At 73.6% G+C, this 56,352-nt stretch carries 52 protein-coding genes (1 of these 52 only partly in view); 30 read left to right on the top strand and 22 right to left on the bottom strand.

The genetic code is table 11. From position 1 onward, the window contains the following. From AC27IY_RS09985 to AC27IY_RS09975, 3 genes are all read left to right on the top strand, one after another. Positions 1-1,175, top strand: the 3' portion of a protein-coding gene (locus AC27IY_RS09985; RefSeq protein WP_487177744.1) for a S8 family serine peptidase. Its footprint begins 2,167 nt before the window's first position; only the last 1,175 of its 3,342 coding nucleotides appear in the window; its start codon lies off the left edge, out of view; it ends in the stop codon at positions 1,173-1,175. 130 nt (positions 1,176-1,305) lie between these two features. Continuing rightward, complete coding sequence (locus AC27IY_RS09980) at positions 1,306-1,686, top strand: hypothetical protein (protein WP_423472915.1); 381 nt, start codon at positions 1,306-1,308, stop codon at positions 1,684-1,686. Positions 1,687-1,741: 55 nt separating this feature from the next. Beyond that, positions 1,742-2,743: a LacI family DNA-binding transcriptional regulator gene (locus AC27IY_RS09975; RefSeq protein ID WP_364458614.1), complete on the top strand. Its 1,002-nt coding sequence runs from the start codon at positions 1,742-1,744 to the stop codon at positions 2,741-2,743. Between the two features lie 76 nt (positions 2,744-2,819). Here AC27IY_RS09975 and AC27IY_RS09970 read toward each other — a convergent pair whose 3' ends face one another. From AC27IY_RS09970 to AC27IY_RS09960, 3 genes are read right to left on the bottom strand one after another with little or no spacing between them, the layout of a single operon-like run. Then, on the bottom strand, positions 2,820-3,542 hold the full coding sequence (locus AC27IY_RS09970) for a cupin domain-containing protein (RefSeq protein ID WP_423472913.1): 723 nt from the start codon (positions 3,540-3,542) through the stop codon (positions 2,820-2,822). After that, positions 3,539-4,447 carry a DUF6807 domain-containing protein gene (locus AC27IY_RS09965; protein WP_487177743.1) on the bottom strand — a complete coding sequence of 303 codons (909 nt, stop codon included), beginning with the start codon at positions 4,445-4,447 and terminating at the stop codon, positions 3,539-3,541. Before AC27IY_RS09965 ends, AC27IY_RS09970 begins: the two co-directional genes overlap by 4 nt. Beyond that, a complete protein-coding gene (locus AC27IY_RS09960) occupies positions 4,440-5,585 on the bottom strand; it encodes a Gfo/Idh/MocA family protein (RefSeq protein ID WP_487177742.1) in 1,146 nt (381 codons plus the stop codon). Before AC27IY_RS09960 ends, AC27IY_RS09965 begins: the two co-directional genes overlap by 8 nt. Before the next feature lie 136 nt (positions 5,586-5,721). Between AC27IY_RS09960 and AC27IY_RS09955 the strand changes: the two genes are divergently transcribed. The 3 genes from AC27IY_RS09955 to AC27IY_RS09945 are packed head-to-tail and all read left to right on the top strand — an operon-like array spanning position 5,722 to position 10,027. Further along, positions 5,722-6,342 carry a TetR/AcrR family transcriptional regulator gene (locus AC27IY_RS09955; protein WP_423472909.1) on the top strand — a complete coding sequence of 207 codons (621 nt, stop codon included), beginning with the start codon at positions 5,722-5,724 and terminating at the stop codon, positions 6,340-6,342. Further along, positions 6,342-8,075, top strand: coding sequence for an ABC transporter ATP-binding protein (locus AC27IY_RS09950; RefSeq protein WP_423444923.1), 1,734 nt, complete (start codon positions 6,342-6,344; stop codon positions 8,073-8,075). Before AC27IY_RS09955 ends, AC27IY_RS09950 begins: the two co-directional genes overlap by 1 nt. Then, entirely contained in the window at positions 8,072-10,027 is a 1,956-nt protein-coding gene (locus tag AC27IY_RS09945; RefSeq protein ID WP_423444921.1) for an ABC transporter ATP-binding protein, read from the top strand. The genes AC27IY_RS09950 and AC27IY_RS09945 overlap by 4 nt, the downstream gene beginning before the upstream one ends. Positions 10,028-10,059: 32 nt before the next feature. Here AC27IY_RS09945 and AC27IY_RS09940 read toward each other — a convergent pair whose 3' ends face one another. Further along, positions 10,060-11,061: a 3-oxoacyl-ACP synthase III family protein gene (locus tag AC27IY_RS09940; protein WP_344204313.1), complete on the bottom strand. Its 1,002-nt coding sequence runs from the start codon at positions 11,059-11,061 to the stop codon at positions 10,060-10,062. 199 nt (positions 11,062-11,260) lie between these two features. Here AC27IY_RS09940 and AC27IY_RS09935 point away from each other — a divergent pair, with 199 nt between their 5' ends. Both AC27IY_RS09935 and AC27IY_RS09930 read left to right on the top strand, forming a co-directional pair. After that, complete coding sequence (locus tag AC27IY_RS09935) at positions 11,261-11,512, top strand: acyl carrier protein (RefSeq protein WP_329581896.1); 252 nt, start codon at positions 11,261-11,263, stop codon at positions 11,510-11,512. Then, positions 11,509-12,852, top strand: a complete 1,344-nt coding sequence (locus AC27IY_RS09930; RefSeq protein WP_487177741.1) for a beta-ketoacyl-[acyl-carrier-protein] synthase family protein — start codon at positions 11,509-11,511, stop codon at positions 12,850-12,852. The genes AC27IY_RS09935 and AC27IY_RS09930 overlap by 4 nt, the downstream gene beginning before the upstream one ends. Before the next feature lie 246 nt (positions 12,853-13,098). Here the strand turns inward: AC27IY_RS09930 and AC27IY_RS09925 are convergent, their stop codons facing one another. Next, complete coding sequence (locus AC27IY_RS09925; protein ID WP_487177740.1) at positions 13,099-13,287, bottom strand: hypothetical protein; 189 nt, start codon at positions 13,285-13,287, stop codon at positions 13,099-13,101. Then, positions 13,253-13,948 (bottom strand): hypothetical protein, encoded by a 696-nt coding sequence (locus tag AC27IY_RS09920; protein WP_487177739.1) that lies wholly within the window; start codon positions 13,946-13,948, stop codon positions 13,253-13,255. The genes AC27IY_RS09925 and AC27IY_RS09920 overlap by 35 nt, the downstream gene beginning before the upstream one ends. 96 nt (positions 13,949-14,044) lie before the next feature. Between AC27IY_RS09920 and AC27IY_RS09915 the strand changes: the two genes are divergently transcribed. The 4 genes from AC27IY_RS09915 to AC27IY_RS09900 all read left to right on the top strand — a co-directional run bounded on the left by AC27IY_RS09915 (position 14,045) and on the right by AC27IY_RS09900 (position 18,452). Further along, complete coding sequence (locus AC27IY_RS09915) at positions 14,045-15,667, top strand: fatty acid CoA ligase family protein (RefSeq protein WP_487177738.1); 1,623 nt, start codon at positions 14,045-14,047, stop codon at positions 15,665-15,667. Next, positions 15,664-16,659, top strand: coding sequence for an NAD-dependent epimerase/dehydratase family protein (locus AC27IY_RS09910; RefSeq protein ID WP_423444912.1), 996 nt, complete (start codon positions 15,664-15,666; stop codon positions 16,657-16,659). Before AC27IY_RS09915 ends, AC27IY_RS09910 begins: the two co-directional genes overlap by 4 nt. A 2-nt stretch (positions 16,660-16,661) precedes the next feature. Continuing rightward, positions 16,662-17,573 carry an alpha/beta fold hydrolase gene (locus AC27IY_RS09905; protein WP_487177737.1) on the top strand — a complete coding sequence of 304 codons (912 nt, stop codon included), beginning with the start codon at positions 16,662-16,664 and terminating at the stop codon, positions 17,571-17,573. A gap of 72 nt (positions 17,574-17,645) precedes the next feature. After that, positions 17,646-18,452: a glycerophosphodiester phosphodiesterase gene (locus AC27IY_RS09900; protein ID WP_487177736.1), complete on the top strand. Its 807-nt coding sequence runs from the start codon at positions 17,646-17,648 to the stop codon at positions 18,450-18,452. A 3-nt stretch (positions 18,453-18,455) separates the two neighbouring features. Here AC27IY_RS09900 and AC27IY_RS09895 read toward each other — a convergent pair whose 3' ends face one another. The 3 genes from AC27IY_RS09895 to AC27IY_RS09885 form a co-directional block, all read right to left on the bottom strand. Further along, positions 18,456-18,839 carry a hypothetical protein gene (locus AC27IY_RS09895; protein WP_423444906.1) on the bottom strand — a complete coding sequence of 128 codons (384 nt, stop codon included), beginning with the start codon at positions 18,837-18,839 and terminating at the stop codon, positions 18,456-18,458. A gap of 92 nt (positions 18,840-18,931) precedes the next feature. Beyond that, positions 18,932-20,128 (bottom strand): CaiB/BaiF CoA transferase family protein, encoded by a 1,197-nt coding sequence (locus AC27IY_RS09890; RefSeq protein ID WP_487177735.1) that lies wholly within the window; start codon positions 20,126-20,128, stop codon positions 18,932-18,934. Then, positions 20,125-20,757: a GntR family transcriptional regulator gene (locus AC27IY_RS09885; protein ID WP_487177734.1), complete on the bottom strand. Its 633-nt coding sequence runs from the start codon at positions 20,755-20,757 to the stop codon at positions 20,125-20,127. The genes AC27IY_RS09890 and AC27IY_RS09885 overlap by 4 nt, the downstream gene beginning before the upstream one ends. A gap of 413 nt (positions 20,758-21,170) precedes the next feature. Between AC27IY_RS09885 and rraA the strand changes: the two genes are divergently transcribed. The 3 genes from rraA (at position 21,171) to ligA (ending at position 25,807) form a co-directional block, all read left to right on the top strand. Then, a complete protein-coding gene (rraA, locus tag AC27IY_RS09880; protein WP_487177733.1) occupies positions 21,171-21,641 on the top strand; it encodes a ribonuclease E activity regulator RraA in 471 nt (156 codons plus the stop codon). 1,515 nt (positions 21,642-23,156) lie between these two features. Next, on the top strand, positions 23,157-23,471 hold the full coding sequence (locus AC27IY_RS09875; protein WP_487177732.1) for a hypothetical protein: 315 nt from the start codon (positions 23,157-23,159) through the stop codon (positions 23,469-23,471). Positions 23,472-23,701: 230 nt separating this feature from the next. Further along, entirely contained in the window at positions 23,702-25,807 is a 2,106-nt protein-coding gene (gene ligA, locus AC27IY_RS09870) for an NAD-dependent DNA ligase LigA (protein ID WP_487177731.1), read from the top strand. Here ligA and AC27IY_RS09865 read toward each other — a convergent pair. The 7 genes from AC27IY_RS09865 to metX form a co-directional block, all read right to left on the bottom strand. Next, complete coding sequence (locus AC27IY_RS09865) at positions 25,746-26,318, bottom strand: enoyl-CoA hydratase-related protein (RefSeq protein WP_487177730.1); 573 nt, start codon at positions 26,316-26,318, stop codon at positions 25,746-25,748. The two genes, ligA and AC27IY_RS09865, sit on opposite strands and share 62 nt — an antisense overlap. A gap of 8 nt (positions 26,319-26,326) precedes the next feature. After that, positions 26,327-26,551 carry a hypothetical protein gene (locus AC27IY_RS09860; protein WP_487177729.1) on the bottom strand — a complete coding sequence of 75 codons (225 nt, stop codon included), beginning with the start codon at positions 26,549-26,551 and terminating at the stop codon, positions 26,327-26,329. Between the two features lie 32 nt (positions 26,552-26,583). Further along, complete coding sequence (locus tag AC27IY_RS09855) at positions 26,584-28,932, bottom strand: toll/interleukin-1 receptor domain-containing protein (protein WP_487177728.1); 2,349 nt, start codon at positions 28,930-28,932, stop codon at positions 26,584-26,586. Between the two features lie 172 nt (positions 28,933-29,104). Then, entirely contained in the window at positions 29,105-29,299 is a 195-nt protein-coding gene (locus AC27IY_RS09850; RefSeq protein WP_423444888.1) for a hypothetical protein, read from the bottom strand. Positions 29,300-29,420: 121 nt separating this feature from the next. Further along, positions 29,421-29,903 (bottom strand): CoA-binding protein, encoded by a 483-nt coding sequence (locus tag AC27IY_RS09845; RefSeq protein ID WP_329581780.1) that lies wholly within the window; start codon positions 29,901-29,903, stop codon positions 29,421-29,423. Beyond that, positions 29,900-31,249, bottom strand: a complete 1,350-nt coding sequence (locus tag AC27IY_RS09840; protein ID WP_423472880.1) for an O-acetylhomoserine aminocarboxypropyltransferase/cysteine synthase family protein — start codon at positions 31,247-31,249, stop codon at positions 29,900-29,902. Before AC27IY_RS09840 ends, AC27IY_RS09845 begins: the two co-directional genes overlap by 4 nt. A gap of 22 nt (positions 31,250-31,271) precedes the next feature. Beyond that, entirely contained in the window at positions 31,272-32,474 is a 1,203-nt protein-coding gene (gene metX, locus AC27IY_RS09835; RefSeq protein ID WP_487177727.1) for a homoserine O-acetyltransferase MetX, read from the bottom strand. A gap of 79 nt (positions 32,475-32,553) precedes the next feature. Between metX and AC27IY_RS09830 the strand changes: the two genes are divergently transcribed. Both AC27IY_RS09830 and AC27IY_RS09825 read left to right on the top strand, forming a co-directional pair. Next, positions 32,554-33,102: an OsmC family protein gene (locus tag AC27IY_RS09830; RefSeq protein WP_344204266.1), complete on the top strand. Its 549-nt coding sequence runs from the start codon at positions 32,554-32,556 to the stop codon at positions 33,100-33,102. A gap of 10 nt (positions 33,103-33,112) precedes the next feature. Next, entirely contained in the window at positions 33,113-34,345 is a 1,233-nt protein-coding gene (locus tag AC27IY_RS09825) for an NAD(P)-binding domain-containing protein (RefSeq protein ID WP_487177768.1), read from the top strand. On the opposite strand, the gene AC27IY_RS09820 is transcribed toward AC27IY_RS09825, so the two are convergent. From AC27IY_RS09820 to AC27IY_RS09800, 5 genes are read right to left on the bottom strand one after another with little or no spacing between them, the layout of a single operon-like run. Continuing rightward, on the bottom strand, positions 34,314-35,267 hold the full coding sequence (locus tag AC27IY_RS09820; protein WP_487177726.1) for a glycosyltransferase: 954 nt from the start codon (positions 35,265-35,267) through the stop codon (positions 34,314-34,316). The genes AC27IY_RS09825 and AC27IY_RS09820 overlap by 32 nt on opposite strands. Beyond that, positions 35,264-36,442 carry a hypothetical protein gene (locus AC27IY_RS09815; protein ID WP_487177725.1) on the bottom strand — a complete coding sequence of 393 codons (1,179 nt, stop codon included), beginning with the start codon at positions 36,440-36,442 and terminating at the stop codon, positions 35,264-35,266. The genes AC27IY_RS09820 and AC27IY_RS09815 overlap by 4 nt, the downstream gene beginning before the upstream one ends. Further along, entirely contained in the window at positions 36,439-37,185 is a 747-nt protein-coding gene (locus tag AC27IY_RS09810; protein ID WP_487177724.1) for a hypothetical protein, read from the bottom strand. The genes AC27IY_RS09815 and AC27IY_RS09810 overlap by 4 nt, the downstream gene beginning before the upstream one ends. Next, positions 37,182-38,219: a hypothetical protein gene (locus AC27IY_RS09805; protein ID WP_487177723.1), complete on the bottom strand. Its 1,038-nt coding sequence runs from the start codon at positions 38,217-38,219 to the stop codon at positions 37,182-37,184. The genes AC27IY_RS09810 and AC27IY_RS09805 overlap by 4 nt, the downstream gene beginning before the upstream one ends. Next, positions 38,204-39,241: a GNAT family N-acetyltransferase gene (locus AC27IY_RS09800; RefSeq protein ID WP_423472868.1), complete on the bottom strand. Its 1,038-nt coding sequence runs from the start codon at positions 39,239-39,241 to the stop codon at positions 38,204-38,206. Before AC27IY_RS09800 ends, AC27IY_RS09805 begins: the two co-directional genes overlap by 16 nt. A gap of 166 nt (positions 39,242-39,407) precedes the next feature. Between AC27IY_RS09800 and AC27IY_RS09795 the strand changes: the two genes are divergently transcribed. From AC27IY_RS09795 to AC27IY_RS09760, 8 genes are all read left to right on the top strand, one after another. Further along, positions 39,408-40,337, top strand: a complete 930-nt coding sequence (locus AC27IY_RS09795) for an NAD-dependent epimerase/dehydratase family protein (protein ID WP_364458526.1) — start codon at positions 39,408-39,410, stop codon at positions 40,335-40,337. Then, positions 40,334-41,464, top strand: coding sequence for an ATP-grasp domain-containing protein (locus AC27IY_RS09790; protein WP_487177722.1), 1,131 nt, complete (start codon positions 40,334-40,336; stop codon positions 41,462-41,464). Before AC27IY_RS09795 ends, AC27IY_RS09790 begins: the two co-directional genes overlap by 4 nt. Continuing rightward, complete coding sequence (locus AC27IY_RS09785; RefSeq protein ID WP_487177721.1) at positions 41,454-42,236, top strand: hypothetical protein; 783 nt, start codon at positions 41,454-41,456, stop codon at positions 42,234-42,236. Before AC27IY_RS09790 ends, AC27IY_RS09785 begins: the two co-directional genes overlap by 11 nt. Next, a complete protein-coding gene (locus AC27IY_RS09780; protein ID WP_423472860.1) occupies positions 42,233-42,892 on the top strand; it encodes a hypothetical protein in 660 nt (219 codons plus the stop codon). The genes AC27IY_RS09785 and AC27IY_RS09780 overlap by 4 nt, the downstream gene beginning before the upstream one ends. 17 nt (positions 42,893-42,909) lie before the next feature. Then, complete coding sequence (locus tag AC27IY_RS09775) at positions 42,910-43,440, top strand: MauE/DoxX family redox-associated membrane protein (protein WP_487177720.1); 531 nt, start codon at positions 42,910-42,912, stop codon at positions 43,438-43,440. A 143-nt stretch (positions 43,441-43,583) separates the two neighbouring features. After that, positions 43,584-44,765, top strand: coding sequence for a hypothetical protein (locus tag AC27IY_RS09770; RefSeq protein WP_423472856.1), 1,182 nt, complete (start codon positions 43,584-43,586; stop codon positions 44,763-44,765). Between the two features lie 640 nt (positions 44,766-45,405). Next, positions 45,406-45,855, top strand: a complete 450-nt coding sequence (locus AC27IY_RS09765) for an RICIN domain-containing protein (protein ID WP_487177719.1) — start codon at positions 45,406-45,408, stop codon at positions 45,853-45,855. A gap of 130 nt (positions 45,856-45,985) precedes the next feature. Beyond that, on the top strand, positions 45,986-46,489 hold the full coding sequence (locus AC27IY_RS09760; protein WP_487177718.1) for a DUF421 domain-containing protein: 504 nt from the start codon (positions 45,986-45,988) through the stop codon (positions 46,487-46,489). Here the strand turns inward: AC27IY_RS09760 and AC27IY_RS09755 are convergent. Next, positions 46,486-47,676: a cytochrome P450 gene (locus tag AC27IY_RS09755; RefSeq protein ID WP_487177717.1), complete on the bottom strand. Its 1,191-nt coding sequence runs from the start codon at positions 47,674-47,676 to the stop codon at positions 46,486-46,488. The genes AC27IY_RS09760 and AC27IY_RS09755 overlap by 4 nt on opposite strands. A 235-nt stretch (positions 47,677-47,911) precedes the next feature. On the opposite strand from AC27IY_RS09755, the gene AC27IY_RS09750 reads away from it, so the two are divergent. The 5 genes from AC27IY_RS09750 to AC27IY_RS09730 form a co-directional block, all read left to right on the top strand. Continuing rightward, a complete protein-coding gene (locus AC27IY_RS09750) occupies positions 47,912-49,417 on the top strand; it encodes an FAD-dependent monooxygenase (protein WP_487177716.1) in 1,506 nt (501 codons plus the stop codon). A 51-nt stretch (positions 49,418-49,468) separates the two neighbouring features. Then, the gene (locus AC27IY_RS09745; protein ID WP_423472843.1) at positions 49,469-50,320 is read left to right on the top strand and encodes a phytanoyl-CoA dioxygenase family protein; all 852 of its coding nucleotides are present in this window, start codon (positions 49,469-49,471) and stop codon (positions 50,318-50,320) included. Beyond that, positions 50,320-51,357, top strand: coding sequence for a ketoacyl-ACP synthase III family protein (locus AC27IY_RS09740; RefSeq protein WP_423472841.1), 1,038 nt, complete (start codon positions 50,320-50,322; stop codon positions 51,355-51,357). The genes AC27IY_RS09745 and AC27IY_RS09740 overlap by 1 nt, the downstream gene beginning before the upstream one ends. A gap of 42 nt (positions 51,358-51,399) precedes the next feature. Further along, positions 51,400-52,461 (top strand): ketoacyl-ACP synthase III family protein, encoded by a 1,062-nt coding sequence (locus tag AC27IY_RS09735; RefSeq protein WP_423472839.1) that lies wholly within the window; start codon positions 51,400-51,402, stop codon positions 52,459-52,461. After that, positions 52,458-56,352, top strand: a 3,895-nt coding sequence (locus tag AC27IY_RS09730) for a type I polyketide synthase (protein WP_487177715.1), incomplete at its 3' end; no start/stop codon positions are given. The genes AC27IY_RS09735 and AC27IY_RS09730, both read left to right, overlap by 4 nt.

Below are 56,352 nucleotides of genomic sequence, written 5' to 3'. Positions count from 1 at the left end.
GCACCGTCAAGAACGTCACGAACAAGACGCTCGCCTTCACCGCCACGGGCCGGACGGTGGGCGGCGCGGCTGTCGCCGTCGTGCCGCCGCTCGTCACCGTCGCGCCCGGCAAGAGCGCCAAGATCAACGTCGTGATCACCGCGCCCGACCTGCCCGACGGGCAGTACTTCGGGCAGGTGGACCTCAAGCAGGTCGGCGGCTCGCGCGCGCTGCACCTGCCGGTGGCGTTCTACCGCCAGGAGGGCATCGTCCCGGTCGAGCAGACCTGCGCGCCGGCGACCATCGCCAGGAACACCGGCGAGTCCACCTGCACCGTCACCGTCCAGAACAACAGCCTGGAGGCGGCCGAGGTCACCGCGCTGAGCACGCTCGACGCGCGGCTGCGGCTCAACAGCGTGACCGGGGCCACCAAGGTCGGCACCCAGATCGCCACCGCCAAGGCGACGCTGGCCGCCCGGCAGCCCGACCGGCCGGTGATCGCGCCGGGCACGGGCCCCGCCGGGTACATCCCGCTCGACATCTTCGGCGTCGCCCCGATCCCGATCGGTGACGAGCAGGCGGTGAACCTGAACGTGCCCGCGTTCGCGTTCGCCGGCCGGACCTACAACAGGATCGGCGTGGTCTCCAACGGCTACACCGTCGCGGGCGGCACGACCGGCTCGGACGACATCTCCTTCACGCCGCAGACGCTGCCCGACCCGGCGCGGCCGAACGGCGTCCTCGCCCCCTACTGGACCGACCTCGACGGCACCGGCGCGCCCGGCGTCTACGCCACCGTCCTCACGGACGGCGTCAACCGGTGGGTGGTCGTCGAGTGGCGGGTCAACCTGTACGGCACCGGCGACCTCAAGGTCTTCCAGCAGTGGATCGGCGTGAACGGCGCCGAGGACATCAGCTACGCCTACGACCCCGGCAACCTGCCCGGCGCGCCGCCCGCCGGCGCGGGGCTGACCGTGGGCGCCGAGAACGCCGACGGCACCGCCGGCAGCCAGATCTCCGGGCCGCCGACCGAGGACCTCGTCGTGACGAGCACGCCGGGCGCGCCCGGCGGGACGCTGACCTACTCGATGAAGATCAAGGGCGTCAGCGCGGGGGCCGGCAAGGTGACCACGGCCACCTCGACGCCGCAGGTCAAGGGCATCACCGTGGAGGTGGACACGATCAACGTCCAGTGACAGGACCGGGCCGCGGGCGTCGCCCCGCCCGCGGCCCGTTTCCGCGCGCATTCCGGCGAGGAGGTTGCGAGGCCTTCCCGCCTGTGTCTGAATGACGACGGAGAGCTTTTCCTGGCGTACGGGAGGAGCGATGGGGCGTGAGCCGCTGAGTCACGGCGAGCGGGCCAGGACGGCCGCCGCCGACGCCCGGCGGGCCGCGGAGGCCCGCGCGCTGATCCAGGACCGGCTGGTCCGCATCCGGGCGGGCGCGTACGAGCCGGGCGAGCAGCCGCTCCCGCTGCCCGGCCACGATCCCGGCGAGGCCGCCCGGCGCGTGTGGTCGGCGGCCCTGCGCAGGTCGGAGGCCATGCTGAAGCTCGCCGCCGCGCACGAGCGGTGCGCGCTCCTGCGGGAGCGGCTGGCCGGCTGCGCGGGCCTGGACGACGGGCCCGACCTCCGGCTCGCCCGGTGGCACCGCCACCTGGCGCGCCGCCTGCGCGTCCTCGCGGGGCGCGCTCGGCGGCCTACCTGAACACGCGGCGCTAGGCTGGGCGGGACGGAGCGCGAGGGCGCGGAAGGGGGGTCCCATGGGCCGGTCCGACACGCCGCGCGTGACGATCCACGAGGTGGCCCGGCGCGCCGGCGTCTCCCACCAGACCGTCTCCCGCTACTTCCGCCACAACGAAGGGCTGAAGCCGGAGACCCGCAGGAAGATCGACGAGGTCGTCCAGGAGCTCAACTACCGGCCCAACCTCGTCGCCCGGTCCATGCGCACCCGCCGCACCAACCGGCTGGCGATCACCCTGCCCGCCTCCGCCTACCTGTGGCCGGTGCGCCTGCTCGGCGCCGCCTCGGCCGCCGCGCACGCCGAGGGCTTCCAGCTGGAGGTGGTGAGCGTCGAGGGCGACGCCACGGCGAGGGCCGAGCGGGTGCTGGAGCTGGCGGCGTCGGGGCAGGTCGAGGGCATCCTGTCGCTGTCGCCGCTCGACCTCGACCCGGCGCGGGCCCCGGTCCCCGTGGTCGTCACCGGCGACTACGACGACAACCTGCGCGGCGTCAACGAGCTGGCCGACGCCTCCCCGGTCGCCGAGATCATCGACTACCTCGCCGGGCTCGGCCACCGGGTCTTCCTGCACATCGCGGGCTCGCAGAGCTTCGCCTCCGCCCGCAACCGCAAGCGCGTCTACGAGCAGACCATCGAGAGCCGGGGGCTGACCTCGTACGGCGTCGCCGCCGGCGACTGGAGCGCGCGGTCCGGCTACGACGCCGTCCAGGCCCTGCCCGACGACTGTGGCGTGACCGCGATCGTGGCCGCCAACGACCACGTCGCGATGGGGGCGGTGCGGGCCGCGCTCGCCCGCGGCTGGCGGGTCCCCGGAGACGTCAGCGTCTTCGGCTGGGACGACGAGGAGCTGGGCCGCTTCGCCACCCCGTCGCTCTCGACGGTGGCCGTGGACCGCGAGGTCCAGGGCCGCGAGGCGGTGGCCAGACTGGTCGCCGAAGTGCGCGGCGAGCCGGCCCCCGAGCCCGCCGCGCGCCCGCTCAACCAGGTCATCATCCGCGAGTCCGCGGGCCCGCCACCGCGCTAGACCCACCCGCGAAGGCCCGCCCGGGAAGAGTCTTTCCGCCTGGGGAGGTACCGTCCGGGGGAGGCCGCCCGGGAGGTCAGTCCGGGATAGGGGCCCATGTCTTGAGTCGGCCGCACATGCCGAAGGCGCGGGGGCCCGGGCGGGGGATGGTGCGGACCACGGTGGCCTGGCCGAGGTGGGCCGGGTCGCCGTCGGCGAGGGCCGCGAGCTGGGCGCGGGTGCGTTCGGTCTCGGCCGCGACGGTCTCGTTCCACAGCGCCGTCCACGTCTCCACCCGGGGCCGGACGAGGTCGGCGGCGAGCCGGTGCAGGTCCGCCAGCGCCGCGCCGCCCCGCCGCCCGACGTCGTCGACGAGCTGCCCGAAGCCGGCGATCGCGAGGTCACGCCGGGCGCGGGCGGCCGCGGCCAGCTCGGCCTCCGACCCTCCGGCGGGGAGCGTGGCGGCGGCCAGGTACGCCTCACGGTCGCGCAGCACCTCCGCGGGAAAGGTCAGGACGGCGTCCCCGGCCTCGGGCAGCCCCGCGTTCTGCATGACCACCACCAGCCGCAGCCCCTCCTCGTTGACCAGCCGGTGCACGGTGCCGGGGGAGAACCACAGCACCGAGCCCGGCTCCAGCCGGTCCTCGGCGAAGCCGGCGGCGCTCAGCGTGTGCACCGCGCCACGGCCCTCGGTCACGACGTACGCCTCGGTGGAGACGGTGTGCAGGTGCGGGGTGCCGCCGTGCCCGCCGTCCGGGCACGCCCAGTCGTAGACGCACAGGTCGCTGATCGCCGTGCCGCCGGGGAAGAGCGGAGTCACAGCGCGAACTCCTCGCCCAGCTCGTCCAGCTCGGCCCGCTCGCACACGTGGTCGACGAAGACGTGCCGGTGCGCGAGTTCGAGCGTGCCGCCGGGGGCCAGCGCGATCTCCTCGTCGAAGGAGGGGGAGGGGCTGATCACGGCGAACGGTTCCCGCCGCACGAACCACTTGATCGGCACGGCCGCGCTGGAGCGCCCGGCGAGGACGAGCACGGTGGCGCCGCCGTCGATCTCGTCGTGCTGCCCGGCCATGGCCAGCCAGTCGGCCTGCTCGCCCATCATCTCCGGGCCGCCGCGCCCGCCGGCCGCGAGGATCGTGCCGCCGGTGAAGGAGCGGGGGCCGCGCCAGCAGAAGCCCGCGTACCCGGCGAGGGGGCGGCCGTGCGTGGTGGGGCTGCCGAAGTCCAGGACGTCGCCGCGGACGTTGCGCAGCTCGGTGGCGAAGTCCAGCGCCCAGAGCCCGCGCCCGGGGTCCACCCCGTGGAAGGCCAGCCGCCGCCGCTCGGTGATCCAGTGCTCCCCGGCCGAGGTCACCCAGTGCAGGGTCTCCTCGACGGTGACCCGGTCGCCGTCGGCGGAGGCGGCGGTGAAGTCCACGTGGCGCATCTGCCCCAGGTTGTCCTCCATCTGGTAGTCGCGCTCCGCCGAGTACGTGGGCCCGCCCCAGAAGTTCTGCCCCGACAGGTGGGCCCAGGTCATCTGGAGACCCTTGTGCCACCGGTGGTCCCAGGGCCGGTAGGACGACAGGGGCGCGCCGCTCAGGCTGCGCAGGGGATGCAGGTAGGGCTTGGGCGCCTCGGCTTGGGGGGCGTCGGGCCGGTGGACGTAACGGGCGATCTCCACCTCGCCGGCGGTGACGGCGAGGGCCGTGCCCTCGTCGCGGACGCCCAGCTCGCGGTCAGTCACGGTCGCTGCTCTCCTCGTGCTCGTCACGGCGCAGGACGGCGGCGGCGCGGGCCGGGTCGCCGCCGTTGAGCGCGTGGTAGAAGGGGTTCGGCGGGCCGAGCTCGGCCCGGGTCACGGGACGGCCGGTGAAGGCCGACTGGTACATCCCGGTGATCAGCTCCATCACCCTGCGCCCGTCGGCCCCGGACGCGGGCGGGCGCTCGCCCGCGCGCATGGCGGCGAGCACCTCGGCGAGCTGCGCCCGGTGCGAGCTGGGCACGTCCTCCTCCGGCGGCCAGCCGGCGATCCTGTCCTGGTCGGTGACGTGCGGCGCGGGCGTCCAGCGCCAGTGGGAGTTGTCGTAGCCGTACAGGTGCTCGACCTCGACCGTGGCGTCGGTGAAGTCGAAGCGCAGGTAGCTCGTTTCACGCGGGGACAGGACGCTGTTGACGATGGAGCCGATCGCGCCGTTCGCGAAACGGACGATGGCGAACGAGACGTCCTCGGTCTCGGTGCGGCGGCCGAGCGTGGCCGCCACGGCGTGCACCTCGTCCCAGTCGCCGAGCAGGTCGAGCAGCAGGTCCATCTGGTGGATGCCGTGGCCCATGGTGGGGCCGCCACCCTCGGTCGCCCACTTCGCGCGCCAGGGCACCTCGAAGTAGTCGTGGCCGCGGTACCAGAGCGTGTTGCAGACGGCGACGTGCGGCCGGCCGAGCTCGCCCGTGGCGAGGTGCCGGCGCAGCCGACGCGCGGCGCTGCCGGAGCGGTGCTGGAAGACGTAGGCCGCGTACGGGCCGCCCTCCTTCTCGCAGGCGGCGATCTCGTCGTACTCGGCGAGCGACAGCGTGGGCGGCTTCTCGCACCACACCCACGCGCCCGCGCGCAGGCCGGCGATGACCGCCTCCCGGTGCGCGACCGGCGGGGTGGCGACGACGAGCAGGTCAGGGCTCTCGGCGGCCAGCATGGCGGCCAGGTCGGTGTAGCGGCCGGGGATGCCGTGGGCGTCCGCCAGCTCCCCGGCGCGGACGGGGTCGAGGTCGCAGACGGCGGTGACGCGGACGGCCTCGCCCGCGGCGGCCAGGGCGGGCAGGTGGACGCCGCTCGCGATGCCGCCGGCTCCGGCGACGGCGACCCGGATCGGGGTCGGCGGTAAAGGCACGGGCACTCCTCACACCAATTTAAAGTGATCGATCACTTTTCCGTGCCCAACGTATTTTCCGAGGCCGCGGCCTGTCAACGACTCATCCCGATAAATGAGTGGAACGAGTGAGTACTCGCTCATTACACTCCTACCCATGACGAAACGGCGAAGAGTGCCGGCCATGGCGCCGGAAGCCCGTCGTGCCGTGCTCATCGCCGCCACGGTTCCCCTGCTGCGCGCGCACGGCACCGCGCTCAGCACCCGGCAGATCGCCGAGGCCGCGGGCGTGGCCGAGGGGACGATCTTCGGTGTCTTCCCCGACAAGGCCTCGCTGCTGCGGGCGGCGCTGATGAGCGCGTTCGACCCCGAGCCCGCCGTGGAGGCGCTGAAGGCCATCGATCCGGCGCTCGACCTGCGCGAACGCCTGTGCAGGGCGGTCACGCTGCTGCGCGAGGGCATGAACGCCAACGCCCGGCTCATGGCCGCCCCGCGCGAGCTGATGACCGAGGACCCCGAGTTCCACAAGCGGATGTTCGACTCCCGCAACCGCATCGCGGACGGCCTCGCCGCCCTCATGGAGCCCGACCGCGACCGTCTGCGCCGCGCTCCCGAGGCCGCCGCGCACCTGCTGCTCATGCTGATCGCGGTGCGCGTGCACCACGGCCTCGCCATGGGCGACTTCGGTGACATGGACGACGAGGAAACCGTCTCCGTCCTGCTCGACGGGCTGCTCGTGCGGCCCTTACCCACCCCACCCACAGAAAGCGCCCCTTGATGCTGCTCCGCCTCCTGCGGGTCCAGCTCAGGCCGTACGGGAAAGAGATCACGCTCGTCGTCCTCTTCCAGTTCGTGCAGACGCTGGCCACGCTCTATCTCCCCACACTGAACGCCGACATCATCGACGACGGCGTCGTCAAGGGCGACACCGCCTACATCATGCGCGTCGGGCTGGTGATGCTCGGCGTGACGCTCGTGCAGGTCATCTGCTCGATCGTCGCCGTCTACTACGGCGCCCGCACCTCCATGGCCCTCGGCCGCGACATGCGGGCCGCGATCTTCCACCGGGTGCAGGCCTTCTCCGTCCAGGAGGTCAACAAGTTCGGGGCGCCGTCCCTGATCACCCGGACCACCAACGACGTGCAGCAGATCCAGCTGCTCGTCCTCATGACCTTCACCATGATGGTCGCGGCGCCGATCATGTGCGTCGGCGGCATCGTGCTGGCGCTCAACCAGGACGTCGCGCTGTCGTCGCTGCTGCTGGTCGCGCTGCCGCTGATGATCGTCATCGTGGCGCTGGTCGTCGCGCGCATGCGGCCGCTGTTCCGTACGATGCAGGAGCGCATCGACCGGATCAACCAGGTGCTGCGCGAGCAGATCACCGGCATCCGGGTCATCCGCGCGTTCGTGCGCGACACGCACGAGCACGAGCGCTTCGGCGTCGCCAACGACGAGCTGACGGATGTCTCGCTGCGCGTCGGCCGGCTGATGGCGCTGATGTTCCCCACCGTCATGCTGGTCGTCAACCTCTCCAGCGTCGCCGTCGTCTGGTTCGGCGGCCACCGCATCGCCGGCGGGGACATGGAGGTCGGCGCGCTCACCGCGGTGATCTCCTACCTCATGCAGATCCTCATGTCGGTCATGATGGCGATGTTCATGTTCATGATGATCCCGCGCGCCGAGGTGTGCGCCGAGCGCATCGAGGAGGTGCTGGGCACCGAGCCGACCGTGCGCCCGCCGGCCGAGCCCGTCACGCCGGAGCGCCGCATCGGCGAGCTGGAGCTGCGCTCGGTCGACTTCCGCTACCCCGGCGCCGAGGAGCCGGTGCTGTCCGGCGTGAGCTTCACGGCCCGGCCCGGCCGCACCACCGCGATCATCGGCAGCACCGGCAGCGGCAAGACCACCCTGCTCAACCTCATCCCGCGGCTGTTCGACGCGAGCGCCGGCGAGGTGCTGGTCGACGGCGTCAACGTACGCGAGCTCGACCCGGCCGCGCTCTCCCGCGCGGTCGGCCTGGTCCCGCAGACGCCCTACCTGTTCTCCGGCACCGTCGCCTCCAACCTGCGCTACGGCCGCCCCGACGCCACCGACGAGGAGCTGTGGCGCGCCCTGGAGATCGCCCAGGCCCGCGACTTCGTCGAGGCCATGCCCGGCGGCCTGGAGGAGCCCATCTCCCAGGGCGGCACCAACGTCTCCGGCGGCCAGCGCCAGCGCCTGGCCATCGCCAGGACCCTCGTGCACCAGCCCGAGATCTACCTGTTCGACGACTCCTTCTCCGCCCTCGACTACGCCACCGACGCCCGGCTGCGGGCCGCGCTCACCGAGGAGATCGCCGACGCCACGATCGTCATCGTCGCCCAGCGCGTCAGCACGATCCGCGACGCCGACCGCATCCTCGTGCTCGACGACGGCCGCCTGGTCGGCACCGGCACCCACGCCGAGCTGATGGACGACTGCCCGACGTACCGGGAGATCGTGCTGTCCCAGCTCACCGAACAGGAGGCAGCATGACCGCCGCGCAGGCGCCCGCGCGCCGTCCGCAACCCGCGTTCGGCCCCGGCCGCATGATGAGCGGGCCCGCCGAGAAGCCCTCCGACTTCCGCGGGACGCTCCGCAACCTGATGCTGCTGCTGCGCCCGGAACGCAGGCTGCTCGCCGTCGTCCTCGCCCTCGGCACCGCCAGCGTCGCGCTGACCGTGGCCGGGCCCAAGATCCTCGGCCGGGCCACCGACCTGATCTTCTCCGGCATCATCGGCGCCCAGCTCCCCGCCGGCGTCACCAAGGAGCAGGCCGTGGCCGGGCTGCGCGCCCGCGGCCAGGACACCTTCGCCGACATGGTCGCGGCCATGCACGTGGTGCCCGGCCAGGGCATCGACTTCGACGCGCTCGCGTACGTGCTGGCCTGGGCGCTCGCGGTCTACGTGCTGGCGGGGCTGCTCGGCGTCGCCCAGTTCCGGCTGACCACGACGGTCGTGCAGCGGGCCGCGTACCGGCTGCGCGAGCGGATCGAGACCAAGCTGTCCCGGCTGCCGCTCAGCTACTTCGACGGCCAGCCGCGCGGCGAGGTGCTGAGCCGCGCCACCAACGACACCGACAACATCGCCCAGTCGCTCCAGCAGACGATGAGCCAGCTCGTCTCGTCGGTGCTGACCGTGGTCGCGGTGCTCGCGATGATGTTCTGGATCTCGCCCGTGCTGGCGCTCATCGCGCTGGTCACGGTGCCGGTCACGGTCTACGTCACCGCGGCGATCGGCAAGCGCTCGCAGCCGCAGTTCGTCAAGCAGTGGGCCTCCACCGGCCAGCTCAACGGCCACATCGAGGAGATGTACGGCGGTCACACGCTGGTCAGCGTGTTCGGCCGGCAGCACGAGGCCGCCGAGACCTTCGACCGGCACAACGACGCCCTGTACGACTCCAGCTTCCGCGCCCAGTTCATCTCCGGCGTCATCCAGCCGGCGATGATGTTCATCGGCAACCTCAACTACCTGCTGGTCGCCGTGGTCGGCGGGCTCAAGGTGGCCTCGGGCTCGATCTCGCTGGGCGACGTGCAGGCGTTCATCCAGTACTCGCGCCAGTTCAGCCAGCCGCTCATGCAGGTGGCCGGCATGGCGGCCCTGGTGCAGTCGGGCGTCGCCTCGGCCGAGCGGGTCTTCGAGCTGCTGGAGGCCCCCGAGCAGTCGCCGGAGCCCGCCCAGCCGGCCCGCCCCGAGCAGGTCAGGGGCCGGGTGGCGTTCGAGGACGTGTCCTTCCGCTACGACCCCGAGCGGCCGCTGATCGAGAACCTGTCGCTCACCGTCGAGCCCGGCCAGACGGTCGCCATCGTGGGCCCCACGGGAGCGGGCAAGACCACGCTGGTCAACCTCATCATGCGCTTCTACGAGGTGACCGGCGGCCGCATCACGCTCGACGGCGTCGACATCGCCACGATGTCCCGCGAGGAGCTGCGCGGCAACATCGGCATGGTGCTCCAGGACACCTGGCTGTTCGGCGGCACGATCGCGGAGAACATCGGCTACGGCGGCGAGAAGGCCACCCGCGAGCGCATCGAGGCCGCCGCGCAGGCCGCGCACGTCGACCGCGTCGCGCACACCCTGCCCGACGGCTACGACACCGTGCTCGACGAGGAGGGCGGCACGGTCAGCGCGGGCGAGAAGCAGCTCATCACCATCGCCCGCGCGTTCCTGTCCGACCCGGCGATCCTCATCCTGGACGAGGCCACCAGCTCGGTCGACACCCGGACCGAGGTGCTCATCCAGCGGGCGATGAGCACCCTGCGCGAGGGCCGTACGAGCTTCGTCATCGCCCACCGGCTCTCCACGATCCGCGACGCCAGCCTCATCCTGGTCATGGAGAACGGGCGCATCGTCGAGCAGGGCACGCACGAGTCGCTGCTCGCGGCCGGCGGCGCCTACGCCCGGCTCTACTCCGCCCAGTTCGCCGCGGCCGTGGTGGAGATGGACTAGCGGCTCCGGCCGTCACCGGCGGGGCGGGCCGGTCACCAGCGCAGGAGCACGGTGCCCGCGCTCACCCCGCCGGCCAGGCCCACCAGGGCGACCAGGTCGCCGCGCCGTACGCGGCCGGCCCTGATCGCCTGGTGGAGCTGCACGGGAAGGCTGGAGGCCACCAGGTTGCCGTGCTCCTCGATCGTCACCTCGACCCGGCCCACCGGGATCCCGGCCAGCTCGCAGAAGGCGTGCAGGGACGGCAGCGACGCCTGGTGGACGCAGATGGCGGCCAGGTCGTCCCAGTCCAGGCCCCGGTCGGTCAGCGGGCGCCGCAGCACGTCCAGGTCGAGCTTGCACATGCCGATGGCGAGCTCCGGGAAGTCGACGGTGAAGACGCCGATCTCCAGCCCGCCCTCCGGCAGCGGCGTGACCGGGACCCGCGCCGAGCGCCAGGCCGGCGAGTACGCGCAGAACCGGTGCCCCAGCACGCCCGGCGTGGTCGCCGCCTGCAGCAGCAGCGCCGTGCCCGAGTCCGAGACGGTGTAGGAGGGGATCGCCGCGCTGAACTCGTCGTCCGGGCCGATCCGCCAGCGGATGGCCGAGCTGGCCCGCTCGCCGCAGGCGATGAGCACCGTGCGGTACCGGCCCGCCGTGATCAGCGTCTCGGCCAGCTCGATCGCGTTCAGCACGCTGTTGCAGGCGTTGCGCACGTCGAACACCGGGCAGTCCGCGCCCAGCTCGGCGGCCACGATGTGCGCGTTGGCGGGCTCGACGACGTCCGTGCTCACCCCGGCGAAGATGATCAGGTCGAGGGCCGGCGGCGTGTGGCCGGTCTCCTCCAGCAATTTACGGGCGGCCCGCGCGGCCAGGCCCGCGACCGTCTGGCCGGGCTCGGCCACATGCCGTCGCCGTACGCCCGTGGCGTGCTCGATCAGGCCGCGCGGCACGTGCGCCCCAGGATTGCGGGCGGCGAGCTCCTCCTCCAGCTCGGCACTGGTGAGCGTCCGCTCCGGCAGGTGAACGGCCACCCCGGCCACGTGGGCGTAGCGCATGCCCATTCCCCCCTTGTGTCCCCGTGGACGCCCACCCTAGGGAGCGCGCCGGAGGCCGCCGGGACCGCGCACCGCCGACCGGGCAGACTTGATCAATTCCTTAACGGCGGACCTCGCGTCACAAGTGATCATCTTTCCTGCCATCGGCCAGGCTAGGCGGCACGGCCATCACGCTGACCTGCGCGAAAGGGAGCCCGACGTGAGCGACGAAGAGATCCTGGCGGTGGTGCGCGAACGCTGCGCGCACATCCTGAAGGTCGATCCCATGAGGATCACCGAGGACGCCCTGCTGCGCGAGGACCTGGAGGCCGACAGCCTCGACCTGGCCGAGCTGCACGTCACGCTGGAGGACGAGTGGGGGCCGCTGCCGCGTGAGGCCTTCGCCGACGTACGGACCGTGGGCGACGTGCTGGCCCGCGCCCGCGAGCTGGCGCCGGAGCGTCTGGGATGAGCCCGGCGACCGGCGGCGGGACGGCGGCGAGGCCGCGCGCCCGGGTGGCCGTCACCGGGCTGGGCGTGCGCACCCCGGCCGGCGCGCACCCCAAGGAGCTGTGGGACGCGCTGCTCGCCGGCCGCTCCACCGCGCGCCGCATCACCTCCTTCGACACCGAAGGGCTCGGCGCCACGTTCGCCTGCGAGGTCACCGGCCTGGACGTCGAGGGCTACCTGACGCCCAAGCAGGCCTCCCGCCTGGACCGCGTGGCGCAGCTCGCGGTCTGCGCGGCCGGCGACGCGATGGACGACGCCGTGGACGACGCGGGACCGGTGCGCACGCCGCCCGAGCGCCAGGCCGTCGTCACCGGCAGCGGCTTCGGCGGCGCCCTGACCTACGAGGCCGGGCTGCTCTCCGGCCGCCACGCGGGCCGCGGCAACCCCGGCCCGCTGCACGTCCCGATGGTCATGCACAACGCGATGGCGGCCGCGATCAGCATCCGCCACCGGATCCTCGGCCCCAGCCTGTCCGTGGCCACCGCCTGCGCCTCCGGCGCCCACGCCATCGCCGAGGCCGCCCGGCTGGTCCGCGACGGCACCGCCGACCTGGTCATCGCCGGCGGCGCCGAGGCGTCCATCACGCCGTCCGTGCTGCTGGCCTTCGAACGCTGCCGCGCCCTGTCGCTGCGCAACGACGCGCCGGAACGGGCCAGCCGGCCCTTCGACCGGGACCGCGACGGGTTCGTGCTGGCGGAGGGGGCCGCGTTCGTCGTCCTGGAGAACCTGGAGCACGCCCTCGCCCGGGACGCCCACATCTACGGCGAGCTGTCGGGGCTCGGGTTCTCCTCCGACGCCCACCACATCACCGCGCCGCCCGAGCAGGGCGACGGGGCCGCCCGCTGCATGCGCGCCGCACTCGCCGACGCCGGGCTGACGCCCGGCGAGATCGCGCACGTCAACGCGCACGGCAGCAGCACCCCGCTCAACGACCTGGCCGAGGCGCGGGCGATCAACCAGGTGTTCGGGACGGTACGGGTGCCGGTGACCTCCACCAAAGGGGTGACCGGGCACGCGATCGGCGCCGCCGGGGCCATCGAGGCGGTGGCCGCCGTCCTCCGCGCTGAACGAGCGCGCCGTCCCGCCGACGGCCAACCTGAGCGTCCTCGACCCGCAGTGCGACCTCGACGTCGTCACCGAGACCCGGCCCATGCCGGCCGCGCCGGTCATGTCCAACTCCTTCGGCTTCGGCGGCCACAATGCCACCCTGATCTTCTCGCCCGTACCGTCCTGACCACATGCCGACAGACCCGGTCGGTCCAGCTCACCAAGTACGTGAGCCGGGACCGGCCGGGTCTGTGAGGCGGCGGGCTCCGGACCGGCGGGCGCCCGTCAGGTGACGGGGCCGGGTCCGGGCCGCCGAGGCCGGCGGGTGGCGGGCTGCTCAGCCGAGACCGCCCACCGACCGGCCGCGGGAGGCGCCGCCCGTGCGGAGCAGCAGCGTCGGGCTGCTGGGGCGGGCCGGATCAGGCCGGGACCCGTTGCGCGCCGGGCGCGGACATGTCGGCGCCGGGCACGGGATCGGCCTGGCCAACGCGGCTTCGGGCCTTACACGTCGGCGGGCTCGGGAGCGGCGGCCTCGTCGGCGGCGGGCTCCGGAGCGCCGGCCTCGTCAGCGGCGGGCTCAGGTGCGGCGGCCTCGTCCACGGCCGGCTCGGGTGCGCCGGCTTCGTCGGCGGCGGGCTCGGGCGCGGAGACCTCTTCAACGGCGGGCTTGGGCGCCGCAGCCGCGTCCACGGCGGCTTCGGTCGGCGGCGGGCTCGGGCGCGCCGGCCTCGTCGGCGGCCGGCTCGGGCGCGCCGGCCTCGTCAGCGGCCGGCTCCGGCGCGGCGGCCTCGTCGGCGGCGGGCTCAGGTGCGCCCGCCTCGTCGGCGGCGGGCTCAGGTGCGCCGGCTTCGTCGGCGGCGGGCTCGGGCGCGGAGACCTCTTCAACGGCGGGCTTGGGCGCCGCAGCCGCGTCCACGACGGCCTCGTCGGCGGCGGGCTCCGGCGCGGCGGCCTCGTCGGCGGCGGGCTCAGGTGCGCCCGCCTCGTCGGCGGCCGGCTCGGGAGCGGCGGCCTCGTCCACGGCCGGCTCCGGCGCGCCGGCTTCGTCGGCGGCCGGCTCGGGCGCCGCAGCCTCGTCCACGGCCGGCTCGGGCGCCGCAGCCTCGTCCACGGCCGGCTCGGGCGCGGCGGCCTCGTCGGCGGCGGGCTCGGGTGCGGCGGCCTGGTCGACGGCCGGCTCGGGCGCGGCGGCCGGCTCCGGCGCAGGCGCGGGCTCGGGCGCGGGTCCGGCCGCGATCGGAGCGGGCGCAGGTACGTCGGGAGCGGGAGCGGCGAAGGCCGGGTTCGACGCGGCGAGCGGCAGCACGGCTGTGGCCGTTCCGGCGGCGATGACGGCGATGAATCGGCGCATGTCTTGGACTCCTAGTCACGTTGAGTAACGTATTGCTACGAATAGTTACCGCACACGGATCGCCCAAAACACGACACACCGGGAGGGAGTGCTTTCATGGATGGTGCCCGGCTCTTCGCCGCCGAGGCTGAGCTGACCGGACGCTGGCCGCATGCCCGTCCCGAGGCCGTCGTCTGCCGCATCGACGGACGGCGCGGCCGAGGCCCCGAGACGCTCACGTACCGCGAGCTGGACGACCTGATCGGCCGCACCGCCCTGGCCCTGGAGCGCGCGGGCGTCGGCGCGGGGACGAAGACCGCCGTCATGGTGCCGCCGGGCCGGGAGCTGGTCGCGCTGATCCACGCCCTGCTCCGGCTGCGGGCCGTCCCCGTGCTCATCGACCCGGGCCTCGGGGCGCGCGCCATGAGGAGGTGCCTGGCCGAGGCCGCGCCGCAGGCGTTCATCGGCGTGCCCCTCGCCCACCTCGCCCGCGTGCTGCTGGGCTGGGCCCGCGGCAGCGTACGGACCACGATCACCGTGGGCCCGCGCACGCTGCGGCTGGCCCGCCCGTCGCCGCCCGGCTCCTGGCCCGCGCCGCGCGGGGAGGGCGACGGCCCGGCGTTCGTGGCCTTCACCTCCGGCTCCACCGGCGTGCCCAAGGGCGTGCCGCTCCGGCACCGGCACCTGGCCGGGCAGCTGGAGCTGCTGGCACGCCTGGGTGCGCTGCAGCCGGGCGGGACGGTCTGGTCCACGTTCCTGCCGTTCGCGATCGCCGCGCCCGTCATGGGCTGCGCCTCCGTCGTCCCCCGGCTGAACCTGCGCCGTCCCGCCCGCAGCGACCCCGCCGCGATGGCGGAGTCGATCCGCGCGCACCGCGTCACCGGCCTGTTCGCCGCGCCGGCGCTGCTGGACGGGCTGGCCCGCCACTGCCTGGAGCGCGGCCTCACGCTGGACGGCGTGCGGACCGTGCTCACCGCGGGCGCGCCGCTGCCGCACGCGGTCCTGCGCCGCGCCCTCCGGTGCCTGCCGGAGGGGGCCGAGCTGCTCTCCGTGTACGGCGCCACGGAATGCCTCCTGGTCAGCGCCGCGAACGCGGCCGAGCTCACCGCGACCGCCGGGGACACGGCGAAGGGCGCGGGCACGTTCCTGGGCGCGCCGCTGCCGGGCAACCGGGTCCGCGTCATCGCCGTCACGGACGAGCCCGTCCCGTACTGGTCGGACGACCTGCTGGTGCCGCCCGGCACCGTCGGGGAGATCACCGTGACCGGGCCGGCGGTGAGCGACCCCTACCTCGGCCGCCCGTACGACACCGCCCTCGCCCGCATCGACGACGGCGGCACGCCCGTGCACCGCATGGGCGACCTGGGGTGGATGGACGAGCGGGGCCGCCTCTGGTTCGCCGGCCGCAAGGGCGAGCGGGTCCGCACCGCCGCCGGCGACCTCTACACCGACCAGGTCGAGCCGATCGTCAACGACCTGCCCGGCGTGCGCCGCACCGCCCTCGTGGGCGTGGGGCCGGAGGGCCGCCGCCGCCCGGTGCTCTGCGTGGAGTGCGAGCCCGGCGTCTCCGGGAGCGAGCGCCGCGCGGTCCTCGCCCGGGTCCGCGAGCACGCCCCGCCCGCCGTCGCCGAGGTGCTGCCGCATCCGGGGTTCCCGATGGACGTCCGGCACGCCAGCAAGATCCGCCGCCCGCTGCTGGCCCGCTGGGCAGCCCGCGAGCTGGGGGAGGCCCGGCGATGAACGTGCTGGTGACCGGCGGCGGCGGCTTCCTCGGGCAGGCCGTGTGCCGGCTGCTCGCCGCGCGCGGCGACCGGGTGACCGCGTTCCAGCGCAGCCGGCGTCCTGAGCTGGACGCGTACGGCGTGCTCCAGCGCACCGGGGACGTTCGCGACCTCGACCGGGTGCGCGCCGTCGTGGCCGGGCACGACGCGGTGGTGCACTGCGCGGCGCTGGCCGGGCTGTGGGGCGCGCCCGGCGACTTCCGCACGATCAACGTGCACGGCACGGCCCACGTGGTCGACGCCTGCCTGAGCGCCGGGATCGCCCGCCTCGTGCACGTCTCCTCGCCGAGCGTCGTGCACGACGGCCGCGACCTGGAGGGCGTGGACGAGTCCGTCCCGTACGCCCGCCGCCACCTCGCCCCCTACCCGGCGACGAAGGCGGCGGCCGAGCGCATCGTGCTGGCCGCGAGCGGCGCGCGGCTGGCCACCGTGGCGCTGCGGCCGCACCTCATCTGGGGGCCCGGCGACCCGCACTTCCTGCCGCAGCTCACCGCGCGGGCCCGGCGCGGCCGGCTGCTGCTGCCGCGCGCCCCCGGCAAGCTGATCGACACCGTGTACGTCGACAACGCGGCCGAGGCGTGCCTGCTGGCCCTGGACGCGCTCGCCCCCGGCAGCCCGGTCGCCGGGCGCGCCTACTTCGTCGCCCAGGACGAGCCGGTCCCGATCGCGCAGTGGGTCAACGGCCTGCTGGCGGCGGCCGGGCTCGGCCCCGTACGGCCGCGGGTGCCCGCCCGGCTGGCGCGGCTGGCGGCCGGGGTGGTCGAGCACGGGTGCCGGCTCGCCGGGGCGAGCCCGCCGCTCACCCGGATGATCGCCGTGCAGGCGACCACGTCCCACTGGTTCGACCTGTCGGCGGCCCGCCGCGACCTCGGCTACGCGCCGCGCGTCACGACGGCGGAGGGCCTGTCCCGGCTCGCCGCCCACCTCGCGGCCGCCCCGGCGGGGAGCTGAGCGTGGACGCCTCCCGCCTGCCCGGCTACCCGTTCGCGTCCCGCTGGTTCGTACGGGACGGCCTGCGCCAGCACTACGTGGACGAGGGCGCGGGCGCGCCGGTGCTCATGCTGCACGGCAACCCGTCCTGGAGCTACCTGTGGCGGCGGCTGATCACGGCGCTGCGCGGCGAGCACCGCTGCCTCGCCCCCGACCACATCGGCATGGGCCTGTCGGACAAGCCGGGCGAGGACCGCTACGCACACACCCTGGCCTCCCGCGTGGCCGACCTGGACGCGCTGACCGCGCACCTCGTCGAGCACGAGGGCGTCCCGGACCGGGGCTGGACGCTGGTGATGCACGACTGGGGCGGCCCGATCGGCATGGCCTGGGCCGCCCGCCACCCCGGCCGGGTGGCCCGGCTCGTGGTGCTCAACACCGCCGCGTTCCCCAACCCGTACGGCGAGCGCGTACGGCCCGCCCTGCGGCTGCCGTTCTGGCTGCTGCGCGAGACCGCGACGGGCGAGCGCCTGTTCCTGCGCCATCACGCCTTCGCCCGGCTGGCCACGCTGCCGCCGTTCGGGCTGCGCCACCGCCTGCCGAGGGACGTGCGCGCCGCCTTCCTCGCCCCGGGCCGCGACCCGGGGCACCGGGTGGCGGTCCGCCGCTTCGTCACCGACATCCCGTTGAGCCCGGCCGACCGGGCCTGGCCGCTGCTGGTGCGGGCCGCGGAGGGCGTGCGCGCGTTCGCCGACCGGCCCGTGCTGATCGGCTGGGGGCTGCGCGACCCGGTCTTCGACCGCGCGATGCTGCGCGAGTGGCGCCGCCGCCTGCCGCACGCGACGGTGCGCGCCTACCCGGACGCCGGCCACTACGTGCTGGAGGACGCCCACGAACGGCTGGTGCCGGAGATCGCCGCCTTCCTGCGCCGCTGACCGCCCCTTGATCATGAACGCCGCCGCGCGTAGCCTTCCCCCGGATCACCTACAGGCGGGAGTCGCACCTCCATGAGAATGATGACCAGAGCGATGTCGCTGGCCACGGCGGTGGCCGTGACGCTCCCGGCCGCCGGGCTCCCCGCCCACGCCGGCACGAGCGCCACCCGCGCGGCGGTCGCCTGCCCCCAGGTCTTCGGCCACGGCGGCTACCCGACAGGCGCCAACCCCTGGGACCGGGACAAGATCCGCCAGCCCAACAACCCGCGGGGGCTCAACGACCAGAAGAGCTGGGGCGCCGACGGGGTCGAGGGCGACGTACAGCTCACCCGGCAGGGCACCAAGGCCGTCATGTGGCACAACACCTCCACCAACGGCCTGACCGGCACCAAGCAGAACATCACCGACCTCTGGTGGGCCGCCGGCACCGGCAACCTGCAGAGCCGCACCATCACGCGCGGCCCCTACACGGGGGAGCGGGTCTACACGCTGCGCGAATGGCTCGACCAGGTGCGCTCACGCGGCCTGGTCGCCCTCCTGGAGATCAAGCCCGAGACGAAGCCCATCCTGTCGAACGCCACGTACGCGGCGGCCGCCTGGAAGGAGATCTCCGACCCGATCAAGGAGCGGCAGGGCGCGCAGCGCATCCTGGTCTACTCGACCGACAGCTGGATCCAGGCCGAGCTGGCCAAGCGCCACCCCACGCTGCTCAAGGGCGGCGCGGCCCGCTGGACCGACAGCGTGGGCTGGGAGGAGCCGCCGCCGTCCTGGACCGGCAACACCGCCCGCTGGCAGAGCGTGCTCGACGCGGCCCCGGCCAGCGTGATGACCAACTACACCAAGGAGTACCGGGCCTGGCTCAAGGGCAAGTGCGCCTGACCCTCAGTCGATCCTGCGGCACACGGTCACCGGCAGGCGGGCGGACCACGTCCTGGTGACGGCGTCGTACGCCTCGGCGTAGCCGTTGCGGCCGCCGTTGCACGGGGAGGCGAGTGGCGTGTCCACGTAGACGGCCCCGCCCGGCGTCACCGGATGCGTACGGGCCACCGCCCACTTGCCGAAGGCCGGGACGCCGTTGCTGTGCTTGACGCTCACGTACACCCGGCCGCCGACGGTGAAATCGCCGCCGGCCACCTTGAGATGACCGGCGAAGGTGTAGGTGAACAGGAAGGGCCGCCCGCCGGCGGCGTGCGCGGGGGCCGCGAGGGTCGTGGCGAGCACGGCGGCGGCGGTGACGCCGAGCAGGGCGCGGAGGTGACGGTTCATCGGCTCTCCCGGGTGGCGGTCCGTGCGGTACGTCCACCATTGAGCGCCGGGGCGCTTGCGGCCCGCCTGCGGACCGCTGGACGCCTGGATCGCTAGATGATCCCGCCGGCCGAGAGCCGGTCCGTCTCCTCCTGGGTGAGGCCGAGCAGGCCGTGGTAGATCTCGTGGTTGTGCCGGCCCAGCTCCGGCCCGGTGGAGCGGACCGCGCCGGGCGTGTCCGACAGCTTCGGCGCGACGTTCTGCATGGCCAGCTCCCCGAAGTCGGGGTGCGCGACGCGGACGATGGCCTCGCGGGCGGCGAAGTGCGGATCGGCGAACATGTCGGCCGCGCGGTAGATCCGCCCGGCCGGCACCCCTCCCGCGTGCAGCAGGCCGAGCAGGTCCTGGGCGGGCAGCGTCGCCGACCAGGCCGCGATGAGGCCGTCCAGCTCGGCCATGTTCGCGCCGCGGGCGGCATGGGTGGCGTAGCGCTCGTCCTCCGCCAGTTCAGGGCGGCCCATCACGGCGGCCAGGCGGGTGAACACGCTGTCCTGGTTGGCCGCGATGAGGACGCTGTCGCCGTCGGCGGTCGGGTAGACGTTGCTCGGCGCGACGTTCGGCAGCACGGCGCCGGTGCGCTCCCGCTGGTAGCCGGCCTGCTGCCACTCCGGCAGCAGCGACTCCATCACGGCCAGCACCGACTCGTAGATCGCCGAGTCGACGACCTGGCCGCGGCCGCTGCGCTCGCGCTCGTGCAGCGCGACGAGGGTGCCGAGGCAGGCGTACGTGGCGGCCAGCGAGTCGCCCAGCGAGACGCCGGCCCGCGACGGGGGCAGCGACGGGTCGCCGGTGACGTACCGGATGCCGCCCATGGCCTCGCCGATCGAGCCGTAGCCGGCGCGGGGGGCGTACGGGCCGGTCTGGCCGTAGCCGGTCACGCGCGTGATGACGAGCCGGGGGTTGAGCTCGTGCAGCCGCTCCGGGCCGAGACCCCAGCGCTCCAGCGTGCCGGGGCGGAAGTTCTCCAGCAGCACGTCGGACTTCGCGACCAGGCGGCGGACGAGCTCCTGGCCCTCGGGGGTGCGCAGGTCGCAGGTCACCGACTTCTTGTTGCGGGCCACGACCGGCCACCACAGCGACTTGCCGTGCGGTTTCTCCCTGCCCCACTGGCGCATGGGGTCGCCCGTGCGCGGGTCCTCGACCTTGATCACCTCGGCGCCGAAGTCGCCGAGCAACTGGCCGCAGAACGGGCCGGCGATCAGTTGCCCGAGTTCCACGACCCGGACGTCGCCGAGCGGGAGTCCTCTCATGGCTCGCTCTCCTGGTGCCGGGGACCCAGCAACGACGCGCGGGCCGAGAACAGGTGGGCCCTCATGACCGCCTCCGCCCAGTCGGGGTCGCCGGCGCGGACGGCCGCGGCGATCTCCAGGTGGTGGCCGGCGCTGCGGTCCATGGCCTCCTTGTCGAAGGAGCCGTAGGTGCGCAGCAGCACGGGGGAGTGGACGAGCATGCTGATCTGCTGGGCCAGCAGCGCGCTGCCGCCGAGCCGGACCAGGCCCTGGTGGAAGTCGGCGTTGAGCCGGCAGCCGGCGTCGAGGTCGTCCCGGCCGGCGTGCTCGCGCAGCTCCACGGCGACGGCGTGCAGCCGGTCGGCGTCCTCCGGGGCGGCGGCGAGCGCCGCCTGGCGGGCGGCCAGCCCCTCGATCCTGGCCCGCAGCTCGAAGATCGACTCCAGGTCGTCGCGGGGGTACTCGACCACCCTGGCGCCCTTGTTCGCGATGAGCTCGACCAGCCCTTCCGCGGCCAGCCGGCGCAACGCCTCGCGCACGGGGGTGCGGCTGACGCCGAGGACCTCGGCCGGCTCGACCTCGGCGAGCCGGTCTCCTGGGGCGTACTGGCCGCCCAGGATGAGGCTTCTGAGGTCGTCCACGGCCGACATATATACAACTCCTTGATCGGCTGGCGGCCTTCTTGGCTCAAGGGTGGTTCATGCGCAAGCTGTTGCATACATCATGTCGCCTGCGGTCGCCGGTGTGGGCTCGCCACATCAAACGGACATATGCATATAAGGCGGGCGACGTGGGTATATGGCCATTGGGATCGAGTGCCCACAGAACGCCTCGGCTGTCATGGCGGCCGAGGCGTTCGCCGTGTGTGGCGACCGGCCGGGCGTGGCGACTGACCGAAAAAACCTGTACAAACCGGACATTGAGCCGATAATCTGGCGTCGCTCCAGCGGGGATGCCTGGAGCGCCAACGTCCGACGCCCCCGGCCGCCGACCTCGCCGCCGGGGGCGTTCGCGTGCCGGCCCGCCCCACCTCGTAGAGTCGTGCCGACGGAAGGGCGCGATCATGACCATCTCCACCGCCGACCTGTACGACGAGCGCGGCGACCAACTCGACTCCTGCCACCTGCAACTGCGCCAGTACGGCGGCCGCCGCGCCTTCTCCGGTCGGATCGCGACCGTCCGCTGCCACGAGGACAACGCCCTGCTCAAGTCGGTGCTGTCCGAGCCCGGCGAGGGGCGCGTGCTGGTCGTGGACGGCGGCGGCTCCCTGCGCGCCGCGCTCATGGGCGACGTCATCGCGGGCATCGCGGTGGCGAGCGGCTGGGCCGGCGTGGTGATCAACGGCGTGGTCCGCGACGTCGCCGCCCTCAGCGACCTGGACCTCGGCGTCAAGGCGCTCGGCTCGAACCCCCGCAAGAGCGCCAAGACGGGCGCCGGCGAGCGGGACGTCCCGGTCACCTTCGGCGACGCGGTCTTCCATCCGGGGGCCGAGCTCTTCTCCGACGAGGACGGCATCCTCGTCACCCGCCCCTGACACCGGCGCCCTGACCAGGGCCTCGGTCTGCTCGCCCGCGACCTGGGCTGTGACACGCTGCCGGTCACCGAGGCCGACGGGGGGCGGGTGCTGCGCCTGGGTCACCGGCTCCCGCATGGTCGGCGGCGCCTGTCCTCATGAACATCGCCCAGGAGGACGCCAAGCTGCCATCCTGGACGTGGTCGACCTGGACTCCGAGGAGGCCGGGACTCGTCCCGCGGCCGTGGTGGAGCGGGGTGGCGCGTAGGTGTGACGCCTCCGCGACGCCGGCTCGGCGTCACCCTGCACGGCGTCACCCTGCACGGCGTCTACGGGCAGTCCCGGCAGCCCGCCGTGGGACGCCTGCTCAAAGGCTGCTCGACGGCGACCGGCCTGCTGATCAACAACGAGACGGCCGCGGCGACCCTGCCTTCCGCCACCTATGAGCGGGGCAACGGGTGTCCGGGTCGGCCGCTACTCCGCCGACTTCGCCGCGACCCTCTCCCTGTCGTATTCGTTCATCGAGAGCGCGCCCGACCGCCTCGGCTCCATGGCGGTGCGGGAACCTCGTGCGCGTGCGTGCAGTCACCGTCGGCCGGCGCTTCATCTCGCCCGAAGTGGTCTCCAGAGGCAGCACCGCGCTCCCGCGCTCCCCCTGAAGCCCCCTAGAGAACCCCTGGCCGCCGCAGCGCCTTGATGTTAGCGCTAACGCTTCGCCGAAGGGGAGTGGCGCATCCAAGTGCTCCCATCAGCCCTGTCGTCCTCTTGGTGGCCCCAGCCGTCGCCGCGACTGTCAGGCCACCCCGGCCGGGCTACGACGTCATCCGCCGGGCCAAGGGGTTGCCGCACTTCGCAGGCGGCGCCAACTACGTCCGAGCTGGACTACAACCAGCTCACCTGACGCTACTCAGCGGCATCGGAGAGCTCGTCGCAGGAGGCCAGGTACGGTCACGCAACCGCAACCGGGGCAGGCCGCCTGCTCTACCGCCGCCTTCAGGTCGTAAAGCTCGGCGGCCTCCCGGCCCGCCGTCGCGGGCCCCGACCCCTTTACCGGCTTCTCCTTCTGTCGCGATGCATCGCGCGGAGGACTTCGGCATCCCTCGACGAACGCCGCCCGTCGTTGGCCTGCTCTTTTGTCCCGGTCATGCCGGTTCTTACGGACCTCACCGTACTCCTACGGCGCTCAAAATAAGGGCAGCCCAGCCTTTGCCGCCACGGGATCAAGCGGGCCGGGGCGTCGCCCTAGCGTGGAGTCGAGTTCGGGCCGAGACCCGGTGTCTAGTCAGGACCCGGAATGGCCCTCCGTCCCAAGCACCAGCGGAAGGCGAACTGACATGACCAGCGTCAAGAACCTCCTCGCGGCCGCAGCGATGACGGCCTCGGCCCTTGTCGTCCCGGTGGCGGCTTCGGCCCCGGCCGCCGCCGCTGAGCCCACCGCTCAGAGCGCGACGACGACGGAAAGCCTCACCACCCAGCGTCCCTGCAGGTTCCACCGGAACCCGGCCCGCTGCCGCGCCATCCGTGGAGGTGGCGGAGGTGGCGGCGGCGGTGGCGGTGGCGGCGGTGGAGGTGGCGGCGGTGGCGGCGGCGCCAACGTCGACATCAACAACCAGAACGTCAACCGCGCCGGCGGCGGCGGAGGCGGCGGCGGCGGTGGCGGAGGTGGCGGCGGTGGCGGCGGTGGCGGTGGCGGCGGCGGAGGTGGCGGCGGCGGTGGCGGCTGATCCCCGATCAGCACCGACCGACCGACCGACCAAGCCAAGCCAAGCCGACCGACCGACGACGAAGCCAACCGACCAAGCCAACCCGACCGACTCAATCGAGCCGATCAACCACCAGCCGATCGGCTGACCGACCAAGCCGACCAACCGAACTGATCACCTGAGCCGAGTCCGGCCACGCCGCGGCCGTCTCGCTCACCACATCTGATCACCGCCACAGAGAACGAGAGGGTCGCACCGTCCGCCGATGCGACCCTCTCCTCATGCCCTCCACGCCCTTCAGGCCATCGCGAACGCGGCCCGGTCCACACGCGCGTCGGCGGGCCGGAAGTTGTCGGTGGCGATCGCCATGATGGGGCCATGACCGAGACGCCCCCCTTCACCGTGCCCGCCGACGCCACGGCATACGCCGAGGCCGTGCAGCTCGCCGTCGACTCCGCCGCCGCCTACTACGCCGACGGCACCTCGACGCTCGACGACGACGCCTACGACCGGCTGGTCCGCGGCATCGCCGTCTACGAGGAGGAGCACCCGGGCGAGGTGCTGCCCGCCTCGCCGACCGGCAAGGTGGCGGGCGGGGCCGTCGTGGGCGACGTGCCGCACACGGTGCCCATGCTGAGCCTGGACAACGTGTTCGGCCCCGAGCAGCTCGCCGACTGGGCGGCCTCGCTGGAGCGGCGGCTCGGCCGTCCGGTGGCGGCGTGGAGCGTGGAGCCCAAGCTCGACGGCCTCGCGATCTCGGCCCGCTACCGGCGCGGCCGGCTGGCGCAGCTCGTCACGCGCGGCGACGGGGTCGCGGGAGAGGACGTCTCGCACGCCATCGGCACCATCGTCGGCCTGCCCGACCGGCTGGCCGAGCCGGTCACGGTGGAGCTGCGCGGCGAGGTCATGATGACCACCAGCCAGTTCGAGGAGGCGTGCGCCAAGCGGCGGGCGCACGACGGCACCACGTTCGCCAACCCGCGCAGCGCTGCGGCGGGCACGCTGCGGGCGCAGGACCGCCCCTACGTGTGCGAGCTGACCTTCTTCGGCTACGGCGCGCTGCCGCGGCCCGACGACGACTCCGAGCAGGCCACGCGGCTGCGCGAGCTGCCGCACAGCCAGGTCATGGAGTGGGTGGCCGCGCAGGGGGTGCAGACCACGGCGGCCACGCCGGTCGCGGGCATCGTCGCCGGCACGCTGGAGCGCGTCCAGGAGCGGGTGGGCGAGATCGCGGCGGTCCGGGCCGAGCTGCCGTTCGGCATCGACGGCATCGTGATCAAGTGCGATCTGGCCGCCGACCAGGCGCAGGCCGGGTTCAGCTCGCGCGCGCCGCGCTGGGCGATCGCCTACAAACTGCCCGCCACAGAGAAGATCACCAAGCTGCTGGCCGTGGAGTGGAACACCGGCCGCACCGGCGTCATCGCCCCGCGCGCCGTGCTGGAGCCGGTCGAGCTCGACGGCAGCCTCGTCACGTACGCGACCCTGCACAACCCCGCCGACATCGCCCGCCGTGGCCTCATGATCGGCGACAGCGTCACCGTCTACAAGGCGGGCGACGTCATCCCGCGGGTCGAGGCGCCCGTCGTGCACCTGCGCACCGGCGACGAGCGGCCCATCGACATCCCCCAGGTCTGCCCGTCGTGCGGCGACGCGATCGACGCCTCCCAGGAGCGGTGGCGGTGCGTGCGCGGGCGCGGATGCCGCGCGATCGCCTCCATCGTCTACGCCGCCGGCCGCGACCAGCTCGACATCGAGGGCCTGGCGGAAAACCGGATCAGGCAGATGCTCGACGCCGGTCTCATCGCCGACTTCGCCGACCTGTTCTTCCTGACCCGCGAGCAGCTGCTCGGCCTCGAACGCATGGGCGCCACCAGCACCGACAACCTCCTGGCCGCCCTCGACCGGGCCAAGGGCCGGCCGCTCAGCCGGGTGTTCTGCGCGCTGGGCGTACGCGGCACGGGCCGATCCATGAGCCGCCGCATCGCCCGCCACTTCGCCACCATGGACGCGATCCGCGCCGCCGACCCTGACGCGATCCAGCAGGTGGACGGCATCGGCCCGGAGAAGGCGCCGGTGGTGGTGGACGAGCTGACCGAGCTCGCCCCGCTCATCGACAAGCTCGTACGCGCGGGCGTCAACATGACCGAGCCCGGCGCCACCCCGCCCGCCGCGGAAGCGACGCCGGACCAGCAGGCAGCGGATTCAGTGATGACGACGACACTGCCGCTGGCCTCGATGTCGGTGGTGGTCACCGGCACGATGACCGGGCCGCTCGCGGCGCTGTCACGCAACGAGGTCAACGAGCTCATCGAGCGAGCCGGCGGCAAGGCCTCCTCCAGCGTGTCCGCCCGGACGTCTTTGCTGGTGGCGGGGGAGAAGGCAGGCTCCAAACACACCAAGGCCCAGCAACTCGGCGTGCCGATCACGACGCCGGAGGAGTTCGCCACCCTCGTCGCCCCCCTGCTCCAGCAACCGTCCGCCTGACCACCCGGACCAGGACCTCGTGGATGCGTGGCTGGGTTGCCGAGTACGCCTGCGCCCAGGCTTCGAACTCGAGCGTGGCGTCGAAGCCCTCGGCCGCCGCGATCCGCACCGCGCTTCTGATGTGCCGTACCAGCCGGGGGTCCAGCTCCGCGCACGCACGCCCCAAGGCTGTGGCGGCGGCCACCGGATCGTCCTCGACCGACAGAGCCAGGCCCGCCTCCACCGCCTCCGCGCCCGTGAGCGTGCCCCCGTCCAGGAGCAGCTTCAACGCGCGCTGCGAGCAGAGGGCCTGCACCAGGAACCAGGCGCAGCCGCCGCCGGGATGCAGACCGAGCTGGGAGAACGTCGCGCCGAACCGAGCTCCCGCACCGGCGATGCGCAGATCACAGGCCATCGCGAGGTTCAGCCCGGCGCCGATCGCGGGTCCGTTCACGGCGGCGATGGTGGGAATGGACAGGGAGCGGAGGATCAGGAAGCTCTCGTACACCTTCTGCAGGTCACCGGTGGCCACCGGCAACATCACCACCGAGGCGCGTCAGCGACGGCCGGGCCCGCCCTGGCGCGGGAGCGGGCCGCCTCAGGTCGTCGCGACGGGACTGTCCTGGCCGCCGCCTCCTCCGCCGGCGCCACCCCCGCCTCGATCACGCACTCCGCCGGCACGACCCGGTTCACCAGACCCATCCGCCGGGCGGTCCAGGCGTCGACGTTCCTGCCGAGAAGCACCGGCTCGGCTAAGTGTGACATTGCCACGTGTTTCCGCTGTTCGATGAAAATCGTCATCCGCTCACACCGGCCAGCTCGCCGAACTCCTTCGCGTAGTCCTGGATGCGTCCCTGCACCTGCCGCAGCTCGACGCGGCAGGCTGCGTTGCCCGGCCAGGCCGGCTCGGGCATGTCCGGATGCGCCTGCTCGAACTCGCGCAGCCGCGGGTGCCACTTCGACAGGAAGGGCCGCAGCTCCTGGTTGAGCATGGTGATCGCCAGTTGCTCGACCGTCCGGTCACCAGCGGGCACCGACGGCCTGCCCGCCTTCAGGGTGTCGCGGACGGTGGCGAACAGGCCATAGAGCGACGAGAGCGCCTCGCGGGTCAGGCCCTCGTCGTCGTTCAACGGCTGGGTGGACACGCGAGTGGTGATCTCCACGAACAGCTTCCATGCGACGTCACGGCTCTCGTCATCGACCACGAATGTCAGCTTGACCTCGGCCGGCGGGGATGATCGGTTGCGGATCCGGGCCACCACGACGCACGCCATCCCGGCCACCGCCCCGGCGGCGACGGAGAGTCCACGTCCTCCGATGCGGGTCAGCTCGAAGATCACCAGTCCGGCGACCAGTCCGGCGACGGCCGCCGCGGCCATGTGGACGACGCGTCCGCGCGGCAATGGAGTCCGGGCTGAGATGTAGTCGGCGACGGTGACGAGGAGCAGCGCGGCGCGGGTGCGTGGGTCGTCGTCGCCGTGGCGTTCACGCAGCCGCGCCGTCAGGGGCGACGACCGTTCGTCGAGCGCGGCCAGCCTGGACAGCAGGGTCTCGGCGACGTCGGCGGGCAGGTCCTCCAGGGTGACCAGGTGACGTGCGTGCGCCACGACCTCAGGCCCCGGCTCCGGTGCGGTGAGGTGTTCGGCGACGGCCCGGGCCGCCGCGGGCAGGCAGCCGCGCCGGGCCGGCTCCGGCACGGCGCGGAGCACCCTCGGGTGCACGGACACGCAGTCGCCCGCCGCCGCGAGGAGGCACCGGCGGGTCAGTGACTCCAGGGCGGGCAGCAGCCGCTCCTGCGTCTCCTGCCTGCTCCAGCCGTGCAGCAGTGCCGCCGCGCGGCTCAGCAGGGCTCGCGGGAGCGGGGCCGGCGTGAGGAACGACGCCAGGCCGAGCACCGTCCACGCCGGGATGTCCAGCTCGCGCAGGATGTCCGCCAGCACGCTGTCCGCCGTGCCCGCGACCTGGTGGCGGTACTCGGTGAGCGAGATCATGCCGCGGCCCGTCCGCAGTTCCGCGCCCGCCATGCGGAGGTCGTGCGGATGTCCGCTCAGGTCGCGGACGAGCGCGGCGGCCTCGGCCTCCTCCCCGGGCCCGTACGCGTCCCTGAGCAGGGCGAGCCCTTCGGCCTCCGTCAGGCCGCCCAGTCGTACGGGGCCGCCGAGGTCGGTGAAGCGGTCCTCCTGGCAGGTCAGGATCGTGCGTACGTACCGGGAGGGGATCAGCAGCTTCCGGACGGTCTCGTCGGAGATCCCGGCGGGAAGCTGGTCGACGATCCACAGCGCCGGCTCCGCCCGCCCCCTGAAATGGGCGGCGACATGCGGGAGGAGGCGGTCGTCGGGCACGCCGGCGAGCGGGATCCCGGTGGCGACGGCCATGTCGCGCACCAGGCGGCGGTAGTCGAGCAGCAGGTCGGGGCCCGTCTTCCCGGGGTCGAGGGTGAAGCAGTGCACCCCGCCGGGGAAGGCGGCGGCGAACTCCTGGGCGTACTGGGCCGCCAGCGTGGTCTTGCCGCTCCCCGGCAGCCCGGAGACCACCGCCACGCCCATCCGAGGCCCCGGCGCGACGAGCGCGGACGTGCCCGCCTGCAGGGCCGAGTGCAGGCGCCACAGCTCGGCGTACCGGTGGACGGCCTCGCGGTCGGGCAGCGGCTCGCCCGGCCACCAATGGGGCGGCTCGGCACTCGCCGCCGCGCCGAGCGGTCCGGACAGCGCCGCCACCCGCTCGGCCACCTCCTCGGCGAAGCGCCGGCGTTCGGGCTCGGAGGCGGGCGGCCGCCGGTACTTCAGGTCGCGTAACTCGACGGGCTCGATGTGGTCCGAGCCGTCCTCGGGGTTGACCACGAGGACGCGCCCCCGCACCGTACGGCTCCGCTGCGCCAGCAGGAACGCGAACGTCAGCTCGAGCTGGCAGGCCGGTCGCGTCGGATAGGCCCGCGAGTAGTAGGCGAGCAGGACGGCCGACCTCAGCACGCCCTCGGTGATCTTCCTGGTGATGCTCTCGTGATGGCCGATCGACCGTTCGTCGCGGAAGACGCGCAGGGGCCGGCCGCGCACCTTCGCCCCGCGCAGCGCGTCCTCCAGGGCGCGCGCCTCCTCCCGGTCGTCGCCGGCGTAACTGAGGAAGACGTCGTACTCGTCCGGCCCCATGACGGTCCCCTCGCAAGACTGGTGGACGCCCCGATACGGTGTTCGACTGCTCAGGTAGAGGATTATCCACTTTCGGCGGATGGCTGCCATTCAGGAGGAGAAAAGCCCCCCAAGGGAGGAGGATCTTCCGTCCGGTGAACGAAGGGTGCTCCTGCCTCTTGGGAGGCTGCTTTCAGTTCCCGCCGGCGACCGTCCTGAGGGCGATCAGGAGGATGAACAGCGGGATGGTCATACTCGTCCCGAGAACGGCGAGTATGAGGCACAAGCGGACGGTCCGGGCTTTGCTTTCCAGGGCGTCCCGGACCGTCCGTCCGCATTCGGACGCCACGCTCGGCGCGTCATCCTCTTCCTTGTCGTCATTTGTCATGACGAGACAGTCCCGTATGGCCGCCCCGACGTGCAACAACGCGAAAATTATTCAAGCGTGATAATCATCCGCCCGGACTGATAATCGTGATCCGCGGGGATGTGATTCTTGAACATCGCGGCTATTGGAGCCCCGAGCGGACCGAGGTGATGCGGCGGGTGTTGAAGCCGAGCCAGTGCATCCGCCCCACATACCGCGCGTGCTCCACCTTCAGGCAGCGGTCCATGATCACGGTCACGCCGCCGTCCTCGGCGATCCGCGCGCCCTCCTCGTTGATCACGCCGAACTGGCACCAGAGGGCGGCGGCCCGGATCGACACGGTCTCCCGCGCGAGGTCCGGCAGCGCGTCGGGGGCGCGGAAGACGTTCACCAGGTCGACCGGCACCGGCACGTCGAGCAGGCTGGGGTAGCTGGGCTCGCCGAGGATCTCCTTCTCGCGCGGGTTGACCGGGATCACCCGGTAGCCGTGCCGCTTGAGGTAGTAGCCGACGAAATGGCTGGCCCGCAGCTCGTTGCCGGACAGGCCGACGATCGCGATCGTCCTGGTCGAGTGGAGCACCCGCTGGATCGTCAGCGGGTCCTGGTAGCGTCCGAGCTCGGTCATGCCGTCCCCGCCTTCTTCCCGATCGCCGCGCCGACGCGGGCGAAGCCCTGTTCCAGGTCCCAGATGAGGTCCGCGACCGACTCGGTGCCGACCGACAGCCGCACCGTGCCGGGCCCGACGCCGGCCGCCCGCAGCTCGTCGTCGCCGAGCTGGCGGTGCGTCGTGCTGGCCGGGTGGATGACCAGGCTCTTGGCGTCGCCGACGTTCGCCAGGTGCGACCAGAGCGTCAGGCCGCCGATGAGGCCCTGCCCGCCGGCCCGGCCGCCCGCGCAGTCGAAGGAGAACACCGCGCCGGCGCCGCGCGGCAGGTATTTCTCCACCAGGGGCGCGTACTTCGCGCCCGGCAGGCCGGGATAGGTCACGTTGGAGGCCAGCTCGTGCCCGTCGAGGAAGGCCGCGACCGCCCGCGCGTTCTCGACGTGCCGGTCCATCCGCAGCGACAGCGTCTCCAGACCCTGGAGGAGCAGGAAGGCGTTGAACGGCGACAGCGCCGCGCCGAGGTCGCGCAGGGTCTCGGCGCGCAGCTTCATCAGGTAGCCGTACTCGCCGAACGTCTCGTGGAAGCGCAGCCCGTGGTAGGCCGGCGACGGGTCGGCGACCACCGGGAAGCGCCCGTTGGACCAGTCGAACGTGCCCGCCTCCACGACCACCCCGCCGATGCTGGTGCCGTGGCCGCCGATGAACTTGGTCGCCGAGTGGACCACGATGTCGGCGCCCCACTCGATCGGCCGGCACAGGTAGGGGGTCGCGAACGTGTTGTCCACGACGAGCGGCAGCCCGTGCTCGTGCGCGATGGCCGCCACGGTCTCGATGTCGAGCACGTTGCCGGCGGGGTTGCCGATCGTCTCGGCGAAGAACGCCTTGGTGGTGGGCCGCACCGCCTGCCGCCAGGCGTCCGGGTCGTCCGGGTCCACCCACGTCAGCTCCACGCCCATCTTGCGCAGCAGGTGCTTGAGCTGGTTGACGGTCCCGCCGTAGAGGGCCGAGGACGACACGACGTGGTCGCCGGGCTGGAGCAGGGTGAAGAGCGCGGCGGCCTGCGCGGCGATGCCGCTGGCGAAGGCCACCGCGCCGCTGCCGCCCTCCAGGTTGGCCACCCGCTCCTCGAACACGGCGACGGTCGGGTTCATGATCCGTGAGTACGTGTTCCCGTACTCCTGGAGGTTGAAGTACGCCGCCGCGGACTCGGGGTCCTCGAAGACGTAGCTGGTGGTCTGGAAGATCGGCACCGCCCGCGCGCCCGTGTTGGGGTCGGGCCGCTGCCCGGCGTGCAGTTGCCGGGTCTCGAAGCCGAACTCGCGGGCCTGTTCGGCCCGGGGGAGGTCGCGGGGGGACTGGTCGGTCACGAGAAGAACCTCTTCCTCGCTGTCATCCGGCTCCGCCGAGGAACCGGCGGATGATGGGAGTCTGCCGCGCCTCTTCGAGCAGGAAGCAGTCGTGCCCGTACGGGGCGTCGATCAGCTCGTACGACACCGGCTTGCCGGCGGCCCGCAGCGCCCGCTCGATCTCCTCCGAGGCCGACGGCGGGTAGAGCCAGTCGGAGCTGAAGGCGATGAGCAGCGTCCGCGCCTCGACGCCGGCCAGCGCCCGCGCGAGCGAGCCGCCGCCGTGCCGCCTGGCGAGGTCGAAGTACGTCAGGGCGCGCGAGAGATAGAGGTAGGTGTTGGCGTCGAAGCGCTTGACGAAGGCGTCGGCCTGGTGGCGCAGATAGCTCTCCACCTCGAACTCCGGCTCGGTGATGGTGTAGCGCAGGTCGTCGGCGTGCTGGAGCCGCCGGCCGAACTTCTCGCTGAGCGCGGGCCCGGACAGGTAGGTGATGTGGCCGACCATGCGCCCGACGCCCATGCCGGCGTCGGGGGCGCGGCCGGTGCCGTAGTAGCGGCCGCCCTGCCAGGCCGGGTCGCGCAGGATCGACTCGCGGGCGATCGCGTTCCAGGCCACGCCCTGCGGGTGGAGGGCGTGCGTGCTGGCGATGGCGACGACGGCGTCCACCTGGCCGGGGTAGCGCACCGCCCATTCGAGCGCCTGCATCCCGCCGAGCGAGCCGCCGGCGACCGCGGCGAGCCGTTCGACGCCGAGGGCGTCGAGGAAGGCGCGCTGGGTCCGGACCATGTCCGCGACCGTGATGACCGGGAAGTCCGGCCCGTACGGCCGGCCCGTCGCCGGGTCCACCGAGGACGGCCCGGTCGTGCCGCGGCAGCCGCCGAGCAGGTTCGTGGAGACGACGAAGAACCGGTCGGTGTCGAACGCCTTGCCGGGGCCGATCATGCCGTCCCACCAGCCGAGCGCCCTGCCGCCCGCGCCGTCGCGCTCCTCGGCGCCGAACCCGTCGCGGGTGCCCGCCTCGACCGGCGCCGTGGACACGCCCGCCGCGTGGGCGTCGCCGCTGAGGGCGTGGCAGACCAGGATGACGTTGTCGCGCCGGGGCGACAGGGTGCCGTAGGTCTCGTACGCCACCCGGACCGGATGCAGGTCGCGGCCACAGTCGAGCCGCACGGGCCGGGGCAGGTCGAGGTAGCGGGTCTCGACAGCGCCCACGGAGCCGGCGAGGGTCCTGGCTGGCTGCGACATGGGCTTATGGTAGCCGCCACGCCCGGTGTATGGTCAAATACCTACCGGAATAGCGGGTAGTGAGCGAAGGGCGGAAGGTATGACCACGGTCTCCAACGGCGTGAACGTCCAGGCGCTGCTGGACGCGCGCGAGGCGCTGAAGGACGCGCCCGACGCCGCGCGGTTCGTCTGGCGGGCCTCCAGCACCTGGCGGAACGGCGTGCACAGCACGACGACGGTCAAGGAGTTCTTCGGGCTCGGGGAGGAGCGCTCCCACCGCAGCGAGGCGGTGTTCGACGCCGACCACCCCGAGGTCTTCGCGGCCGAGGACAACGGCATCACGCCGATCGAGTACCTGCTCGTCGGCCTGGCGAGCTGCCTGACGGCCGGCGTCGCCTCCGTCGCCCAGAACCGCGGCATCCAGCTCCGCTCCGTCGAGGCGCGGCTCGAAGGCACCCACGACATCCGCGGCATCCTGGGCGCCGACAGCGACGTACGCAACGGCTTCGACGACATCAAGGTGACGTTCGAGATCGACGCGGACGCCTCGCGGCAGGACATCGAGGCCCTGGTGGCCCAGTCCCAGAAGCGCTCGGCGGTGTTCGACGCCCTGACGAACCCGACGAACGTCACCGTCGAAGTCGCCTGAGGGCCGAGCCATCACCGAGCGGGTCACGACGGTCGTCATCGGGGCGGGGCACGCGGGCCTCGCCGCCGGCCACTTCCTCACCGCGCGCTCGATCGACCACGTCGTGATCGAGCGCGGCGAGGTGGCCAACTCCTGGCACCGCGAACGATGGGACTCCTTCCGGCTGCTCACCCCCAACTGGCAGAGCCGCCTGCCGGGCCTCGCCTACGAAGGCCCGGACCCCGACGGCTACATGACCACGAAGGAGGTGACGCAGCTCATCGAGCGCTTCGCCGCGCTCTCCGGCTCGCCCGTACGGACCGGCACGGCCGTCACGTCCGTCCGGCGCGACGGCGACGGCTACCTGGTGACCACCGGCCACGGCGAGATCGCCTGCCGGACGGTGGTCGTCGCGACCGGGGCGTGCAACCTGCCGGCGGTGCCGGCCTTCAGCGAGGCGGTGCCGCCGTCGGTGCGGCAGCTGACGCCGTTCGACTACCGCGAGCCCGGCCGGCTCCCCGAGGGCGGCGTGCTCGTCGTCGGGGCGTCGGCCACCGGCGTGCAACTGGCCGCCGAGCTGCGCGCCTCGGGCCGGCCGGTGACGCTGTCGGTGGGGGAGCACGTCCGCATGCCGCGCACCTACCGGGGGCGCGACGTGCTCTGGTGGATGGACGCCTCCGGCGTGTGGGACCAGCGCCACGACGAGATCGAGGACCTGGAACGCGCCAGGCGGCTGCCCTCGCCCCAGCTCGTGGGCACGCCCGAACGAACGACGCTCGACCTCAACGCGCTCACCGCGATGGGCGTCGAGCTCGTGGGCCGCTGGGCGGGCGTGCGGGACGGCCGGGCGCTGTTCTCCGGCGGGCTGCGCAACGTGTTCTCGCTGGCCGACCTCAAGATGGAGCGGCTGCTGGACACGTTCGACACGTGGGCCCGCGAGCACGGCAGGGACGGCGAGGTCGGCCCGCCCGAGCGGTTCGCGCCGACCCGGGTGCCCGAGTCGGCGCGCTGGCAGCTCGACCTGGGCAGCGGGGAGATTCGCACGATCGTGTGGGCCACCGGCTTCCGGCCCGACTACCGCTGGCTCGACGTGCCGGTGCTCGACGCGAAGGGCCGGCTGCGCCACGACGGCGGCGTGGCCGACAGCCCCGGCCTGTACGCGCTGGGCCTGCCCCTGCTGCGGCGGCGCAGGTCCACGTTCATCCACGGCATCGAGGACGACGCCCGCGAGGTCATCGCCCACCTGGCGCGGCACTTGGCGTGAGCGGCGGCGGCGGGGTGGGGGCGCCCTGGAAGAGGGTGTCCTCGGGCCGCAGCGGCACGTTCGCCTCGCGGACGTAGTACGCGGGCCGGGGCGGCGCGAGGCGGTGGACGTAGCGGCCGACCACCGCCACGGCGGCCAGCGTCACCGCCGGCACCAGCAGGTGCGCGCCCGGCAGCCCCAGCGCCGCGGCGACCAGGCCCAGCGCCGCCAGCAGGTAGACGACGTTCAACGGCCGCCAGGAGAACCCGAAGAACAGCTCGAAGGAGTGCCCCGCCAGCCGGGCCAGCCGCAGCTTGGACCGGCCGGCGTCGCGTTCGCGATGGCTGACCTCGACCAGGGTGTGCCGCGCCCCCACCAGCGGCACCGCGGCCATGAACCACGGCAGCCGCAGGTCCATGATCGTGCGGGCGACGGGCGTGCGGACGAGCCGGAAGGTGGACGCCCCTCTGGGCATCTCGATGCGGAACACCGCCCGCGCCGCCCAGTGCATCCCGGCCGAGCCGAGCCTGCGCACGAGCGGGTCGCGCCGCCGCACCCGGCGGCCGAAGACGACGTCGTAGTGGCCGCCGGCGGCGCCGTCGAGCAGCCGCCAGATCTGCGACGGCGGGACCTGAAGGTCGGCGTCGCACTGGACGGTCCAGGGCTGCCCGGCGTGCCGGAACCCGGCCGCCATGACGGCCTCGATGCCGAAATTTCGGGTGAAGGACAGAAAACGCACCCGCGGGTCGGTCTCGGCGAGCGCCCGGATGCGGGCGAGGGAGTCGTCGGTGCTGCCGTCGTCCACGAAGAGGATCTCCAGGTCCTCGACGGCGGCCAGCTCCGCCGTCAGCTCCCGGTAGGCCACCTCGACCTGCGCGCCCTCGTTGAAGCAGGGGACGAGCACGGTCAGTCCGGTCGGTGCGCCAGTCGGTGCGCCCGTCATCGCGCCCTCCACAAAGCCAGGCCGAGGACGAGCGGGTTCGCCCCCAGCGCGTACACGGCCCCGGCCGCCCCGGCCAGGGAGATCGCCACCACGCCCAGCCCGGCGACGGCGGCCAGGGCGACGACGACCGCCCTGGCGTTGGCCCGCAGGTTCGTGTGCTCGACCACGAACGTGGCGCCGCTCGCCAGCGCCTGCATGGGCAGCAGGGTGAGGGCGAGCACGGCGAGCGCGACCGGCCCGTCCACCCCCCACACGGCCAGCACGACCCCGGCGGTCAGCAGCCACAGGGCCGCGCCCAGCGCGGCGAGCCCGGCCATGCGCCGGGCGAGCACCCGCGCCCCGGCCACGCCGCCGCCCGCCACGCGCAGCGAGAGCTGCGGCTGGTAGATGCGCTGCACGGTGTAGAGGATCGACAGCGCGAACCCCCAGCCGAGCGTCACCAGGTAGAGGTCGCCGCTGTGGGCCGCGTACGGGCTCAGCGCCAGCTCCACGAACAGCGCGCCGATCATCGCGTTGTTCATGACGTCGGCCGCGCCCATCAGCAGCACGGTCCCGGCCAGCACGCGGCGCGCCCCCGGCCGGGGCCGCCGCACGCGCGGCAGCCCCGGCAGCAGCGCGACGTTGAGCGCGGTGACCAGCGCCAGCAGCCCGGTCAGGTAGCCGGCGGGCCCGATCCCCGCCAGGAACGCCAGCGCCGCCATCGTGCCCATCCCGACGCCCAGCACGGCGAAGTGCACGGTGTCGCGGGTGTAGTGGCCGAGCGCGCGGTGCAGGGCCACGCCCAGCATGCCGCAGCCCAGCCCCACGTAGTAGGCGACGCCCAGCAGGTAGAGCGTGACCCGCGCGTCCGGGGCGAGCGCCAGCGCGGTCACGGCCGCGAGCGCGGGCGGCAGCGGCACGTAGGCGACCAGCGCGCGGAGCATCCCGGTGAGGTCGTCGCGGGTGCGGTGGGCCCGCGGGATGAGCTTCAGCGCCGCCTTCTCGCCGCCGGACTGCACGACCATGCACAGCCAGCCGACCGCGCCCATCACCGCCGCGTAGGCGTTGAAGTCGGGGCGGCTCCAGGCCAGGGCGAGCAGGGCCGCCGAGCCGTACAGCATGAGACGGAAGACGGCCCGGCCGGCCAGCAGCGTCGTCAGCCGGGACAGGCCGACGCGGTGGGAGACGGCGGTCATCCGGCGTCCAGGTCGGCGATCACGCGCTCGCGCAGCGGGTACGAGCCGTCCCGCAGGTGGGCCCGCAGGGCGTCCTCGACCGCCTCGGCGCCGAAGCGGTCCAGCACGCCGGTCGGCGAGGGCCCTCTCTCCACCTGGAACAGCGCGGCGAAGAACGTCCGCAGCGGGCCGGACTCGAAGCGCTCGGGCAGGGGGAGCAGCTTCCGCACCGCCGCCGGGTCCGGCGCGGCGACCGGCGGCGCGGCCACCCACGTGGCCTCGCGGCCCGGCCCGGCGAACCAGGCCCGTACGTGCCCCAGCCGCTCGGCCGCCCACGGGTCGTCCGGCGCGAGCCGCGCCCGGGCCAGCCGCAGGTCGTAGCAGGTGGCGTGCAGGGCCGCGCACACCTGGGCGAACGCGACGGGCTTGGCGGGCAGGTCGCCGGCCGGGACCTCGCTGACCTCCGCCAGCAGCCCGGCGGCGCTCTCGTCGGTCCTGGCCCGCTCCACCAGCGCGTCGAACTCCCGGTACCAGCGGGTCATCGCGGCCCGGTCGGGCATGGAGTCGTCGTCGTTGTCGCGGATCCAGCGGATCATCCGGGCCGGCAGGTACGGCTCCAGCGGATCCCCGGCCACTGACCGGGGCACGACCGGCGCCGCCCTGAACACGGCCCCGCAGGAGCGGCACGACCGGCGCCGCCCGCGCAGCCGTACGGGATGCGGGTCCCCGCACTGCACGCAGCGCACCGCGACGGCCCCCTTCACAGCGGCACCGCCAGGGCGGAGGAGGGCCGCAGCTCGGCGCCCAGGTCGCGCTTGACCTCGGCCTGGCCCTTGCCGAGCACCAGCCCGCGCCGGCCCGACCGGATGGCCCATTCGATCATGCGGACGTACCCGTCGAAGTAGAGGTGCTTGCGGCCGCCCTCCTCGGGAGGGACGGCACCCCAGCTCAGGCAGACGGGCCAGTCGGGATGGTCGAGGATGAGCGACAGGCCGAGCAGCCGCCGGCCGTCCCGGTAGGTGAGCGCGACGCTCTCGCCGCTGCCGATCAGCGTCTCCAGGTAGGGGAGGGGGAGCGGCGGGGCGGGCGAGAGCCTGCTGCGGTGCTTGAGGTCGTTCTCGGCGCGCAGGCGGGCGGCCTCGTCCGCGCCGACCAGGTCGCGGGCCGGGCCGACGCGCACCGACAGCTCGGCGGCGAACGTCTTCGCGCGCCTGCGCAGGGAGTCGCGGCGGCGCGGGTCGAGCACGGCGTACCAGTCGTCCAGGCGCGGCCAGGGCAGGGCCAGCCTGGCGAGGGGCGCGGTGGGGATGCGCAGCCGGAGCGGGCCGGGCAGCAGGGCGTCCTCGCCCTCCGACACCTCGCGCCAGACGGTGCTCCGCCAGCCGGGGCCGAGCGCGCGGCGCACCGCGCGGAGGTAGGCGGTCAGGAGCTCGGGGTCGTGCTCGTCCCGCCACCACCAGCCCTTCTGGGAGCGGTTGCCGGGCGCGTGCACGTCCACGATGCCCGCGGGGGAGCGGCGGGGGCCGGCGTACCGGCCCGCGACGGAGCGCCGGGGGTCGGCGTACCGGCCGCGCCGCAGCCTCGGGGCGCGCAGCGAGGCCGCCACCGCGCCCGCCGCCCGCCCGTCGCGCCGCAGCACGGCCAGCACGACGGGGGCCTGGGCGGCCCAGGCGTAGGCGCGCAGCAGGTCCCAGCGCCAGGTCACCCGCTGCCCGGCGGCCCGGCGTAACTCCTCCCAGTCGCCGGGCTCCGGGTCGTGCCGGGGGTCCAGCAGCTCCACCTTCATCCGAGCGCCCACCGGGGCACCGCCACGAGTCTCATGGGGAGGTATTCGAACCCCAGGGAGCGTTTCTCGTCAACGAAGCCGCGTCCGGCGTACAGGCTCTCGGCCTTACCCGCCACCGCGTGCGCCACGATCCGGGTGTAGCTGTAGAAGAAGAGGTCCTTGCGCCCGCCTTCGGCGGGGGTCAGCGCCGCGAACGGCCCGTACATCGGGGTGACCGGGTGGTCGTAGACGACGGCGAGGCCGATCAGCCGGTCGCCGTCGTGGTAGGAGACGGTCCAGACGTCGTCGCGGGGGATCAGCTCGGCGAAGTAGGCGGCGGGCAGCGACAGGCGGCGGTCGAACGCGGCGGCCGGCCGGGCGAGGAGCCGCCCGGCGAGGGCGGCCGGGCCCCTGGCGGGGGCGGGGCGCGAGGTGATCCTGACGGCCTGGCGCTCGTGGAGGTCGGCGAGCTCGGCGGGGTCGAGGTCGGTGCGCCCGGCGCCGGTCACGACGCGCAGCGTGCCGTCCTGCTCGATGCGCCGGGCCTGGCGGCGCAGCGAGGCGCGGCGGCTGCCGCTCAGCGTGCCGAGCCAGCCGTCGGCGGACGTCCAGCGCAGGGGTAACAGGGTCGTGCCGGGGGAGGGGCGGACGACCGCGCCGCGCCTGGCCACTAGCGGCAGGGCGGGCTCGGTGACCATGCGGTAGACGACTCCGGCCAGCCACGGGCCGAACTCCTCGCGGGCGGCCCGTTCGAAGCCCCTGATGACCGCGCGGCCCTCGGGGCCGTCCGGCAGGACCCAGGTGGGGCCGTTGGAGTGGGCGGGCAGGCGTACGTCGAGCAGGAACGGCCCCCGGCCCGACCGGAGCGCGCCGACGGCGCCGACCACCCGTTCACCGTCGCGGGCCACGCACAGCAGCGGCCGGGCCCAGGAGCCGTCGAAGGAGGCGCGGATCACGTCGTACGACCAGATCGCCGTGAGTTCCCTGGCGCGGCGGAAGTCCTCCCAGCCGGCGGGTTCGGGGTCGCGGCCGGGCTGGAAGAAGTCGAACCTCACCGGTACGTCCTTGACTGACACGTAATACAACGAATCTGCAACAGAGTCATTTGAGATAAACGATCGCAGTATATGTCTGATTTGATCAGCGCCGCGTCCACGATCGGGCGCTTCGCATCATCCGCCCGCGCACCACCGCAGCGCACGGCACTGACCAGGGGAAAGCATGAAAGTAGGCGTCACCGGGGGCAACGGCTTCATCGGACAGTACGTATGCGAGGAGTTAGCCGCCCGCGGCCACACTCCCATCGTCTTCGACCATCGCCAGCGCGGCACGGGCACGTACGAATTCATGCTCGGCGACATCAGGGACGCCACGGCCATGGTCGAGCTGGCCGCCCACGCCGACGCGATCATCCACCTGGCGGCCGTGCTCGGGACCCAGGAGACGATCGACAACCCGCGCCCCGCCGCCGAGACCAACCTCGTCGGCGGCCTCAACTTCCTCGAAGCCGTCGCCCAGTACGACCTGCCCGGCGTCTACATCTGCGTCGGCAACCACTGGATGGACAACAGCTACTCCATCTCGAAGACCGCCGTCGAGCGCTTCGTGCGCATGTTCAACGCACACCGGGGCACCCGCGTCAACCAGGTCAGGGTCGTCAACGCCTACGGGCCGCGGCAGATGGCCGCGCCGCCGTTCGCGCCCGGCAAGGTCCGCAAGATCACCCCCGCCGTCGTCTGCCGCGCGCTGTCCGGCATGCCGGTCGAGCTCTACGGGGGCGGCGCCCAGATCTCCGACATGGTCTGGGTCGGCGACGTCGCGCGGGGCCTCGTCTCGGCGCTGGAGACCGCGGCCGAGCAGGGCCCGCTCAAGCACGTCGTCGAGGTCGGCCCCGCCGAGTCCACCAGCATCCGCGCCGTCGCCGAGATGATCATCGACATGTGCGTGGACCGCGGCTACGACCGCGTCCCGATCGTCGACCTGCCCATGCGGCCCGGCGAGACCCCGGAGACCGCCGTCACCGCCGACCCGCAGACGCTGCGCTCGGTCGGCATCGACCCCGCCACGCTCGTCTCGCTGCCCGAGGGCATGGCCAAGACCGTCGACTGGTTCATCGAGAGCCGCGGCACGCACTGGAGCCCGCCGCGATGAGGCGCCTGGTCATCCTGGGCGGCTCGGACGGCACGGTCAGTGCCTTCCGCGCCGCCCGGCGGCTGGGCCTGGCCACCATCTGCGTGGACATGCGGCAGGACGCGCCCGGCGTCGCCGAGGCCGACGAGTTCCTGCACGTCAGCACCCGCGACGTCCCCGCCGTCGCGGCCGCCCTGCGCGACCGCGACGGCCTGGCCGGGCTGCTCGCCCCCGGCAGCGACATCAACCTCCCGTCGCTGGTCGAGCTGGCCCGCCTGCTCGGCCTGCCGTGCGGACTGACGGACGCGACGCTGCGCGCCTCGACGGACAAGCTCTTTTTCCGCGAGGTGTGCGAACGGCTCGGCCTGCCCGGGCCCCGCTACTGCGAGGGTGACGCGGACCCGGCGCTCCGGCCGCCGCTGCCCGTCATCGTCAAGCCCGTGGACTCCGGCAGCTCGCGCGGCATCACGATCTGCCGCGAGCCCGGCGAGCTGCCGGCGGCGATCGCGCACGCCAAGGAGGCCTCCCCGACCGGGCGGGCCCTCATCGAGGAGCTGCTGACCGGCGAGGACCTCTGCGCCGAGGCCATGCTCCAGGACGGCAGGATCGCCCTGCTCGGGCTGAGCAGGCGCGTCACCGCGCCGCCCGCCGTGGTCGCGGTCGGCCACGACATGACGCCCGCCGACGACGTCCTGGAGAAGGAGGTCGTCCGGCAGCTCGAACGCGTCTGCGCCGACCTCGGCTACCGCGACGGCCCGCTCAACGTCGATCTGTTCGTGGACGGCGGGCAGGTCACCCTCGTCGAGATGGGCGCGCGGATCGGCGGCAACGGGCTGGGCGAGGCCCTCGGGCTCATGCACGGCGTCGACACGGTCGAGGCCACCGTGCGACTCGCGATCGGCGAGCGTCCCGACCTGACCCCGGCCCGGCGCGTCCCCGCCCACGTCCGGGTGCTGCGCGCCCCCACGGAGGGGACGCTCGTCTCCATCGACGGGCTGGAGTCGCTGCCGGACGGCGCCGAGGTGGTCGTGGTGGCCAAGCCCGGCGACCACGTCGTGCCCTACACCGAGTGCCGGGCCAAGCTGGGGTACGTCGTGGACCGCGAGCCGCCCGACCTCGACGCGCTGATCAGGATAGATGTCCGCTAGCGCGTCGCCGGGCGGGTTCCCCGGCGTCCTGTGGCGGCTGGCCTACCGGCGGGCCGTCCGGACGGCCTTCGCCCGCGTGCCCTTCTACCGGGACCAGTGGGTACGGGCCGGGCGCGAGCTCGCCGAGCCCGAGCCCACGCCCAGCGCGGACCTCGCGGGGCAGTTGCACCGGCTGTGCCCGTTCGGCGCGCCGTACGACGCGGGCGCGGAGCCCAGCCTGTGGATCGGCCCCGCCGCCGACCTGCGGGCCGCACTCCGCACGGCCGGCGTACGCGGGCGGGCGCCCGTGCTGGAAGTGCGCCCCGCGGTGCTCGACCGGCGCGCGCTCGGCCCGTTCCGGCGCTACGGCGTGCTGCTGGCCGCGGGCGCCAAGGTCAGGAACGAGCGGCGGCGGCGCGAGCTCAACGAGCCCGCGCTCCGCCTCGCCGCCGGCGCCGGGCGGGCGGTCCTGGTCGGCGAGCGCGACGCCGTGGCCGAGTTCCTGCCCGCGCTCGCCGGGATCGAGACCCGCGTGCTGATCCGCGCCGGCCTGCGCGGCGACGCGGAGCTGGCCCATGACCCGCATCTCGGTTACTACGCCGCACGCGCCCGGTGCGGCCACCTTCACCTGCTGTGGCGACGCTTCCACGCGCGGACGACGGCGGACGGCACGCCGGCCGTCACCGCGCTGCGCAGGCGCAGGCCCGTCCTGGTCGACGTGGTGCCCGACGGCGCCGCCACGCTCGGCCGCTGCCCCGTCCACGGCGCCCCGATCCTTGGAGTCCTACCGTGATCAGAGCCAACCTGGTGACGCTCGTGATGGGCGTCGTGGCCGTCGCACTGGCCGGGCTGGTCCGTTTCGTCCTGCCGTACGAGCAGGACATCACCACCCTCTGGGGCTTCCTCGTGAAGCTCACCCCGCAACTGGCCGCCATCGTCGCGGTCGCCTGGCTGGACGTGGAGACGGCCCGCCGGCTGCGCCTGCACCTGATCGCCCTTCCCGCGCTCTTCCTGGGGTTCCTGCTGTACTTCGTGCCCGCCACCTTCATCAGGGCGATGGACATCGAGGACGGATCGGGCACCTTCGAGGACCTCTACCTGCACGTCGTGGTGTTCGTGCCGTTCCTCGTCGTCGCGCTGCTGGTGGCGTACCGGATCGGCGGCGGGTCGCGGGAGGGCGTGCTGCGTACGGGGGCGGCCATGTCGATCCTGCACGTGTCCGGGCTGGAGGACCTGGTGGCGGTCTCGATGAACCGCCGGCTCGACGGGATCCCCGAGGTGTGGGCGTGGGCGGACCACATCACCGTGCGGATCGGCCATCCGGCGACGAAGGCCGAGGCGTACGCCTTCATCGCCGCGCACGTCGTGGCGGCGCTGCTCGTCCTGTTCCTGCCGCGCAGCCTCTTCCGGCGCCTCTCCCGGCGGCGCGACCGGCAGCCGGCCGCCTGACCGCAAGGGGCGCCTCCGTGGACTATCTCGCACTGACCGCGCGCTGCGCGCTGGGGCTCGTCTTCCTGGTGGCGGTGATCGGCAAGGTGCGCGGGCGGGCGGCGTACGAGGCGTTCCGGCGGTCGGTGCCGGAGCTCGTCCCGCTGCGACGGGGAGCGGCCGTGCTCCCCGCACTGGTGGTCGCCGCCGAGTGCGCCGTCGTCGTCCTGCTGGCCGTGGAGCGCACGGCGGCCGCCGGGCTCGCCCTGGCCGCCGCCGTCCTGCTGGCCTTCTCCGCAGGAATCGGGCGGGCGCTGCGCGCCGGCGTCCGCGCCTCCTGCCGCTGCTTCGGCATGACGCCGTCGCCGCTCGGCCGTCTGCACCTCGTACGTAACCTCGCCCTGGCCGCGCTGGCCGTCGCCGGCGCGGCGGCCGTCCTGGTCGGAGGCCCCGAGCAGCCGCACCCTGCGGGCGTGGCGCTGGCGGTCGCGGGCGGCGCGCTGCTCGCCCTCCCGGCCGTGTTCGCCGACGACCTCGCCGCGCTCTTCGCGCCCCCTCCCGGCCGCTGAGCCGGGGCTGCACGCTCGCTGCAACAACCTGACAGGCCGCTTGACACCCGCGTCACCGCTATTCAAACGTTCTAGGAACGGAGGCGCGCCTCGGCGGTGATGCGCGGCTCTCTTGCCGTGCAACACCCCCACCGGAGGATGTCATGACAGCGGTCACCCCCTCGTCACCCTCGCCCAGGCGCCGGCACCGGATCGCCGCCGCCCTCGCCGTGCTGCTGGGCGCCGCCGGAGCCGCGGTCGTGCCCGGCGTGACCCCGGCGTCCGCCGCCGCGTGCGGCGACGGCGCCTTCCAGTCGCAGGTCACGGTCAGCGGCAGCACCTGGACCGCCCGCGACAGCGCCGGCGGCACCGTCTACAGCGGCACCGACTTCCGAGCCGCCGTCCAGGCCGGCATCGGCAGCCTCACGGCCGGGCGCACCTCCATCCAGCGGGTCGTGGTGCGCGGCAACGGCACCATGAGCGCCGGCACCCGGATCTCCCTGCCCAGCTACACGTCACTGTCGGTGTGCGGCACCATCAACGTCACCGGCTCGGGCTCCGGCGACTACGCGCCCGTCTACTCCCGCGGCACCACGAACATCGAGGTCCCCTACCTCAACGTCACCGGCACCCCGGTCTACGGCATCTTCCTGCGCAACGTCACCAACGTCTGGCTCGGCCAGCTCGACATGCGGCTCGGCGCGGGCCTCGGCGTACGCATCGACAACCGCGGCGACACCAGCCAGTGGACCCGCAACGTCCGGGTCGACAACGTGTACGTCCAGGGCGCGAGCTCGCACGCCATGGAGACGTACGGCGTGGACGGCCTCACCGTCGGCACCGTGACCGCGCGCAACGTCGGCGAGTCCGGGCTGCTGCTCAACCAGACCGTCAACGCCACGGTCGGCACCGTGGACGCCGACAACGCCGGCGCCGGCACCGGCTACGCCGCCTTCCGCATGGCCAACCGCAACGGCCGGATCGGCAGCTCCTACCCGAACAACATCCGCGTCGGCACGGTCAAGGCCCGCGGCGGCGGCCGGGGCGTCTTCTGCGTCTCCGAGAGCGGCGGCGCCACCATCGACCGGGTGGACATCGCCAACACCGGCAACAACTCGGTCCTGGTGGAGAACTGCTACAACGTGGTCATCGCCGGCGTGTCCGGCACGATCAGCGGGGGCGGCGAGGTCAGGATCGCGGCCCGTACGGAGTTCCCGCCGTCGTCGGGCATCAGGTTCCAGAACCTGACGGTCAGCAACACCGGCATCCGCTGGAGCCCCTGCACGGGCAGCAACAACACGATCAGCAACGTCACCCGCAACAACTCCACCCTGACCTGGTGCTGACACGGGCCAACGCGAGCAATGGGCCTATGTATACGTCGCCCAAAAAGCCAAGGAAACCAAATTTAAACTCCGGACGAGCTGAGGGCCAAGCGGTGGAGGCTTGAATCCTGTCCGGATGTGGTCATGGCTGGAGGGTGATTTCCCGCCCGCTATCAAGTTTCATAGAGACGAACGAAGCGCCGCCGCCTCGATCGTCGACTGGAGGGGATGAAAATGGCCATTCCTGCTGTCATAAACCCTGATCAGTAGGCAGCCACGGTCGGCGATCGACGTCGAGGGCGCATTCACCTTCGAATTCGCGCCCGCCCCGTGATCCTGTCGGCGCTTTCAAATTCCAGCAAGGCGCTGACAGTCAGAGGCCGATTCATCCCCACCAATTATGGATGCTCCTGGAAGTTCAGGCGCCCACGTCGGCCGATAAAGTTCTGCCCCCGCCGCGAGGGTTGTTATGGCGCCGTCGCCGCCTGCTCCGGCAGGGGCAAATAGCCGTGGTTCGGCAACTCACCACGGGTTTTCTTAGCCGCTATGCCGGTATTCGCCCTTGAGCGTCGACCGGCTCAATGTGGTGACCATGGGCAGGGCCGCGCCGCCCGGCGTGTGTCAGGGCCCTGCCCCCGATTCCCCTACCAAGGAGGTAGCCATGGCTCCTTTCCCCACGCGAGTCCGGCTGATCGTCAAGCATTCGGGCAAGGTGCTGGCCATCGAGAACGCCAGCCTCAAGGACGGTGCCAGCCTGAACCAATATGACTCCGGCACCCAGGACAACGAGAAGTTCGAGCTGCGCGACGCCGGCGGCGGCTACGTCCGGATCGTGGTCAAGCATTCGGGCAAGGTGCTGGCCATCGAGAACGCCAGCCTCAATCAGGGCGCCAGCCTGAACCAGTACGACTTCGGCACCCAGGACAACGAGAAGTTCGAGCTGCGCGACGCCGGCGACGGTTACGTCCGCATCATCGTCAAGCATTCGGGCAAGGTCCTGGCCATCGAGAACGCCAGCCTCGATTACGGTGCCAGCGTGAACCAGTACGACCCCGGCACCCAGGACAACGAGAAGTTCCGGTTGGAGCCCATCAGCGACGCCGGCTGGTAGCTCACAAGGTTCAGCACGTCCGTGCCGTCCGCGCGCCGGACGGCACGGACGGACATCGCACCCGTCTGACCGACGGCCCCGGCCCCTCACGTGGGGATTCGCCGCAGGCCGGCCCGGGTAGCCAGGTCGTATGCCCGACTGGGGAGCGGTCTTCCTGCTCAGCACGCCCGTTGCCGAGATCTTCGTACGCGGGACCGTGACGTTCCTCGCGCTGCTGCTCATGCTGCGCGTCGCCGGGCAGCGCGAGGCCGGCGGCCTCGGCCTCACGGACGTGCTGCTGGTCGTCCTGGTCGCCGAGGCCGCGGCGGGCGGCCTCACCGGGTCGTCGCACTCCGTCGGCGACGGGCTGCTGCTGGTCGCCACGATCCTGCTGTGGAGCGTCGTCGTGGACGCAGTCTCCTACCGCTGGCCGCGCGCGGCCCGGGTGCTGAAGGCCCGGCCGCGCCCGCTCATCAGCGACGGCCGGCTCAACCTCCAGGTGATGCGCCGGGAGTTCATGACCCGCGAGGAGGTCCTCACCCAGCTCCGGCTGCACGGGATCCAGGACCTGGACGAGGTCAAGTCCGCCTACCTGGAGCCGAACGGCCTGATCAGCGTCGTGCGCCGCGACCGCGGCGAGGTGGACGAGCCCTAAGGGCGCCCCCAGGTGACCGGCAGCCGGTCCACGCCGTACACCGCCGAGCGGTCGCGGGTCGGCACCTCGCCCGCCGGCACCGCCAGGCGCAGGTCGGGGAAGCGCTCGAAGAGCGCGGTCAGCGCCACCCGGAGCTCGGCCCGCGCGAGATGCTGCCCGAGGCACTGGTGGACGCCGTGCCCGAACGCCAGGTGTCCGGTCGCGGAGCGGGACAGGTCCAGCGCGTCCGGGCAGGGGAAGCGCCCCGGATCGCGGTTGGCCACCGGCAGCGCCAGCACCACGGTCTCCCCGGCCGCGATGACCTGGCCGCCGATCTCGACGTCGACCAGCGCGGTCCGCCGTACGTCGAACTGGAGCACCGACAGGTACCGCAGCAGCTCCTCCACCGCCCGCTCCGGGTCGGCCGCCAGCAGGGCCCGCTGGGCCGGGTCGGTCAGCAGCGCGAACGCCCCGAGCGCGAGCATGCTCGACGTCGGCAGGTGGCCCGTCGCGAGCAGCACCATCCCGAGGTTGGTGAGCTCCTCGTCGCTCAGCCCGCCGGTGGCCGCCGCGTGCGCCAGCAGCCCGCCCTCGGCGGGGCCCGCGACCTGCCGGGCGAGGACGTCGCGCACCGTCCCCGTGATCGTCATGACGGCCGCCGCGACCTGATCCGGGCGCGAGTCGAGGTCGTTCATCACCGCCGTGGCCGCCTGCACGCGCTGCCGGTCCTCCACCGGCACGCCCAGTACCTCGCAGATGACGAGCGCCGGGATCGGCATGGCGAACGCGGTCAGGAGGTCGGCGGAGCTCCCGCCGCCCGCCATGCCGTCGAGCGCCTCGGCGGTGTGCCGCCGGATCGCGGGCATCAGCCCGGCCACCCGCCGGGGCCCGAAGTGGTGGGCGAGCAGGCGGCGGAAGCGCGTGTGCTCGGGCGGGTCCATGTGCGGGAAGATGCCCGGCTCGGCGGGCGTCGGGCGTTCGGTCGCGCGCTCGCCGCCGACCGGCTGGTGCAGCAGCTCACGCCGGGTGCTGAAGCGCGGGTCCGCCAGGATGGCGCGGGTCTCCGCGTACCCGGTGGACACCCAGCCGAGGTGGCCGTCGGGGTAGGCCAGCCTGCTGAGCGGGGGGCGGCGGCGCAGCGCGAGGGGCGGGTCGAAGGGAGTGGGCCGGTCGGTTTCCAGGGACTGGGCGGTCTGGCCGTCGCTCATGGGTTGGCCTCCCCTGCGAGCTGTTGATCAAGGCCGAAGGGGATTATGCATGACAAACACGGAAAATTCCACCACTAGGAATTCTTTGATCATCGACTTAACATCGGCATCGGCTGACAGAACAGTCACCTGTCAACCCATCGGCAACAGGACCGCGTACCGGCCGTCGCCGCAGGTCAGCGGCCGGTGACCCGACGATTTCCCCAGCATTCTCACCCCCTCAGCAGAGGTGTGCATGACACAGGTCGCGATAGTCGGTGGTGGACCGATCGGGCTCTTCCTCGCCTGCGAGGTGGCGCTGCACGGTGTGCCGGTGGTGGTGCTCGAACGACTGCCCGAGATGGAGGAACATCCGAAGGCCGAGGGCATCACCGGGCGGGCCATCGACATCCTGGACCGCCGCGGCCTCATGCTCGGGGTGGACGGGACCCCGGCGCAGCCGACGCCCGAGGAGCGCGAACGCATCGCCCTGGGCGAGCGGCGGCCCGACAGCCTGCAGCCCAAGGCGTTCCCCGACGCGCGGCACTTCGCCACCATGTTCGTGCTCCGCCCGGAGTCTCCCGACCTGCTGGTGCCCCAGCAGGTGCTGGAGCGGGAGCTGGCCCGCCGGGCCGCCGAGCTCGGCGTCGAGGTACGTCGCGGCCACACGCTCACCGGTTTCACCGCAGCCGAGGACGGCGTACGGCTCGACGTCGAGGGCCCCGGCGGGCCGTACGAGCTGCGGGCCGACTGGCTGGTCGGCTGCGACGGCGGCCGGAGCACGGTCAGGAAGCTGGCCGGCATCCCCTTCCCCGGCACCGACGGCGTCACGACCGGCTACCGCGCCTTCGCCGACATCGACGACCCCGGCTTCCACCTGCCCGGCTGGTTCCGCAAGGACAACGGGCTCCTGGTGTACGAGGAGGGGCCGCCCCGTTTCATCACCCTGGAGTTCGTCGGCCGCCCGGCGAACAGGGACGCGCCCATCACGCGCGAGGAGTTCCAGGAGTCGTTGCGCCGGCTCAGCGGCACCGACGTGACCGTCACCAGGGTCCACAAGATCAACCGATTCACGGACAACGAGCGGCAGGCCGCCACCTACCGCCAGGGCCGGGTCCTGCTGGCCGGCGACGCGGCCCACGTCCAGTCACAGTGGAGCGGGCCCGGCCTGCGGCTCGGCCTCGGCGACGCGATCAACCTCGGCTGGAAGCTGGCCGCCGTCGCCCGCGGCCGGTGCCCCGAGGACCTGCTCGACACCTACACCGCCGAACGCCACCCGGTCGGCGCGCAGACCCTGGAGGTCCAGCGCGCCTCCATCGCGCTCATGCGCCCCGGCCCGCACGTGGACGCGCTGCGCCGGCTGCTCACCCAGCTGCTGCTCGACGAGCACACGAACCGGAACCTGACCGCGCTGATCGACGACCTGCACATCACGTACGACATGGGCGACCCCTCCCTGACCGGCCCGCTGGTCGGCGGCTTCTGCCCCGACCTGCGGCTGAAGACCGCCGACGGCCCGGCGCGGCTCGCCGAGCTGCAGCGCGGCGGGCGGCCCCTGCTGCTCGACCTCGGCGCGGACCCCGGACTGCGCGCGCTCGCCGAGCCCTGGGCCGACCGGGTGGACGTGGTCAGCGCCGAATGCGCCGAGGCCCCGGCGGACGCCCTGCTGGTCCGCCCGGACGGCTTCGTCGCCTGGAGCACGCCCGCCGGAGGGGCGTCGCTGACCGCCGCGCTCGAACGGTGGTTCGGCCCGCCCGTCTGACCCTCTCGTCACGACCGTCCGACCACGACTCAGCCCCCTGCGGAGGCCGGGATGAGCGATTCCACCCTGACGACCCTGACCACCCTGCCCGCCTCGGCCGCGATCGACGAGGCGATCGAAGCGGTCGAAGCCGCCGGAGCAGTGATCATCGAGGACTTCATCGACGCCGGGACGCTCGCGGGCCTCTGGGCGGACCTGCGCGCCGACCTGGAGCGCACCGCGGACGGCGACGGGCGGCTGGTCGGCGAGAAGACCCGCATCCTGCCCGGCCTGGTCCGCCGCAGCGCGCACTCGGTCACGGTCCTGCGCCAGCCGCACTTCCTCGGCGCGGCCCGGCACTTCCTGCAACGGCCGGTCCGCGCCTGGCTCGGCGAGCAGCGCATCGCGTTCGTCCCGACGATCCAGCTCGGCATCTCCCGGGCGATCCAGATCCAGCCCGGCGTCCCCGTCCAGGGCCTGCACCGGGACGACACCGCGCACCTGCGCACCCACCCCGGCCCGGAGAGCCGCGTCCAGGTCATGATCGCGGCCAGCGAGTTCACCGCGCGCAACGGCGCCACCCGGGTGATCCCCGGCAGCCACCGCTGGGACGACGAACGGGGGCCGCGCGAGGACGAGGCGGTGCCCGCCGAGATGCGCGCCGGGTCCGCGCTGCTCTGGCTCGGCAGCACCTACCACGGGGCCGGCGCCAACCGCTCGGACGGGCCGCGCACCGGCCTGTCGTACGCCCTCGACCTCGGCAACCTCCGCCAGGAGGAGAACCAGTACCTGTCCATCCCGCTGGACGTGGTCCGCGGCTACCCCGAGGACGTCCAGCGGCTGCTCGGCTACGAGCCCTGCCCGCCGATGTGCGGCCTGTACGAGCTGGACGACCCGATGCTGCTGCTCCGAGGAAAGGCTTGATGCGTACTTCCGGCACGTACCTGCGCAGCATCGGCGTCCACCTGCCGCCCGTGGTCGGCATCGAGACGGCCGTCGCCGAGGGCCGCTACCCGGCCGACGAGGTGGAGCACTTCCAGCTCAGAGGCGCCGCGGTGGCGGGCGACGTGCCCGCGCCCGAGCTCGGCCTGCGAGCCGCCCGGCAGGCGTTCGAGCGCTCCGGCGGGCTGTCGCCGCACGACCTCGACCTCCTGCTGTACTGCGACGTCTGGCACCAGGGACCCGAGGGCTGGGCCCCGCAGTACTACCTCCAGCAGCACCTGACCGGCGGCCACGTACCGGCCGTCGAGCTGCGGCAGGGCTGCTGCGGCCTGTTCAACGCGCTCCAGCTCGCCGCCGGATACCTGCGTCCCGGCGGCAGCGCGCTGCTCGTCGGCGCCGACAACCACGGCACGCCGCTGGTGGACCGGTGGCGGATGATCGAGGGCACCGTGATGGGCGACGCCGGCTGCGCGCTGCTGCTCACCACCGACACCGGGTTCGCCGAGCTGCTGTCGGTCAACGTACGCGTGGTGCCCGAGGCCGAGGCCGTCAACGACGGCGGCGTGCCGATGTTCCCGCCGGACGCGACCGTGGGCCGGCCGCTGGACTTCGCCGCGCGCAACCGGGAGTTCCGCAACCGGCTGCTGCACGGCGACGGCGCCCAGGTGATGCTGGCGATCCAGACGGCGATGCTGGAGCTGGCCGACCGCACGCTCAAGGAGGCCGATCTCACGCTCGACGACGTGGCGCGGGTCGCCTTCCCCCACGTACGCCGCGACGACGTGGAGCACCGCGGCGTCAACTGGTTCGGGCTGACCCTGGCCGACACCACCTGGGAGTACGGCGCCGGCGTCGGCCACCTGGGCGTCGGCGACCAGTTCGTGGCCCTCGACCACCTGCTCGCCACCGGCGCGCTCGCCCCGCGCGACCACATGATGCTCCTCGGGTTCGGCGCCGGCACCACCCTGGCCTGCGCCGTGCTGCGGATCCTGGACATCCCGCCCGAGTACGCCTCCTGAGGAGGGCCGCACCGACCTGTTCCGAACGAGCCAGGAGGCGACATGGAGACGGCGGACATGTACATCAGCGGCGTCGGGTCCTACCTGCCCGGCACCGTGGACGTGGATCACGCGGTGGCGGCCGGCTGGTACCCGGCCGAGGAGGCCGAGCTGCACGGGATCGCCTCGGTCGCGGTGGCCGGCGACGTCCCTGCGCCGGAGATGGCGCTCCGCGCGGCCCGTACGGCGGTGGCGCGCAGCGGCCGCTCGCCCACCGACCTCGACCTGCTCCTCTACACCTCCACCTGGCACCAGGGCCCGGAGGGCTGGCCGCCCCAGGCGTACGTGCAGCGCCACCTGGTCGGCGACGGCGTCCTGTCGACCCAGCTCAAGCAGGGCTGCAACGGCATGTTCGCGGCACTGGAGCTGGCCGCCAGCTACCTGCGGGCCGAGCCGGGACGCCAGGCGGCCCTGCTGGTCGCCGCCGACAACTACGGCACGCCGCTGGCCGACCGCTGGCGGATGCTGCCCGGCGCGATCGCCGGCGACGCGGGCAGCGCCCTCGTGCTCGACACCGAGCCGGGGTTCGCCCGCCTGGCCTCGGTGTGCTCGGCGTCGGTGTCAAAGGCCGAGGAGATGCACCGCTGCGCCGAACCGCTGTTCCCGCCCGGCGTCACCGAGGGCCGCCCGCTGGACTTCGCCGCCCACAACGACACCTTCCGCCGCCGCGCGGTCGCCGGCGGCGAAGGGACCATGGTGCTGGTCACCCTGGACGAGCGCATGGTCGAGGTGATCGACCGCGCCCTGGCGCAGGCGGGCGTCAAGGCGGCCGACGTGACCAGGCTGACCTGCATGAACACCTCGCAGGAGATCGCCGACCAGATCTGCGAGCACCGGCTGGGCATCCCGGCGTCCCGCTCGACCTGGGACTTCGGCCGCACCATCGGCCACTGCGGGGCGAGCGACCAGGTCCTCGCCCTGGAGCACCTGGTCCGCGGGGGCGACCTCGGGCCCGGCGACCACCTGCTGATGTTCGCCTACGGCCCCGGCGTGACCATCTCGGCCGCCGTCGTGGAGATTCTGGAGTCGCCCGCCTGGTCGCGGGCTCGGGGAGGGGACGCGTGACGGATCGACAGTTCGAGGCCATCGCGGTGATCGGGATCGGCTGCCGGCTGCCCGGCGGCGCCGACACGCCGGAGCGGTACTGGAACCTGCTGTGCGAGGGACGCGACACGAGCGGGCCCGCGCCCGCCGATCGCTGGCGCTCCTACGCCGACCGCGGCCCGTCCTACGCGGCGGCGGCCCGCCGCGCGGTGCCGTACGGCCACTTCCTCGACGGGGTGGCGGACTTCGATGCCGAGTTCTTCGGGCTCTCGCCGCGCGAGGCGGAGCTGATGGACCCGCAGCAGCGCCTGGTGATGGAGACCGCGTGGGAGGCGCTGGAGCACGCCGGCATCCCGGCCGGCGCGCTGGCCGGCACGGACGCGGGCGTGTACGTCGGCGTGTGCACCGGCGACTACGGCCACCGGCTGCTCGAGGACCTGCCCGACATAGAGGCGTGGACCGGGATCGGCGCCGCCACCTGCGCGGTCGCCAACCGGGTGTCGTACGCGCTGGACCTGCGCGGCCCCAGCATGGCCGTGGACACGGCGTGCTCGGCGTCCCTCGTCGCCGTGCACCTGGCCGTGCAGGCGCTGCGGTCGGGGGAGACCGACCTGGCGCTGGCGGGCGGCGTCAACCTCATCCTGTCGCCCGGCGAGACGCTGACCCTGGACGCGGCCGGCACCCTCGCGCCGGACGGGCGGAGCAAGTCGTTCGACGCCGCCGCCGACGGCTACGGCCGGGGCGAGGGCGCCGCGGTCGTGGTGCTCAAGCGGCTGAGCGACGCCGTACGGGACGGGGACGTCGTGCTCGCGACCATCCTCGGCAGCGCCGTCAACCAGGACGGCCACACCGCCGGCATCATGGCGCCGTGCGGCCAGGCGCAGGAGCACGTCATGCGCCGCGCGCTGCGGCAGGCCGGCGTCGAGCCCGGCACGGTCGGCTACGTCGAGGCGCACGGCACCGGCACCGCGGTCGGCGACCCTCTGGAGGCCGCCGCGCTGGCCGCCGTCTACGGGGCAGGCAGGGAGCGGCCGTGCCTGATCGGCTCGGCCAAGTCCAACATCGGCCACCTGGAGGGCGCCGCCGGCATCGCCGGCCTGGTCAAGGCCGTCCTCGCGGTGCAGCGCGGCGAGATCCCGCCGAGCCGGCTGGACACCCCCACCCCGGCCGTGGACTGGGCCGCCGCCGGGCTGCGCGTCGCCGACCGGCCGACGCCCTGGCCCGAGGCGGGGCACCCACGCCGGGCCGCGGTCTCCGCCTTCGGCTACGGCGGGACGGTCGCGCACGTGGTCCTCGAACAGGGACCACCGGCGCCCGCGCCCGCCGGGGGAGCCGCCGGAAGCCTGTTCCCGGTGTCCGCCGCGACCCGACCGGCCCTGCGCCAGGCCGCGTCCGACCTGGCCGCCGTCGCCGCCGTCGCCGCGGTGGCCGACCCGGCTGGTGCGGCAGGCGCCGCTGGTGCGGCCGATCCGACTGGTGTGGCCGACCCGGCCGGCGCGGCTCGCGCGGCCGGCCGGGTGACGATGGCGGACCTCGGGCACACGCTCGCGCTGCGCCGTACCCACCTGTCGCATCGCGCGGTGGTCGTCGCCGAGAACGAGACGGCGCTGGCCGCCGGGCTGCGCAACCTCGCGGCCGGCACCCCGCACGACGCCGTGGCCACCGGACGGCCGCTCGCCGACCCCGGCCCCGGGCCGGTGTTCGTCTTCTCCGGGCACGGCTCGCAGTGGGCCGGGATGGGCCGGGACCTGCTGGCCGCCGAGCCGGCGTTCGCCGCCGTGATCGACGAGCTGGAGCCGGTGTTCGCCGAGGAGATCGGGTTCTCGCCGCGCGAGGCGCTGAGCGGGGGCGAGCTCACCGACGTCGACCTCGTCCAGACCATGATCTTCGCGATGCAGGTCGGCCTCGTCGAGGTCTGGCGCGCGTACGGCGTGCGCCCCCACGCGGTGATCGGCCACTCCGTCGGCGAGATCGCCGCCGCGGTGACGGCCGGCGCGCTGAGCCGCCTCGACGGCGCCCGGCTGATCTGCCGCCGCTCCCGCCTGCTGCGCCGGGTCGCGGGGCGGGGCGCGATGGCCATGGTGCAGCTTCCGTTCGCCGAGGCGGAACGGCGGCTCGAAGGCCATGAGGGCGTGGTCGCCGCGATCGCGTCGTCGCCCGGCTCCACGGTCGTCTCCGGCGAGCCCGACGCCGTCGCCGAGGTGCTGACCCGTTGGCTGGAGGAGGGGATCCCGGCCCGCCGGGTCGCCTCGGACGTCGCCTTCCACGGCCCGCAGATGGACTCGCTCATGCCGGACCTGGCCGCCGCCGCGGCCGGCCTGACGCCCGGCGCCCCCGGCATCGCCGTCTACTCGACGGCGCTGGACGACCCGCGCGGGCGGCCCGGCTTCGACGGCGCGTACTGGGCGGCCAACCTGCGCCGCCCGGTACGCCTCGCGGACGCGGTCGGCGCCGCCGCGGCCGACGGCTACCGCGCGTTCATCGAGATCTCCGCGCACCCGGTCGTCACGCACTCGGTGCTGGAGACGCTGGGCGACGGCGGCCACGAGGACGTCTTCGTGGGCGGATCGCTGCGCCGCAACCGGCCCGGCCGGACCGCCCTGCTCACCGCCGTGGCCGCCGCGCACTGCGCCGGGCTCGACGTGGACTGGCGCCGGCTGCAGCCGGCCGGCGGGCCGGTCACGCTCCCGGCGTACCCGTGGCAGCGGCGCACCCACTGGCGTCCGCCGTCGCCGCCCGACACCGGCGGCCGGGGCCACGAGCCGGACACGCACACGCTGCTCGGCGACCACGTCGATCTCGCCGGGACGGACGTCCGGCTGTGGCGTACCGTCCTCGACGACCACACCCGGCCCTACCCGGGCAGCCACGCCATCGAGGGCGTGGAGATCGTGCCGGCCGCGGTCCTCACGGCGACGTTCCTGGCCGCCGCCGGCGGCGAGGAGCTGTCCGACGTGACGATGTCGGCTCCGCTGCTGACCGCCGACCGCCGCGAGATCCAGGTCGTACGCCAGGGCGCCGAGCTGCGCCTGGCCGCCAGGCTCGCGGGCGAGCAGGACGCCGCCTGGCAGCTCATCGCCACCGCCGCGATCCCCGCCGCGCCGGCCGCCCCGCCCGATGCCCGGCCGCGGCCGCTCGCCCCCGCCGATCCCGGCCTGGTAACCTCCCGGCTGGCCGCGGTCGGCGTACCGGACACGGGGTTCGACTGGAAGGTCGAGGAGCTGCAGCTGGGGGACGGCGCGGTGCGCGCCCGCGTCCGCTGCGGCCCGGTCCCGTCCGGCGCCTCGCCGTGGACGCCCGTCCTGGACGCGGCCATGTCGGTCGCGCCGAGCGTGTTCCCCGGCGACCCGCTGCTGCGCATGGTGACCAGGATCGACCGGCTCGTCACCTCGGGCGTGCCGGACGGCCCGGTCACCATCGAGGTGCTGCTCGACGACGAGCAGGCCGACGACACGGCCCAGGTACGGATCATCGACGACACCGGCGCGGTCGTCGGCAGGCTGACGGGCCTGCGCTACCCGGTGATCGACGCGCCCGCCCCCGCCGGGAGCGGCGGCGCGCAGGGTGAGCGGCCCGCCGACTCGTTCGCCCACCTGGAGCCGGAGGAACTGCGCACGTTCCTGGTCGAGGAGGTCGGCGCGCAGATCGCCAAGGAGATGCGGCTCGCCCCCACCGACCTCGAACCGCACCGGCCGCTCATCGAGCAGGGGCTCGACTCGGTGATGACCGTGGTCGTCCGGCGGCGGCTGGAGCAGCGGTTCCGGTGCTCGCTGCCGGCGACGCTGCTGTGGGCACAGCCGACCGTCGCCGCCGTCGCCGACTACATCGCCGGGGTGCTGTCCGACCGGGAAGCGGTGCCTGCCACCGCGCCCGGCCGGGAAGCGGCGAGCGCCGCCAGTCCCGACCTGGAAG

It is taken from the genome of Nonomuraea sp. B208 (assembly GCF_057536035.1).
The sequence above is the reverse complement of the archived record's forward strand: the minus strand, read 5'-3'. Positions and strand labels throughout refer to the sequence as shown.

Coding starts and splice junctions, on each gene's coding strand:
- AC27IY_RS09920 (WP_487177739.1), bottom strand. CDS start 13,948: ATGCGCCGATTCATCGCCGTCATCGCCGCCGGAACGGCCACAGCCGTG.
- AC27IY_RS09910 (WP_423444912.1), top strand. CDS start 15,664: ATGAACGTGCTGGTGACCGGCGGCGGCGGCTTCCTCGGGCAGGCCGTG.
- AC27IY_RS09930 (WP_487177741.1), top strand. CDS start 11,509: ATGAGCCCGGCGACCGGCGGCGGGACGGCGGCGAGGCCGCGCGCCCGG.
- AC27IY_RS09795 (WP_364458526.1), top strand. CDS start 39,408: ATGAAAGTAGGCGTCACCGGGGGCAACGGCTTCATCGGACAGTACGTA.
- AC27IY_RS09850 (WP_423444888.1), bottom strand. CDS start 29,299: ATGACAAATGACGACAAGGAAGAGGATGACGCGCCGAGCGTGGCGTCC.
- AC27IY_RS09915 (WP_487177738.1), top strand. CDS start 14,045: ATGGATGGTGCCCGGCTCTTCGCCGCCGAGGCTGAGCTGACCGGACGC.
- rraA (WP_487177733.1), top strand. CDS start 21,171: ATGACCATCTCCACCGCCGACCTGTACGACGAGCGCGGCGACCAACTC.
- AC27IY_RS09860 (WP_487177729.1), bottom strand. CDS start 26,551: ATGTCACACTTAGCCGAGCCGGTGCTTCTCGGCAGGAACGTCGACGCC.
- metX (WP_487177727.1), bottom strand. CDS start 32,474: ATGTCGCAGCCAGCCAGGACCCTCGCCGGCTCCGTGGGCGCTGTCGAG.
- AC27IY_RS09945 (WP_423444921.1), top strand. CDS start 8,072: ATGACCGCCGCGCAGGCGCCCGCGCGCCGTCCGCAACCCGCGTTCGGC.
- AC27IY_RS09895 (WP_423444906.1), bottom strand. CDS start 18,839: ATGAACCGTCACCTCCGCGCCCTGCTCGGCGTCACCGCCGCCGCCGTG.
- AC27IY_RS09750 (WP_487177716.1), top strand. CDS start 47,912: ATGACACAGGTCGCGATAGTCGGTGGTGGACCGATCGGGCTCTTCCTC.
- AC27IY_RS09830 (WP_344204266.1), top strand. CDS start 32,554: ATGACCACGGTCTCCAACGGCGTGAACGTCCAGGCGCTGCTGGACGCG.
- AC27IY_RS09950 (WP_423444923.1), top strand. CDS start 6,342: ATGCTGCTCCGCCTCCTGCGGGTCCAGCTCAGGCCGTACGGGAAAGAG.
- AC27IY_RS09755 (WP_487177717.1), bottom strand. CDS start 47,676: ATGAGCGACGGCCAGACCGCCCAGTCCCTGGAAACCGACCGGCCCACT.
- AC27IY_RS09900 (WP_487177736.1), top strand. CDS start 17,646: ATGAGAATGATGACCAGAGCGATGTCGCTGGCCACGGCGGTGGCCGTG.
- AC27IY_RS09785 (WP_487177721.1), top strand. CDS start 41,454: ATGTCCGCTAGCGCGTCGCCGGGCGGGTTCCCCGGCGTCCTGTGGCGG.
- AC27IY_RS09955 (WP_423472909.1), top strand. CDS start 5,722: ATGACGAAACGGCGAAGAGTGCCGGCCATGGCGCCGGAAGCCCGTCGT.
- AC27IY_RS09885 (WP_487177734.1), bottom strand. CDS start 20,757: ATGTCGGCCGTGGACGACCTCAGAAGCCTCATCCTGGGCGGCCAGTAC.
- AC27IY_RS09770 (WP_423472856.1), top strand. CDS start 43,584: ATGACAGCGGTCACCCCCTCGTCACCCTCGCCCAGGCGCCGGCACCGG.
- AC27IY_RS09940 (WP_344204313.1), bottom strand. CDS start 11,061: ATGCGCTACGCCCACGTGGCCGGGGTGGCCGTTCACCTGCCGGAGCGG.
- AC27IY_RS09760 (WP_487177718.1), top strand. CDS start 45,986: ATGCCCGACTGGGGAGCGGTCTTCCTGCTCAGCACGCCCGTTGCCGAG.
- AC27IY_RS09855 (WP_487177728.1), bottom strand. CDS start 28,932: ATGGGGCCGGACGAGTACGACGTCTTCCTCAGTTACGCCGGCGACGAC.
- AC27IY_RS09845 (WP_329581780.1), bottom strand. CDS start 29,903: ATGACCGAGCTCGGACGCTACCAGGACCCGCTGACGATCCAGCGGGTG.
- AC27IY_RS09765 (WP_487177719.1), top strand. CDS start 45,406: ATGGCTCCTTTCCCCACGCGAGTCCGGCTGATCGTCAAGCATTCGGGC.
- AC27IY_RS09820 (WP_487177726.1), bottom strand. CDS start 35,267: ATGACGGGCGCACCGACTGGCGCACCGACCGGACTGACCGTGCTCGTC.
- AC27IY_RS09815 (WP_487177725.1), bottom strand. CDS start 36,442: ATGACCGCCGTCTCCCACCGCGTCGGCCTGTCCCGGCTGACGACGCTG.
- AC27IY_RS09790 (WP_487177722.1), top strand. CDS start 40,334: ATGAGGCGCCTGGTCATCCTGGGCGGCTCGGACGGCACGGTCAGTGCC.
- AC27IY_RS09740 (WP_423472841.1), top strand. CDS start 50,320: ATGCGTACTTCCGGCACGTACCTGCGCAGCATCGGCGTCCACCTGCCG.
- AC27IY_RS09975 (WP_364458614.1), top strand. CDS start 1,742: ATGGGCCGGTCCGACACGCCGCGCGTGACGATCCACGAGGTGGCCCGG.
- ligA (WP_487177731.1), top strand. CDS start 23,702: ATGACCGAGACGCCCCCCTTCACCGTGCCCGCCGACGCCACGGCATAC.
- AC27IY_RS09735 (WP_423472839.1), top strand. CDS start 51,400: ATGGAGACGGCGGACATGTACATCAGCGGCGTCGGGTCCTACCTGCCC.
- AC27IY_RS09890 (WP_487177735.1), bottom strand. CDS start 20,128: ATGAGAGGACTCCCGCTCGGCGACGTCCGGGTCGTGGAACTCGGGCAA.
- AC27IY_RS09745 (WP_423472843.1), top strand. CDS start 49,469: ATGAGCGATTCCACCCTGACGACCCTGACCACCCTGCCCGCCTCGGCC.
- AC27IY_RS09980 (WP_423472915.1), top strand. CDS start 1,306: ATGGGGCGTGAGCCGCTGAGTCACGGCGAGCGGGCCAGGACGGCCGCC.